Annotated in this window: 58 protein-coding genes and 1 riboswitch (2 of these 59 running past the window's edge); of the genes, 14 read left to right on the top strand and 44 right to left on the bottom strand. The window is 61.1% G+C overall.

The annotated features are described in order from the left end of the window. Window positions 1–237, bottom strand: partial view of a mismatch-specific DNA-glycosylase gene (locus FE782_RS21460; RefSeq protein WP_202914583.1) — the beginning only. Its footprint begins 294 nt before the window's first position; the window shows 237 of its 531 coding nt (coding positions 1–237); it begins with the start codon at window positions 235–237; its stop codon lies off the left edge, out of view. Window positions 238–368: 131 nt separating this feature from the next. Then, window positions 369–487: riboswitch (glycine riboswitch) on the top strand. A 214-nt stretch (window positions 488–701) separates the two neighbouring features. Here FE782_RS21460 and gcvT point away from each other — a divergent pair. From gcvT to gcvPB, 3 genes are read left to right on the top strand one after another with little or no spacing between them, the layout of a single operon-like run. Continuing rightward, a complete protein-coding gene (gene gcvT / locus FE782_RS21455) occupies window positions 702–1,844 on the top strand; it encodes a glycine cleavage system aminomethyltransferase GcvT (RefSeq protein ID WP_138196388.1) in 1,143 nt (380 codons plus the stop codon). A gap of 17 nt (window positions 1,845–1,861) precedes the next feature. Further along, window positions 1,862–3,238: an aminomethyl-transferring glycine dehydrogenase subunit GcvPA gene (gene gcvPA, locus FE782_RS21450; RefSeq protein ID WP_138196387.1), complete on the top strand. Its 1,377-nt coding sequence runs from the start codon at window positions 1,862–1,864 to the stop codon at window positions 3,236–3,238. Then, window positions 3,235–4,698 carry an aminomethyl-transferring glycine dehydrogenase subunit GcvPB gene (gcvPB, locus tag FE782_RS21445; RefSeq protein ID WP_138196386.1) on the top strand — a complete coding sequence of 488 codons (1,464 nt, stop codon included), beginning with the start codon at window positions 3,235–3,237 and terminating at the stop codon, window positions 4,696–4,698. Before gcvPA ends, gcvPB begins: the two co-directional genes overlap by 4 nt. A 54-nt stretch (window positions 4,699–4,752) precedes the next feature. Here the strand turns inward: gcvPB and FE782_RS21440 are convergent, their stop codons facing one another. The 7 genes from FE782_RS21440 to acsA all read right to left on the bottom strand — a co-directional run bounded on the left by FE782_RS21440 (window position 4,753) and on the right by acsA (window position 12,854). Beyond that, window positions 4,753–5,121 carry a GIY-YIG nuclease family protein gene (locus tag FE782_RS21440; protein ID WP_138196385.1) on the bottom strand — a complete coding sequence of 123 codons (369 nt, stop codon included), beginning with the start codon at window positions 5,119–5,121 and terminating at the stop codon, window positions 4,753–4,755. Further along, window positions 5,114–5,911, bottom strand: coding sequence for a DUF2087 domain-containing protein (locus FE782_RS21435; protein ID WP_138196384.1), 798 nt, complete (start codon window positions 5,909–5,911; stop codon window positions 5,114–5,116). The genes FE782_RS21440 and FE782_RS21435 overlap by 8 nt, the downstream gene beginning before the upstream one ends. Before the next feature lie 153 nt (window positions 5,912–6,064). Beyond that, window positions 6,065–7,465, bottom strand: a complete 1,401-nt coding sequence (locus FE782_RS21430; protein ID WP_138196383.1) for an ABC transporter substrate-binding protein — start codon at window positions 7,463–7,465, stop codon at window positions 6,065–6,067. Between the two features lie 66 nt (window positions 7,466–7,531). Continuing rightward, entirely contained in the window at window positions 7,532–8,785 is a 1,254-nt protein-coding gene (gene ilvA, locus FE782_RS21425) for a threonine ammonia-lyase IlvA (RefSeq protein ID WP_138196382.1), read from the bottom strand. A gap of 75 nt (window positions 8,786–8,860) precedes the next feature. Then, window positions 8,861–10,234 carry a DUF2252 domain-containing protein gene (locus tag FE782_RS21420; protein WP_138196381.1) on the bottom strand — a complete coding sequence of 458 codons (1,374 nt, stop codon included), beginning with the start codon at window positions 10,232–10,234 and terminating at the stop codon, window positions 8,861–8,863. A gap of 69 nt (window positions 10,235–10,303) precedes the next feature. After that, window positions 10,304–11,050 (bottom strand): NAD-dependent protein deacylase, encoded by a 747-nt coding sequence (locus FE782_RS21415; protein ID WP_138196380.1) that lies wholly within the window; start codon window positions 11,048–11,050, stop codon window positions 10,304–10,306. Window positions 11,051–11,126: 76 nt separating this feature from the next. Next, window positions 11,127–12,854, bottom strand: a complete 1,728-nt coding sequence (gene acsA / locus FE782_RS21410) for an acetate--CoA ligase (RefSeq protein ID WP_138196379.1) — start codon at window positions 12,852–12,854, stop codon at window positions 11,127–11,129. A 274-nt stretch (window positions 12,855–13,128) separates the two neighbouring features. Between acsA and FE782_RS21405 the strand changes: the two genes are divergently transcribed. From FE782_RS21405 to FE782_RS21395, 3 genes are read left to right on the top strand one after another with little or no spacing between them, the layout of a single operon-like run. After that, window positions 13,129–14,280, top strand: coding sequence for a COG1470 family protein (locus tag FE782_RS21405; protein ID WP_138196378.1), 1,152 nt, complete (start codon window positions 13,129–13,131; stop codon window positions 14,278–14,280). A 3-nt stretch (window positions 14,281–14,283) separates the two neighbouring features. Then, on the top strand, window positions 14,284–15,234 hold the full coding sequence (locus FE782_RS21400; RefSeq protein WP_138196377.1) for an ABC transporter ATP-binding protein: 951 nt from the start codon (window positions 14,284–14,286) through the stop codon (window positions 15,232–15,234). Beyond that, a complete protein-coding gene (locus tag FE782_RS21395; RefSeq protein WP_138196376.1) occupies window positions 15,231–16,232 on the top strand; it encodes an ABC transporter permease in 1,002 nt (333 codons plus the stop codon). Before FE782_RS21400 ends, FE782_RS21395 begins: the two co-directional genes overlap by 4 nt. 77 nt (window positions 16,233–16,309) lie before the next feature. Here the strand turns inward: FE782_RS21395 and FE782_RS21390 are convergent, their stop codons facing one another. Both FE782_RS21390 and FE782_RS21385 read right to left on the bottom strand, forming a co-directional pair. Then, the gene (locus FE782_RS21390; protein WP_138196375.1) at window positions 16,310–17,194 is read right to left on the bottom strand and encodes a patatin-like phospholipase family protein; all 885 of its coding nucleotides are present in this window, start codon (window positions 17,192–17,194) and stop codon (window positions 16,310–16,312) included. A gap of 34 nt (window positions 17,195–17,228) precedes the next feature. Continuing rightward, on the bottom strand, window positions 17,229–17,912 hold the full coding sequence (locus FE782_RS21385) for a metal-dependent hydrolase (RefSeq protein WP_138196374.1): 684 nt from the start codon (window positions 17,910–17,912) through the stop codon (window positions 17,229–17,231). A 202-nt stretch (window positions 17,913–18,114) separates the two neighbouring features. On the opposite strand from FE782_RS21385, the gene pulA reads away from it, so the two are divergent. Then, window positions 18,115–20,625, top strand: coding sequence for a type I pullulanase (pulA, locus tag FE782_RS21380; RefSeq protein ID WP_138196373.1), 2,511 nt, complete (start codon window positions 18,115–18,117; stop codon window positions 20,623–20,625). Between the two features lie 52 nt (window positions 20,626–20,677). On the opposite strand, the gene FE782_RS32390 is transcribed toward pulA, so the two are convergent. Together FE782_RS32390 and FE782_RS21375 are read right to left on the bottom strand one after the other, a co-directional pair. Then, on the bottom strand, window positions 20,678–20,833 hold the full coding sequence (locus tag FE782_RS32390; RefSeq protein ID WP_158299491.1) for a hypothetical protein: 156 nt from the start codon (window positions 20,831–20,833) through the stop codon (window positions 20,678–20,680). A 20-nt stretch (window positions 20,834–20,853) separates the two neighbouring features. Further along, window positions 20,854–21,141: an alpha/beta-type small acid-soluble spore protein gene (locus tag FE782_RS21375; protein WP_138196372.1), complete on the bottom strand. Its 288-nt coding sequence runs from the start codon at window positions 21,139–21,141 to the stop codon at window positions 20,854–20,856. A gap of 125 nt (window positions 21,142–21,266) precedes the next feature. On the opposite strand from FE782_RS21375, the gene FE782_RS32960 reads away from it, so the two are divergent. After that, window positions 21,267–21,767, top strand: coding sequence for a L,D-transpeptidase (locus tag FE782_RS32960; RefSeq protein WP_138196371.1), 501 nt, complete (start codon window positions 21,267–21,269; stop codon window positions 21,765–21,767). Between the two features lie 37 nt (window positions 21,768–21,804). Here the strand turns inward: FE782_RS32960 and FE782_RS21365 are convergent, their stop codons facing one another. The 6 genes from FE782_RS21365 to FE782_RS21340 all read right to left on the bottom strand — a co-directional run bounded on the left by FE782_RS21365 (window position 21,805) and on the right by FE782_RS21340 (window position 28,960). After that, window positions 21,805–22,728, bottom strand: a complete 924-nt coding sequence (locus FE782_RS21365) for an ABC transporter permease (RefSeq protein ID WP_158299490.1) — start codon at window positions 22,726–22,728, stop codon at window positions 21,805–21,807. Further along, the gene (locus FE782_RS21360; protein ID WP_138196369.1) at window positions 22,725–23,624 is read right to left on the bottom strand and encodes an ABC transporter permease subunit; all 900 of its coding nucleotides are present in this window, start codon (window positions 23,622–23,624) and stop codon (window positions 22,725–22,727) included. Before FE782_RS21360 ends, FE782_RS21365 begins: the two co-directional genes overlap by 4 nt. A gap of 175 nt (window positions 23,625–23,799) precedes the next feature. Continuing rightward, the gene (locus FE782_RS21355; RefSeq protein ID WP_138196368.1) at window positions 23,800–25,362 is read right to left on the bottom strand and encodes an alpha-amylase family glycosyl hydrolase; all 1,563 of its coding nucleotides are present in this window, start codon (window positions 25,360–25,362) and stop codon (window positions 23,800–23,802) included. Continuing rightward, window positions 25,359–26,207: a sugar ABC transporter permease gene (locus tag FE782_RS21350; RefSeq protein ID WP_138196367.1), complete on the bottom strand. Its 849-nt coding sequence runs from the start codon at window positions 26,205–26,207 to the stop codon at window positions 25,359–25,361. Before FE782_RS21350 ends, FE782_RS21355 begins: the two co-directional genes overlap by 4 nt. Next, window positions 26,204–27,565 carry a carbohydrate ABC transporter permease gene (locus FE782_RS21345; protein ID WP_138196366.1) on the bottom strand — a complete coding sequence of 454 codons (1,362 nt, stop codon included), beginning with the start codon at window positions 27,563–27,565 and terminating at the stop codon, window positions 26,204–26,206. Before FE782_RS21345 ends, FE782_RS21350 begins: the two co-directional genes overlap by 4 nt. An 81-nt stretch (window positions 27,566–27,646) precedes the next feature. Then, window positions 27,647–28,960, bottom strand: coding sequence for a sugar ABC transporter substrate-binding protein (locus tag FE782_RS21340; RefSeq protein ID WP_238392597.1), 1,314 nt, complete (start codon window positions 28,958–28,960; stop codon window positions 27,647–27,649). Between the two features lie 388 nt (window positions 28,961–29,348). Between FE782_RS21340 and FE782_RS21335 the strand changes: the two genes are divergently transcribed. Together FE782_RS21335 and FE782_RS21330 are read left to right on the top strand one after the other, a co-directional pair. Continuing rightward, a complete protein-coding gene (locus FE782_RS21335; RefSeq protein ID WP_138196365.1) occupies window positions 29,349–30,371 on the top strand; it encodes a LacI family DNA-binding transcriptional regulator in 1,023 nt (340 codons plus the stop codon). A gap of 173 nt (window positions 30,372–30,544) precedes the next feature. Beyond that, on the top strand, window positions 30,545–32,407 hold the full coding sequence (locus tag FE782_RS21330; protein WP_138196364.1) for an LTA synthase family protein: 1,863 nt from the start codon (window positions 30,545–30,547) through the stop codon (window positions 32,405–32,407). Between the two features lie 38 nt (window positions 32,408–32,445). Here the strand turns inward: FE782_RS21330 and FE782_RS21325 are convergent, their stop codons facing one another. Together FE782_RS21325 and FE782_RS21320 are read right to left on the bottom strand one after the other, a co-directional pair. Then, window positions 32,446–33,627 carry an MFS transporter gene (locus FE782_RS21325; RefSeq protein ID WP_238392596.1) on the bottom strand — a complete coding sequence of 394 codons (1,182 nt, stop codon included), beginning with the start codon at window positions 33,625–33,627 and terminating at the stop codon, window positions 32,446–32,448. Continuing rightward, complete coding sequence (locus FE782_RS21320; RefSeq protein ID WP_138196362.1) at window positions 33,624–34,796, bottom strand: glycosyltransferase family 2 protein; 1,173 nt, start codon at window positions 34,794–34,796, stop codon at window positions 33,624–33,626. The genes FE782_RS21325 and FE782_RS21320 overlap by 4 nt, the downstream gene beginning before the upstream one ends. 140 nt (window positions 34,797–34,936) lie before the next feature. On the opposite strand from FE782_RS21320, the gene FE782_RS32385 reads away from it, so the two are divergent. Beyond that, window positions 34,937–35,077, top strand: a complete 141-nt coding sequence (locus FE782_RS32385) for a hypothetical protein (protein WP_158299489.1) — start codon at window positions 34,937–34,939, stop codon at window positions 35,075–35,077. Window positions 35,078–35,089: 12 nt separating this feature from the next. Here FE782_RS32385 and FE782_RS21315 read toward each other — a convergent pair whose 3' ends face one another. After that, entirely contained in the window at window positions 35,090–35,839 is a 750-nt protein-coding gene (locus tag FE782_RS21315) for an alpha/beta fold hydrolase (protein ID WP_138196361.1), read from the bottom strand. 45 nt (window positions 35,840–35,884) lie between these two features. Then, window positions 35,885–36,469, bottom strand: coding sequence for an HD domain-containing protein (locus FE782_RS21310; protein WP_158299488.1), 585 nt, complete (start codon window positions 36,467–36,469; stop codon window positions 35,885–35,887). A 74-nt stretch (window positions 36,470–36,543) separates the two neighbouring features. On the opposite strand from FE782_RS21310, the gene FE782_RS21305 reads away from it, so the two are divergent. Then, a complete protein-coding gene (locus FE782_RS21305; RefSeq protein ID WP_138196359.1) occupies window positions 36,544–37,074 on the top strand; it encodes a MogA/MoaB family molybdenum cofactor biosynthesis protein in 531 nt (176 codons plus the stop codon). A gap of 4 nt (window positions 37,075–37,078) precedes the next feature. Here FE782_RS21305 and FE782_RS21300 read toward each other — a convergent pair whose 3' ends face one another. The 10 genes from FE782_RS21300 to FE782_RS21255 all read right to left on the bottom strand — a co-directional run bounded on the left by FE782_RS21300 (window position 37,079) and on the right by FE782_RS21255 (window position 45,002). Next, window positions 37,079–37,615 (bottom strand): DUF2179 domain-containing protein, encoded by a 537-nt coding sequence (locus FE782_RS21300; RefSeq protein ID WP_238392595.1) that lies wholly within the window; start codon window positions 37,613–37,615, stop codon window positions 37,079–37,081. Then, window positions 37,612–38,493, bottom strand: coding sequence for an ectoine hydroxylase (gene thpD, locus FE782_RS21295; RefSeq protein ID WP_138196358.1), 882 nt, complete (start codon window positions 38,491–38,493; stop codon window positions 37,612–37,614). Before thpD ends, FE782_RS21300 begins: the two co-directional genes overlap by 4 nt. A gap of 38 nt (window positions 38,494–38,531) precedes the next feature. Beyond that, a complete protein-coding gene (locus FE782_RS21290; RefSeq protein WP_138196357.1) occupies window positions 38,532–38,915 on the bottom strand; it encodes an ectoine synthase in 384 nt (127 codons plus the stop codon). Beyond that, the gene (gene ectB / locus FE782_RS21285; protein ID WP_439116448.1) at window positions 38,912–40,222 is read right to left on the bottom strand and encodes a diaminobutyrate--2-oxoglutarate transaminase; all 1,311 of its coding nucleotides are present in this window, start codon (window positions 40,220–40,222) and stop codon (window positions 38,912–38,914) included. The genes FE782_RS21290 and ectB overlap by 4 nt, the downstream gene beginning before the upstream one ends. A gap of 12 nt (window positions 40,223–40,234) precedes the next feature. Continuing rightward, entirely contained in the window at window positions 40,235–40,735 is a 501-nt protein-coding gene (gene ectA, locus FE782_RS21280) for a diaminobutyrate acetyltransferase (RefSeq protein WP_138196356.1), read from the bottom strand. After that, window positions 40,732–41,547, bottom strand: a complete 816-nt coding sequence (ehuA, locus tag FE782_RS21275) for an ectoine/hydroxyectoine ABC transporter ATP-binding protein EhuA (protein ID WP_138196355.1) — start codon at window positions 41,545–41,547, stop codon at window positions 40,732–40,734. The genes ectA and ehuA overlap by 4 nt, the downstream gene beginning before the upstream one ends. A gap of 8 nt (window positions 41,548–41,555) precedes the next feature. Then, a complete protein-coding gene (gene ehuD / locus FE782_RS21270) occupies window positions 41,556–42,218 on the bottom strand; it encodes an ectoine/hydroxyectoine ABC transporter permease subunit EhuD (protein ID WP_138196354.1) in 663 nt (220 codons plus the stop codon). Window positions 42,219–42,221: 3 nt separating this feature from the next. Beyond that, complete coding sequence (gene ehuC, locus FE782_RS21265) at window positions 42,222–42,875, bottom strand: ectoine/hydroxyectoine ABC transporter permease subunit EhuC (protein ID WP_138196353.1); 654 nt, start codon at window positions 42,873–42,875, stop codon at window positions 42,222–42,224. A gap of 7 nt (window positions 42,876–42,882) precedes the next feature. Then, the gene (gene ehuB / locus FE782_RS21260; protein ID WP_202914580.1) at window positions 42,883–43,761 is read right to left on the bottom strand and encodes an ectoine/hydroxyectoine ABC transporter substrate-binding protein EhuB; all 879 of its coding nucleotides are present in this window, start codon (window positions 43,759–43,761) and stop codon (window positions 42,883–42,885) included. A 341-nt stretch (window positions 43,762–44,102) separates the two neighbouring features. After that, window positions 44,103–45,002, bottom strand: a complete 900-nt coding sequence (locus tag FE782_RS21255) for a glucose 1-dehydrogenase (RefSeq protein ID WP_138196454.1) — start codon at window positions 45,000–45,002, stop codon at window positions 44,103–44,105. 154 nt (window positions 45,003–45,156) lie between these two features. On the opposite strand from FE782_RS21255, the gene FE782_RS21250 reads away from it, so the two are divergent. Further along, window positions 45,157–45,510: a hypothetical protein gene (locus FE782_RS21250; protein ID WP_138196351.1), complete on the top strand. Its 354-nt coding sequence runs from the start codon at window positions 45,157–45,159 to the stop codon at window positions 45,508–45,510. Between the two features lie 63 nt (window positions 45,511–45,573). On the opposite strand, the gene FE782_RS21245 is transcribed toward FE782_RS21250, so the two are convergent. Together FE782_RS21245 and FE782_RS21240 are read right to left on the bottom strand one after the other, a co-directional pair. Continuing rightward, complete coding sequence (locus tag FE782_RS21245) at window positions 45,574–46,065, bottom strand: dihydrofolate reductase (protein ID WP_138196350.1); 492 nt, start codon at window positions 46,063–46,065, stop codon at window positions 45,574–45,576. 14 nt (window positions 46,066–46,079) lie between these two features. Next, window positions 46,080–47,042: a thymidylate synthase gene (locus tag FE782_RS21240; RefSeq protein ID WP_138196349.1), complete on the bottom strand. Its 963-nt coding sequence runs from the start codon at window positions 47,040–47,042 to the stop codon at window positions 46,080–46,082. Between the two features lie 121 nt (window positions 47,043–47,163). On the opposite strand from FE782_RS21240, the gene FE782_RS21235 reads away from it, so the two are divergent. Continuing rightward, window positions 47,164–47,358, top strand: coding sequence for a uracil-DNA glycosylase (locus FE782_RS21235; protein WP_138196348.1), 195 nt, complete (start codon window positions 47,164–47,166; stop codon window positions 47,356–47,358). Window positions 47,359–47,379: 21 nt separating this feature from the next. On the opposite strand, the gene FE782_RS21230 is transcribed toward FE782_RS21235, so the two are convergent. The 10 genes from FE782_RS21230 to FE782_RS21185 all read right to left on the bottom strand — a co-directional run. After that, on the bottom strand, window positions 47,380–47,895 hold the full coding sequence (locus FE782_RS21230; protein ID WP_138196347.1) for a metallophosphoesterase: 516 nt from the start codon (window positions 47,893–47,895) through the stop codon (window positions 47,380–47,382). A 2-nt stretch (window positions 47,896–47,897) separates the two neighbouring features. After that, entirely contained in the window at window positions 47,898–48,239 is a 342-nt protein-coding gene (gene ytxJ, locus FE782_RS21225; RefSeq protein WP_138196346.1) for a bacillithiol system redox-active protein YtxJ, read from the bottom strand. A gap of 2 nt (window positions 48,240–48,241) precedes the next feature. Further along, the gene (locus FE782_RS21220) at window positions 48,242–48,439 is read right to left on the bottom strand and encodes a hypothetical protein (protein ID WP_138196345.1); all 198 of its coding nucleotides are present in this window, start codon (window positions 48,437–48,439) and stop codon (window positions 48,242–48,244) included. 90 nt (window positions 48,440–48,529) lie between these two features. Continuing rightward, a complete protein-coding gene (locus tag FE782_RS21215; RefSeq protein WP_138196344.1) occupies window positions 48,530–49,186 on the bottom strand; it encodes an SGNH/GDSL hydrolase family protein in 657 nt (218 codons plus the stop codon). A 123-nt stretch (window positions 49,187–49,309) separates the two neighbouring features. Then, window positions 49,310–50,218: an arginase gene (gene rocF / locus FE782_RS21210; RefSeq protein WP_439116447.1), complete on the bottom strand. Its 909-nt coding sequence runs from the start codon at window positions 50,216–50,218 to the stop codon at window positions 49,310–49,312. A 22-nt stretch (window positions 50,219–50,240) separates the two neighbouring features. Then, window positions 50,241–51,170, bottom strand: coding sequence for a proline dehydrogenase family protein (locus tag FE782_RS21205; protein WP_238392594.1), 930 nt, complete (start codon window positions 51,168–51,170; stop codon window positions 50,241–50,243). Between the two features lie 19 nt (window positions 51,171–51,189). Then, a complete protein-coding gene (gene pruA / locus FE782_RS21200; protein WP_138196452.1) occupies window positions 51,190–52,743 on the bottom strand; it encodes an L-glutamate gamma-semialdehyde dehydrogenase in 1,554 nt (517 codons plus the stop codon). A 28-nt stretch (window positions 52,744–52,771) separates the two neighbouring features. Beyond that, window positions 52,772–53,971 carry an ornithine--oxo-acid transaminase gene (locus FE782_RS21195; RefSeq protein ID WP_138196342.1) on the bottom strand — a complete coding sequence of 400 codons (1,200 nt, stop codon included), beginning with the start codon at window positions 53,969–53,971 and terminating at the stop codon, window positions 52,772–52,774. 295 nt (window positions 53,972–54,266) lie between these two features. Continuing rightward, window positions 54,267–55,472, bottom strand: a complete 1,206-nt coding sequence (purT, locus tag FE782_RS21190) for a formate-dependent phosphoribosylglycinamide formyltransferase (protein WP_238392593.1) — start codon at window positions 55,470–55,472, stop codon at window positions 54,267–54,269. Window positions 55,473–55,487: 15 nt separating this feature from the next. Further along, a protein-coding gene (locus FE782_RS21185) for a M42 family metallopeptidase (protein ID WP_138196341.1) crosses the window boundary here: on the bottom strand, window positions 55,488–56,440 show its 3' portion. It continues 124 nt past the right edge of the window; only the last 953 of its 1,077 coding nucleotides appear in the window; its start codon lies off the right edge, out of view — the gene reads right to left on this strand; it ends in the stop codon at window positions 55,488–55,490.

Here is a 56,440-nt window from a genome sequence, read left to right as displayed (position 1 = left end):
CGCCGTCCGCGTAGGGCGCGGCACGATGTTCGTGAAGCCGTAGCCGAGCTCCAGCATCGCCTCCCCTTCGTGGGAGGCGTACCGTCTCGGCGTGAGGCCGGCGCCGTGGATCATTTTCCAAAATCGATTGCTCGGGTTGGCGTAATGATGGCCCGTTCGGCTCGAGCGGATGCTGGGATTGTAGCCGACGAACAAGACGTCGAGCCCCGGCGCGAGATGGTCCGGAATCGGTTGCAGTCGTCCTTCTTCGCGCATTTTGTCGGTCACCTTCCTGGGCGTTCGTGGATATACTTAGTGTAGAGTCGCTCGCGCGGCGACGCAAGCTCGCGGATCGCCGATCGGTTCGATGCGCAACAGCATAGCAGCGAATGAGGGTACAGGGAGAGATCGACGCACTCCGTCGCGCTAGGCGCGGGCGGGCGGAGACGCCGAAGGAGTAACCCCGGATCCGGGGGAATCTCTCAGGCAAAAGGACCTGTGCCGGACGCGACTCTGGAGAGCATTCGGCGGCGGCTGCGGGATCTCCTCGCGGCGCGAGCCGAATCACCCAAGGGGAAACTTGCGCGGTCCTGCCTAAGGCCGGCGAGGCAACTCTCAGGTACAAGGGACAGAGCTAAGGAATGTATTGAGATCGTATTCAATACGCGCTTTAGCCGTGTCCCTTTTCTATTTTCCCAATCGAAGCGGAGGTGTTGTCCGATATGGCGGAACCGTTGAAGCGCACGCCCCTCTATCCGCTCTATGCGCCGCTCGGCGCGAAGACGATCGATTTCGGCGGCTGGGAGCTGCCGGTGCAATTCGAAGGCATTCTGAAGGAGCATGAAGCGGTGCGGCAACGGGCGGGCTTATTCGACGTCTCGCACATGGGCGAATTGTCGGTGTCGGGTTCCGGCGCGCCTAAGTTCCTGCAGCGGCTCGTCACGAACGACGTCGCGAAGCTTCCCGTAAGCGCAGCGATGTATACGCCGATGTGTTACCCGAACGGCGGCACGGTCGACGACCTGCTCGTCTATCGGCTCGGCGACGATCGCTTCCTGCTCGTCGTGAACGCGTCGAACGTCGAGACGGATTTGGCGTGGATGCGGCGGCACGCTTCAGGCGACGTCGAGATCCGAGACGTCTCCGCGGAGACGGCGCTGCTCGCGGTGCAAGGCCCCGCGGCCGTCGACGTCGTGCGCGACGCCTCTTGCGGAGACGACGGCGCCGTCGGGTTCGACCCGGCCGCGCTGCGTCCGTTCCGCTTCGCGGAGGGCGTGCGCGTCGGCGGCGTCCCGGCGCTCGTCTCGCGCACCGGATACACCGGCGAGGACGGCTTCGAGCTGTACGTCGACGCCTCGCGCGCGCCGGACGTCTGGCGCGCGCTGCTCAGCGCCGGCGCCCCTTACGGACTTGCGCCGGTCGGTCTCGGGGCGCGCGATACGCTGCGCTTCGAGGCGCGGCTGCCGCTGTACGGCCAGGAGCTGTCGCCCTCGATCACGCCGCTCGAAGCCGGACTCGGCGCATTCGTGAAGCTGGAGAAGGGCGACTTCATCGGCCGGGAGGCGCTCGCCGCGCAGAAGGCGTCGGGCCCGACTCGGCGCTTGGCAGGGCTCGAGATGATCGATCGCGGCATTCCGCGGACGCATTACGCGGTGTTCGCCGCGGACGGCGCGCGGGTCGGCGAGGTGACGACCGGCACGCAGTCGCCTACGCTGCGTCGCAACCTGGGTCTCGCGCTCGTGGACGCTGCGTACGCCGCGGAGGGAACGGAGCTGTACGTCGACGTGAGGGGGAAGCGGTTGAAGGCGAAAGTCGTCCCGACGCCGTTTTATCGGCGGGCGGATCGCGCACGTAAGCCAGGATAGAGAGGAGCTCGATGCAGATGCGGAATCATCGATATTTGCCGGCGACGGCGAACGACGAACGGGCGATGCTCGAAGCGATCGGGGTCGACTCGATCGAAGCGCTGTTCGCGGACATCCCGGCGTCGGTCCGCTTTCGGGGACGGCTCGACGTCTCGGAGGCGCTGGGCGAAGGGGCGCTGCTGCGGCATATGAAATCGCTCGCCGCGCGCAACGCGGATTTGGAAACTTACGTCAGCTTTCTCGGCGCCGGCGTGTACGACCACCACCTCCCCGTCGTCATCGACCACATCGTATCGAGGTCGGAGTTTTATACGGCCTATACGCCGTATCAGCCGGAGATTTCCCAGGGCGAGCTGCAGGCCATCTTCGAATTCCAGTCGTACATCTGCGAGCTGACCGGCCTCCCCGTCGCCAACGCGAGCATGTACGACGGCGCGACCGCCTTCGCCGAGGCGGGGGCGCTCGCGGCGGGCGCCGCGAAGCGGAAGCGCCTCGTCGTGTCCGCGGCGGTCCATCCCGAGGCGAGGCAGGTGCTGGCGACGACGGCGCGCGGCCTCGGGCTCGAGCTTACGACCGTCCCCGTCGACGCGAACGGCGTGACGGACGCGGCCGCCTTGGCCGCGGCGCTGCGGGCCGACGGCGGCGGCGAACCCGCCGCCGCGATGATCCAGTCCCCCAACTTCTATGGGGGCATCGAGGACGCGGCGGCGTTCGCCGCCGCCGCGCACGGCGCGGGCGCGCTGCTCGTCGTAAGCGCCAATCCGCTGTCGCTCGGCGCGTTGCAGCCGCCGGGCAAGCTCGGCGCGGACATCGTCGTCGGCGACGCGCAGCCGCTCGGCATCGCGCCGTCGCTCGGCGGACCGACGTGCGGCTTCTTCGCCGTCTCCGACGCGCTGATGCGCCGCATTCCAGGCCGCATCGTCGGGCGGACGGTCGACAAAGACGGCAAGCGCGGCTTCGTGCTGACGCTGCAGGCGCGCGAGCAGCATATCCGGCGCGAGAAGGCGACGTCGAACATTTGCTCCAACCAAGCGCTGCTCGCGCTGTGCGCTTCCGTGTATTTGTCGGTCATGGGAAAGCAAGGCATGCGCGACGTGGCCGAGCTCAACGTCCGGAAGGCGCATTATGCGGCCTCGCGGCTGGCATCCGTCCCCGGGGTGACGCTCCCCTTCTCCGCCCCGTTCTTCAACGAGTTCGTCATTCGACTGCCGGACGGCGGGCCGACCGTGCGCGAAGCGAACGAACGGCTGCTAGCGGAAGGCTTCCTCGGCGGGTACGATCTCGGCCGCGACGATCCTGCGCTCGGCGGCTGCATGCTCGTCGCCGTGACGGAACAGCGAACGAAAGAAGAGATCGACGCATTCGCGTCGGCATTGGAGGCGATCTTGGGATGACAGACATGCCGCTCATTTTCGAACGGAGCGCGCCGGGACGCGTCGCCTACTCGCTCCCCGCCTGCGACGTGCCGGAGACGCCGCTCGACGAGTGGATTCCGGCCTCCCTGCTTCGGCCCGAGCCTCCTGCGCTGCCGGAGGTATACGAGGTCGACGTCATCCGTCATTATACGGCGTTGTCGCGGCGGAACTTCGGCGTCGACAACGGCTTCTATCCCTTAGGCTCCTGCACGATGAAATACAATCCGAAGCTGAACGAAGACGTCGCGCGGTACCCCGGCTTCGCCCGCATCCATCCGTACCAGCCGGAATCGTCGATGCAAGGCGCGCTCGAGCTTCTATACGCGCTGCAGCGAGACCTCGCGGCGGTGACCGGCATGGACCGGGTGACGCTGCAGCCGGCGGCCGGCGCGCACGGGGAGTTCACCGGCCTCATGCTTATCCGGGCGTACCACGAAAGCCGCGGCGAGACGCGCACGAAGGTGATCGTGCCGGACTCGTCCCACGGCACGAACCCGGCCAGCGCGACGGCGGCCGGCTACGAGACGGTGACGATCCCGTCGAACGACCGGGGCCTCGTCGATCTCGACGCGCTGCGAGCGGCGGTCGGCGACGACACGGCGGCGCTCATGCTGACGAACCCGAATACGCTCGGCCTGTTCGAAGAGCATATCGAAGAGATCGCATCGATCGTGCACGACGCCGGGGGGTTGTTGTATTACGACGGCGCGAATTCGAACGCCATCCTCGGCATCGCGCGTCCCGGCGACATGGGGTTCGACGTCGTGCACTTGAATCTGCACAAAACGATGAGCACGCCGCACGGGGGCGGCGGTCCCGGCGCGGGCCCGGTCGGGGTGAAGGCGCATCTCGCGCCGTTCCTCCCGATCCCGACGGTCGAGCGTCGCGAGGACGGAACGTATGGTTTCGATTACGACCGCCCGGCCTCGATCGGCCGCGTGAAGGGGTATTACGGCAACTTCGGCATCCTGGTCCGCGCGTACGCTTATATTCGCACGTACGGTCCGGACGGCCTGCGCCGCGTCTCCGAGCTCGCCGTGTTGAACGCGAACTACTTGTTCCGCCGTCTGGCGTCCGCGTTCGACGTGCCGTTCGACCGAATCTGCAAGCACGAATTCGTGTTATCGGCGAAGTCGCTGAAGACGTCGACCGGCGTGCGGACGTTGGACGTCGCGAAGCGACTGCTCGACTTCGGATACCATCCGCCGACGATCTACTTCCCGATCAATATCGAGGAGTGCCTCATGATCGAGCCGACGGAAACCGAAAGCAAAGAGACGCTCGACGCGTTCGCCGATACGCTGCTTCGGATCGTCGAGGAAGCGAAGTCGGACCCGGAGCTCGTCAAGAACGCGCCGTATACGACGGACGTCAGGCGGTTGGACGAAGCGACCGCGGCGCGGCGGCCGGTCCTCAACTGCGCCTGCGGCGTCCCGTAACGAAGGAGGGGCCGCCCTCGCGGACGTTGTCGACGTCTGCGGGGGCGGCCCCGATTAGGAATCGTGCGGCGGTTTGTTGTACCCTTTATCTCCGTACGGCTGCAACCGTTCGAGCCATTCGAACTCCATCCGTTCCAGCTCTTTCTTCAAATTGTACATGCCGTCCTCCGGCGGTGTAAACAGCTCCAACACTTCATAGCGGAACGCGTCCTCGCCGTACTCGTTCCAATCGTTCTGCAACGGCTTGATCCAATTGGATCCCATCTTCAGCTGGAACAGGAGCCGATTTTTCATCGCGTTCACGTCCGGCGCCGTTCCGACGAAAGATTTGCCGCTCTCGACGTGCACGAGCCGAAACACGCCGGCAGGCCGTTCCGAGAGCACGTATTCCGCGGCCAACGCCTTCTTCCTTTCCTTATCCATGCATCGCTTCTCCCTTCGCCCAGTATTCGCTGCCGTCGTCCTTGCGATCCATGAAGCCGTACTCGATCATGTATCGGCGCAGCGTCACATAATCCGAGAACGCGTCTTTCAGCACCGCGTTCACTTCCTTCTCCGAGTACACCCGATTGCGTTCGAATCGCGTCATCAGGTGGCGCAGCACGGCGATCTTCCGCTTCTCCTTGGACGGGAACTCCTTGAGCGGTCCTTCGAGGCCGTACGGGAAGTACGTCTTCAACACCTTGGCGTTCTCTTCCGCGGTCATGGCGTACCGTTCGTCGATCGTCGTCGCGGTCCGGTGAATCGGGACGAACTCCTCTTGCTCGCTGTCGCCCGCGTCCGCATTCGCCTTCGGCCGCTCGTCGAGCAGCGCCATCAACGCGAGGAACACCTTGGCCTGCTTCTCTTTCTCCCGAAGATGAAACCGGTGATACCGCACCGTCGCCGGCTTGCTTCCCAGCGTCTTGGCCGTGTCCGCGTCGCTGCGCCCTTCGTAGAACAGCTGAAGCACTTCCCGCTGCACGTCCGTCAGTCCGGTCCACTTCTTGTCGAGCGACAGTAAATACTCGAACATCGACTTATGCGCCGCCGCGATGTGCCGCTTCATGTACGCTTCCGCGTCGTACCAGTGTTCGCCGATCGGGAACACCCGCCCGAATTCGGCGAACTCGCCGCAGACGAGGCAGCGGTGACCGCCTTGTTCCGGATACGTGCCGTACCCGCGCTTCAGCTCTTCGGGGCTTGCGTTCCAAAACTGCCGTTCCAAATCCACCTTTTACACTCTCCCTACGTGGTTTATATCTGTTTGCCACCACACAAACAATATACACCGATGTTTGATGTAGGTCAAGATTTCACCAACATATATTTATTTTGTTTGTGAATAGAAAAACAGCCGGAGCGCGTTGCGCGCCCCGGCCGCCGGTCATTCCGTTCCTTCTCCTTCGTTGGCGAACGCGGCATCCAACGCCGCTTGCCCTTCCGTCTCCATGAAAGCGAGCGCCTCGTCGATCGTCGTTTCTTCCTTCGTCAACGCCGTCCAATGCTTCTCCATCATCGGGTAGAACGCCGCGTCGAACCCGGAAGGAATCCGTTCGATCCCCGGAATCGACTGCCGCTCCGAGCTCGGCGACAGCGCATAAAACGCTTCGAGGCGTTTGCCCTCTTCGTTCCGGATATATTCCGTCCGGATCGGCAGTCCGCTCACGACCGGAAACCGGGACGTCGCTTTCGTAAACTCGTCGGAATGGATGAACTTGACGAACGCCCATGCCGCGTCCACGTTCGTCGAGCGGGCATGAATCGCGAAGATGTCGTTGAATTGGAACGACGACGTCTCGTTCGGCGCATCCGCCTTGATCGGTTCCGTCACGACGTCCCAATCGAGCTCGGCGGCCTCCTCCAGCCGATTCATGCCTTCGGCCAACTCTTGCAAATAATACGAATAACTAAGCTTCATCGCGAGCCGTCCGGTCAAAAACAAATCCATGCGCAGGTGATCCTCGTACGTTTGGCCCATTTGCGGGTTGAACGGGTCCGGCGCGTACATCGCTTTCGAGGAGGATAATCGCAGGGCCGTCTCCGCGACGCGTCGCCATGCATCGGTGTCGAGCGTGACCTTCTTCGCGTTCACGTCGAGAAACTGCAGTCCCTGCTCCCTGCCCAGCTGCAGAAAACCGCCGACGCCGGCGCCGCCGAACGCGTCTAAGCCGTACACCCTCTCGTCCGCTTCGCCGTCGGTCGGGAACAGCTCGGCTTTCGCGATCAACTCGTCCCACGTCATGCCGTCGGTCGGCGGAGCGATGCCGTAGGCTTCGAACATCGACTTGTTATAGAAGATCGCTTTGCTGGAGAAGCTCGGCGCGAGACCGTACAGCTTCCCGTTCCCAAGAGTCCGAAGCTTGTCCAACGCCGTCGGCAGCATCCCCTCGACCCAGCCTTCGTCTTGAGCGACCAACGTCTCGAGCTCGTACAACAGACCGTCTTGGAACAGCGGATCGAAGAAATATTCGTTAATGAGCAGGACATCCGGCTGCTCCTCTTCGATCAGCTTTCGCAGCGCGTCGATCGGGTTCGTATCGGGACTGTACATGCCTTGCGTCGAGACGACCTCGAGCTCGATATTCGGGTGCTGCATCATGAACAAGTTCCCGAACTGTTGATAGAACGCCCGCTCGTCCCAATACATCACTTTAATCGTCGCGCTCTCTTCTTCTTCCGGCTCGTCCGCCGCGCCCCCGAACGAACATGCGGCCAGCGCCGCCCCTAACGTCAGGATGAGCGCGAGCGCCGTCCCGATTCTCCGACTGCAACTTCGATGAGACAATTCGATTCCCCTCCGTAGACCTCCTATATTTTCCAAAAATATAGACGTACGGAAAGCGAAAAAGGTTCACACCAATAAATGAAATAAATCCGGGTGATCCTTCAGCGTAAGAAACGAAATCCCCTTCTCCCTCATCCGGGACACGAGCGGCTCGTAATCGCTCGGCGACTTCAGCTCGATGCCGACGAGCGCCGGGCCGCTCTCCTTGCTGCTCTTCTTCGTATATTCGAAGCGAGCGATATCGTCGTCCGGCCCGAGGACGCCGTCCAGAAATTCTCGCAAAGCCCCGGCGCGCTGCGGGAAGTTAATGACGAAGTAATGCTTCAACCCTTCGTACAGCAGCGACCGCTCTTTGATCTCTTGCATCCGGTCGATGTCGTTATTTCCGCCGCTGATGACGCAGACGACCGTCTTGCCCTTCAGCGCATCGCGGTACGCGTCCAACGCCGCGACCGGCAGCGCGCCCGCGGGCTCGACGACGATCGCATTCTCGTTGTACAGCTCCAGCATCGTCGTGCACACTTTGCCCTCGGGCACGACGATCATGTCGTCGAGCAGCTCGCGGCAAATCGCGTACGTCAGCTCGCCCGCCCGCTTCACCGCGGCGCCGTCGACGAACCGGTCGATGTCCTCGAGCGAGACGATCTCGCCGCGGTCGAACGCGGTTCGCATCGTCGGCGCGCCCGTCGCCTCGACGCCGATGAGGCGCGTCTCGGGGCTCAGCTTCTTCACGTACGACGCGACGCCGGCCGCGAGACCGCCGCCGCCGACGCCGACGAACACGTAATCGATCGACTCCTGCGAGGCGCCGACGATCTCCGCGCCTACCGTGCCTTGTCCCGCGATGATCGCCGGATGGTCGAACGGATGCACGAACGTCATGCCGCGTTCCTCGCCGTAGCGTACCGCTTCGGCCAAGGCGTCGTCGAACGTATCGCCGACGAGCCGGATCGCGACCTGATTCCCGCCGAATCGCTCGACCTGCGACACCTTCTGCTTCGGCGTCGTCGCCGGCATGAAGATCGCGCCGGGAATGCCGAGCGCGCTGCACGAATAGGCGACGCCCTGCGCATGGTTGCCCGCGCTGGCGCAGACGACGCCGCGGCGCGCGACGTCCTCCGGCAAGCTTCGAATAAAGTTATAGGCTCCGCGAATTTTGAAGGAGCGCACGATCTGCAAATCCTCGCGTTTCAAATAGACGTTGCAGCCGTACCGCTGCGACAGCACCGCGTTGCGCTGCAACGGGGTTTCTACAATTTGTTCCTTCACCCGAGAATGGGCGATGAGGATGTCTTCGATTCGGATCAGGGGAGCGTCCACTGCGGCATTACACCTTCTGTCTATAAATTATGCGGAGACTCGGCTCGCCGGCCGAGCCGCTGTGAAACCATAATTTCATACGCTTTCCGAATTTTCAAGCTGTCGACCTTCGAATCGGCGCTGGACGAGTTGTCGGAAGATCCCGTAATCCTCGTGTACCTGCGCGGCGTAATTCATCGCCCACAGCGACAGCGTATCCGCGAACTTATCGGGATCCGGCCCCATCGCCTCGGCGATTTCCGCCTCCGCATGGTAATCGAGGATGCCCTCGCGATCCCGCAGCTCGTTGTCGGCGCGGGAATGAATTTTCGCCGTAATGCGCCCCATCAGCTTCAGCGTCGTCAATAAATCGTCGTGCGTACGAATCTTTTCGAGCTTCAGCCGCTTCTTGAAAGGGGATCGCTCGCGGACGTAGAAGTGCCGATCGGCGATCGTAAACCAACCCAAGAACGGATCGGCCGCGTGCTGCATCGCACGTTGCGTGGCGGCGACGCGGCGTCCGTGATGCGCGTAGCGTTCCCAAAACGGCTCGCTGTACGGAAGGAAGTACGCCGGCACCGGCGCTCGAACCTCCTTCGCTTCAAGCACGATGTCGTCGGTTCCTTCCGGATCCCGATGGCCCTCGATAAGCACATAGTACCGGTCGAGGCCGATCGACGCCGTACCCGAGCCATGTTTGACCGCCACGTCCTTAATGGCATAAAACATCTCATCCGCAACTCGCGCCGATTCATTCAATGTCATTAAATACTCACGCCATGAAGTTTTCAGCTCATCCCGCTCCTCCGCCTCGGCGGGCACGAGCTCCGCGGTGCGGCTGAACTTCCGCAGCGCCGACGTCCGTTCCGTCACCTCTTCGAGGAACGCGCCGGCCGAACGGCTCTCCTGCTTCTTCAGCAGCTTACGAATCGGGCCAGACGTATGCTCCGCGGTGAACTGCATCGATTGCATATCGTCCTTACGCGCCGCGAATCGGCGGATCTGCTTGTTATAAGACTTCAGATACGTATGGATCGCCTCGTCCGTCTGCTCCTCGTCGAACTGGAGCGTCTCGCAGACAAGCTTAATGCTGACGCTCATTCGAAGCAGATCGTACAGGTAGGAGCCTAGATATCCTTCGTCGAAATCATTAATGTCGTAAACGATCTCCCCGCTGCCGCTCCGGAACGCGCCGAAATTTTCGAAATGCAAGTCTCCCTGTATCCAAGTCGGCTTATCCGTCGGCGTATGGTACGGGAACGGCACGTGCGCCACGTCGAAATAAAACAAATACGCGCTGCCGCGGAAGAAGCGGAAGGCGCTCTCCGCCATCTTCTTGTATTTCGCGGCGCGGGCTTCCGTCGACAGCTCCATCAGCCCTTCGTCGAAGTCGTCCAAAATCGCCTCGACGATTTGGGCGCGGATCGTGCTGCGCATCTTGCGAATGCGTTCGGGGTTATATCGGTTCATCGCGCTTCCGCCTCTTCCCGTCGGTTTATGGTGTCATCATACATGGAAAAGGTTCCCTCGACAACCGTCTCACGTCGCGGACGTCAATTCCCCCAGCGTCTCGCCGATCGATCCGCGGAAGATCGCTCCGGCCCGGGTGTCGTACCCCGTCTCGTCGCGGTTGATCAGCACGAGACGCGCCCCGCGAAATTCGTCGACGAGCCCCGCGGCCGGATACACGGTCAACGACGTTCCGCCGACGATCAGCAGATCCGCCTCGCGAATCGCCTCGAGCGCCCTCGCCCACGTCGCTTGGTCGAGCGGCTCCTCGTACAGCACGACATTCGGCTTCACGACGCCGCCGCACGCCGAACACCGAGGCACGACGCCGCCGAGCGCCAGCATGTCCTCAAGATCGTAGAACGCGTCGCAATCCATACACCGATTCCGGCGAACGGACCCGTGCAGCTCGAACACCGTCCGGCTTCCCGCCGCTTGGTGAAGTCCGTCGATGTTTTGCGTGACGACCGCCTTCAGCTTTCCGGCCCGCTCGAGCGAAGCCAACGCTCGATGCGCCGCGTTCGGAACCGCCTCCTTATAAATCATTCGGCTCTTGTAAAACTCGAAGAACGACTCCGTCTGCTCCATGAAGTACGTATGCGACAGCATGACCTCCGGCGGCACGCCTTTCCCTTGCGCCGCGTTGTACAAGCCCGCCGCGGATCGGAAGTCGGGAATGCCGCTTTCGGTCGACGTTCCGGCGCCGCCGAAGAAGACGACGCGTTCGCTGTCCGCGATCCATCTTTTCACCTTTTCCAACTCGGTTCCGTTGTCCATCTTGCCGGAATGCCTCCTCTACAAAAAAAAAAGGAACGGGCTATTCAGCCCGCTCCGCCCTGCTATAACTGTACCATTAGTCCTCGATCGTGGAAAGGTCGCCAAGCGGCAAGCCCAGCTCCTTCGCTTTCAACACCCGGCGCATGATCTTGCCCGAGCGCGTCTTCGGCAGCTTGTCGATCACTTCGATCTCCCGCGGCGCCGCGTGCGCGGCGAGCCCCGTCTTGACGTGCTGCTTGAGCTCCTCGAGCAGCTCCGGCGTCTCGACGTAATCTTCCCGGAGGGAGACGAACGCCTTAATGATCGAGCCGCGCAGCGGATCCGGCTTGCCGATGACGCCCGCCTCGGCGACGGCCGGATGCTCGACGAGCTTGCTCTCGACCTCGAACGGTCCGACCCGCTCGCCGGACGTATTGATGACGTCGTCGACGCGTCCTTGGAACCAGAAGTATCCGTCCTCGTCCATATAGGCCGAATCGCCGGAGACGTACCAGCCCTTCAGCTTGAAGTACTCTTCGTACTTCGCCGGGTTGTTCCAAATGCGGCGCATCATCGACGGCCAACCGGCTTGCAGCGCCAGGTTGCCGAGCGTGTACGGCGGCACTTCGTTGCCTTCGTCGTCGATGATCGCCGCTTTCGTGCCCGGAATGGGTTTCCCCATCGAACCCGGACGAATGTCCATGGAAGGCACGTTCACGATCATATGCGCGCCCGTCTCCGTCATCCACCACGTATCGTGAATCCGCTGTTTGTACACCTTCATGCCCCAACGGATAACCTCCGGATTTAACGGCTCGCCGACGGACAAGACGTGACGAAGGCTGGTCAGATCGTAGCGCTCCGCGTCGTCGTCGCCCGCGGACATCAGCATCCGGAAGGCGGTCGGCGCGCTGTACCACACCGTAACCTTGTAATCTTGAATCGTCGAATACCAACGGTCGGCAGAATACCGTCCGCCTCGGATCAGGTTCGTCGCCCCGTTCAGCCACGGCGCGAAGATGCCGTACGACGTGCCGGTTACCCAACCCGGATCGGCCGTGCACCAATAGACGTCGTCTTCCCGCAGATCCAGCACCCAGTGACCGGTGATGTATTGCTGCAGCATCGCGCCGTGCACGTGCAGCACGCCCTTCGGCTTGCCCGTCGATCCGGACGTGTAGTGCAGGATCATCGGATGCTCGAGGTCGACCCATTCGATGTCCAGCTCTTCGGAAGCCGCGTCGATCAACGCCTTGTAGCTCGCTTCGCGGTCCTCGAGCTCGCCCTCGCCGTCGATCAGCACGATATGCTTCAGATGCGGCAGACGCTCCTTCGGAATGCGCGACTTCAGCGCGTTCGTCGTCACGATGACGGAAGCTTCCGCGTCGGAGAGGCGGTCTTCCACCGCGCCTTCCATGAACGCTTCGAACAGCGGCCCGACGATCGCGCCGATCTTCAGCGCGCCGATGACGCCCGCGTAAATTTCCGGCGTCCGCGGCATGAAGAAGAAGACGCGGTCGCCCTTCTGCACGCCGAGCGAGCGGAACGCGTTGCCGAACCGGTTCGAGAACTTGCGCATCTCCTCGAACGTGAACGTCTGCGCGCCGCCGTCGTCCGCGTAGATCAGCGCCGTCTTGTCCCGGCGATGCGTCGTCGTATGCTTATCGATCGCTTCGTACCCCATATTCACCTTTCCCGTGGTATGCCAGCTGAACTCGGCATGAATGTCTTCCCACCGGAAAGTAGCGTAAGTTTGTTCGTAAGAAGATAAGTTCGATGGCTTGCCTGTGCTCGGAATAATTTCGTGCGTATGCATCTCTTGCATGGCGTTGCACTCCTCTCGATCGCGACGGTTGGTAAAGTAAGCGTTTTATAAGCATTATATAAGCGTTTCCAAAGATGCGCCAGTCCATTTCTCGTCCAAAATTGAAAACGGCCGCCGGCGCAGCCCTCTACGTACCACCATACCACAGATCGCCGGGTCACAAAACGGTCACATTTTACTTTTTTTTAAGTTTTCTTTCATCTTCGTTTCAGCTTTCTCCCCTACTATCGAAATCGGAAATTTTCCACAACGCGCCAAGGAGGGTTTTCGCAAGATGAGGAAAACAAAGAGAAAATGGATGTTGACGGGCCTCCTGCTCGTCGGCTCGCTGCTGCCGGCCGGAACCGCCGGAGCGGCGGGCGAATTGACCGTCTACGCCGCCCAGCCGTTCATCGCGGTGACGCCCGGCGAATCGGTCACCCACAACGTCGAGCTGATCAACGAGACCGACGCCGTGCAGAAGGCGACGCTGTCCGTGATCGGCCTCCCGGACGGATGGACGTACGAATTGACGAGCGGCGGCAAGAACGCCCGCGAAATCGCGGTGAAGCCGGACGCCTCGTCGACGGCGACGCTCGACATCGACGTCCCGCTGCAGGTGGAACGCGGCGTCTATCGGTTCACGCTGTCGGCCGGCAACGGCAATACGCTCCCTCTCGCCATCGAAGTGACGGAGCAAGGCATCTACGAGACGGAGCTCACGACGGAGCAGCCGAACATCGAAGGGCATGCCGACGCGTCTTTCACCTATAGCGCTTCGCTGCGCAACCGCACCGCGGAAAATCAAATGTACGCCCTCCGCGCGGAGACGCCGGGCGCCGGCTGGGAAGTGTCGTTCACCGTCTCGGGCGAACGCGTCTCCTCCGTCGACGTCGAAGCGGGCGCGACCGAGACGGTGTCGGTGAAGGTGACGCCGCCGCAGCAGGTCGAGGCCGGCACGTATACGATTCCGATCGTCGCGGAGACGAGTTCGACGTCGGCTACGCTCGAGCTGCAAACCGCGATTATCGGACGGTACGACATCGAGCTCACGACGCCTTCGGGGCTGCTCAGCACGGACGTCACGGCGGGAGGCGACAAGAAGCTGGAGCTCCTCGTGAAAAACACCGGCTCCGTCGAGCTGACGGACGTCGATCTGTCCTCCAGCACGCCGATCGATTGGACGGTCGAATTCGAGCCGGCGAAGATCGACGCCATTCCGCCGGGAGAATCCCGGACCGTCGTCGCGACGCTGAACGCTTCCGACGCCGCGCTCGCGGGCGATTATGCGCTCAGCATTAAGGCTTCCGCTCCGGAAGCGTCTTCCGACGCGCAGTTCCGCGTCAGCGTCAAGACGTCCGTCGTATGGGGCTGGTTCGGCATTCTGATCATCGTCGTCGTCCTCGGGGGACTCGGCTATTTGTTCCGTACGTACGGGAGGCGATAAGCGATGACGGCGAAGGAACCGATCATCCGCCTATACCATGTCACGAAGCAATACGGCGATCAGAAAGCGGTCGACGACTTGAACCTGTCGATTTATCCGGGCGAAATTTTCGGACTGCTCGGCCCGAACGGCGCGGGCAAGTCGACGACGATCTTGATGCTGCTCGGCCTCTCGGAGCCGACGGACGGCAAGGTCAGCGTCTGCGGCCTCGATTCGGTACGCCAGTCGATCGAGGTGAAGCGCAAGGTCGGGTATCTTCCCGACGACGTCGGATTTTACGAAGACCGGACCGGTTTCGAAAATTTAATGTACACCGCTCGGCTGAATCGGCTGTCGGAGTTCGAAGCCCGCGCGCGGGCCGAGAAATGGCTGAGTCGCGTCGGCCTCTCGGATGCGCGCGACAAGCCGGTAGGCGCCTACTCTCGCGGGATGCGGCAGCGGCTCGGGCTCGCCGACGTGCTCATGAAGGAGCCCGAGGTCATGATCCTCGACGAGCCGACGCTCGGCCTCGACCCGGAGGGGATGAGGCAGCTGCTCGACCTCATTCGGGCGCTGTCGCGCGAACGGCAAATGACGGTGCTGCTCTCCTCTCACCATCTGCATCAAGTGCAGTCGATCTGCGATCGCGTCGGCCTGTTCGTCAAGGGCAAGCTCGTCGGCCTTGGAGGCATCTCCGAGCTGTCCCGAGAGTTGTTCGGCGAAGAGTCGATTCGCATCGAGTCGACGGTCGAACCGGCGGACGAAGCGATGTTGGAAGCCGTGCGCTCGATCGGCGGCGTCATCCGCGCCGAAGCGAGCGACGGCGGCTTCGTCATCGACGCGGAGCGGGACGTGGCGGCCGACGTGGCGCGCCTCGTCGTCGAGCGCGGCGCGAAGCTGCACGAGCTGAAGCGCAAGACGTTCGGCTTGGACGAAATTTATCACCGGTATTTCGAAGGGAGGGGGTCGGCATGAAGACGCCGCTCGCATCTTGGCCGGCCGCGCTGCGCGCGCGGCTCGCCGCCCCGGAACGGGACCGGACGTACCACCCGTTCTCCGCGATGGTGCGCAAGGAGCTGTCGGACCATATCCGCAGCTGGCGCACGAACATCCTGCTCCTGATCGTCGGACTGACCTGCATCGCCTCCATCTATGCGGTGCTGAACGGACTCGATCGCAACGCGGAGTTGGACGATACGGTGAAGCAGTTTCTGTTCTTGCGGCTGTTCACCGCGACCGACGGAACGATTCCGTCGTTCATTACGTTCGTCGGCTTCCTCGGCCCGCTGCTCGGCATCGGCATGGGGTTCGACGCGATCCAGAACGAGCGCGGCCGCGGCACGCTGAGCCGGACGCTGGCGCAGCCGGTGCCTCGCGACTATATTATCAACGCGAAGTTCGTCGCGGCGCTCGCCATCGTCGGCACGCTGTTCGTCGCGATGGGGTTCCTCGTCATGGCGCTCGGCATCCTGATGACCGGCATTCCGCCGACGCCGGAGCAATTCGCGCGGATGTTCCTGTTCCTGCTCGCGTCCGTCGTCTACGTCGCCTTCTGGCTCAACTTGTCGATTCTGTTCTCCGTCCGGATGCGCAGCGCCGCGACGTCGGCGTTGTCGGGGCTCGGGTTATGGATTTTCTTCGTTCTGTTCTACCCGATTCTCGTGAACGTCGTCGTCGGCGCGCTGTCGCCGCCCACCGAATACGAGGCCGCGACCTGGACGCAGTGGCTGCTGCGCGTCAGCCCGAACGCGCTGTTCCAAGAGGCGACCAGTACGCTGCTCGTGCCGGAGATGCGCACGATCAGCGGCTTCCTGACGATGGAGCAAGCGGTCGGCGCCATTCCGGCGCCGCTGCCGCTCGGCCAGAGCCTGCTTCTCGTCTGGCCTCAGATGACGGCGCTCGTCGCGGGCACCTTGATCTGCTTCGGCATCTCCTATCTCGGCTTCATGCGCCAAGAGATTCGCGCGCGTTGATCCGACATGCCAAAAAGGAGCTCTCCTCCTCCGATGGAGAGCTCCTTTCGCATGTTCAAGCGCAATTGGGGAGGGGTTCACTTTACGATCGCCGGCGCCCCCGAAGCAATCCACGAGCGCAGCTTCCCGCGCGCCGCTTCGGCGTCCGATTCGCCCAGCTCGTACAGCGAACCGAGCAGCGCCTTGTCCTTCTCCATCCGGCCGACCGGCAGCGCCTTCGACGGCTGAAGGACGAACGCGCGTCCCTCCGCCTCCAACCGCCGCACGAGCGCCATCGTATCATTGTAGACGCGCTCCCTGCGGATCATCGCCTCGACGAGCTTCGGATACTTCCGGTAAATCCACCCTGCCAGCCGACGACGCTTGAACGGCTTGATCCGATACGTCGCGTCCTTCGTCAGCACGACGACGACGCGATCGCAGCCGTCTTCGAGCGCCTTCCGCACCGGAATCGGATCGGCGACGCCCCCGTCGTACATCGGCTTGCCGGCGACGTCGACCGGCGGCGAAAAGAACGGCAGGCTGCTGGAGGCGCGCAGCACCGCCATGAAGCTTTGCTTGTCCCGCGCCCAGACGTCGTTCGCGAAATACGCCGGCTCCCCCGTCTCCGGGTCGGTCGTCCCGGCGACGAACGTCTCCCGAATCTTGAATAAAGTCTCGTAATCGAGCAGGTCGATTTCGTTCGGGATGCGATCGAAGATGAAATCCATGCCGAACATGCTTCCCTTACGAATCCAATTGCGAATGCTTAAGTATTCCGGGTGCCCGACGTAATCGATCGTGACGCGCCGGTTGCGGCCCCGCTGCCTCGATAAATACGAGACGGCGTTGCACGCCCCGGCCGAGACGCCGATCACGTAAGGAAAATACAAATCGTCTTCCATGAATCGTTCCAGGACGCCGCCGGTATACACCCCCCGCATGCCCCCGCCTTCCAGCACCAGTCCCAGTTTCTCCTCCATCCTTGTCCAACCGCCCCTCGATCCTTCTCTGCACTTACACTTCTAACGTTTCTCCCGGCTTCATGGCGTGTCCGATCAAACCTCGCTCCTCGAGACGTCGAACGAACGCCGCGCCGTCCTGTCGAATCGGAGGGAACGTATCGTAATGCATCGGGATGACGTGCTTCGCGCCGATCCACGTCGCCGCATCCAACGCGTCGACGGGATCCATCGTGAAGTGGCCGCCGATCGGCAGCGCCGTCACGTCGATGCGATGCCGCTCCCCGATCAGCTTGAGGTCGGAAAACAGCGCCGTATCCCCGGTATGATACAGCGTCTTCCCGCCCATCGTCAGCAGGACGCCTACGGGTTGCCCCGCGTAATGCAGTCCGTCTTCGTCCTCGTAAGAAGAGCTGTGGAACGCCTGCGTCATCTTCACGCGAATCCCGTTCCACTCGTAGGTTCCGCCGGTGTTCATGCCGACGGTCTCGGCTCCCTTCCGCGCAAGGAGGGACGCCAGCTCCACGACCGCGACGATCGGGCAGCCGTTCGCCTTCGCGACGGCGACGGCGTCCGACGTATGGTCGCCATGGCCGTGCGTCAGCACGATGCCGTCGACGTTCAGCTCTTCCGGCTTGATCGGCGCCGTCGGGTTCCCCGTCAGGAACGGGTCGATCGCCACGCGCTTGCCGTCCGCTTCGACCAGGAAGCAGGCATGCCCTAAAAACGTAATCCGCAATTTCATCTCTCCTTCGCTTGTACCATAGAATGATTAGTACGGCTTACTCTAACGATAACATACTCGTCTCGAAATCGAAAAATCGCGAGTGTAATGCCGTTTCGATTCGCTTACAATGGGTATCAGAGCGAGGCAGGACGATCCCTAGCGAACGACGAGGGGCGAACGGACGGACATCCGGAAAAGAGGCGAAGTCGACAACATGTTCATGCAGACGGAACGAGCGAGAGTGATCGTGCATTACTACCGGTTCGATGAAAATTACGAGTTGTGGAACGTCTGGGCTTGGCCGGACGGCGAGGAGGGCTGCGGCTTCCCGTTCGAGGAGCGCGACGCGTTCGGGGCGAAGGCCGTCGTCGTCTTGGACGATATGGCCGGCGCCACCCGCATCGGCTTGCTGCTGCGCCGATCCGCCGGCGGCGACGACTGGGCCGAACGGGAAGTCGGACACGACCGATTCGTCGAGGAGCTGGACGAGAGCGGCGATGCGGAGGTATGGATCGTCGAAGGGGACGAACGATTATATACGGACGCCGAATTGGCATGGCGGCGCAGAAGGCCCCGCGTCGTCGAAGCGACGATGACGTCGCGGCGGACGATTCTCGCGACGATCAACCGGCGATCGAGCGGCGACCGGCGGCCCGAGCCGACGCTGACGACGGCGGACGGCGCGGTCGTCCCCATCGCCGAGACGGTCGCCGTCGGTCCGCGCGCGTACCGGATCGAGACGGCCGCGGCGCTGTCCGTCCTCGAGCGGTACGTCGTCCGCGACGGGGAACTGCCCGAGGCGAACGTCACGCTCCGCGGGATGTTCGACGATCCCGAATTCGAGCGTCACTATGCATACGACGGCGACGATCTCGGCGCGACGTACGCGCCGGACGAAACGACGTTCCGCCTTTGGGCGCCGACGGCCGAGATAGCGACGCTTGCGCTCTATCCGGGCGGTCCGGACGATGCGCCGGAGGAACGACCGATGACGCCTTCGCGTCAAGGGACGTGGATCTATCGTCTGCCGGGAGATCGGCATGGCCTATTTTATACATATAAGGTGTTGATCGACGGGGAATGGCGCGAAGCGGTCGACCCGTATGCCCGCTCCTTGTCGGCGAACGGCCGCCGCGGCGCGGTCGTCGATCCGGCGCGCGCGGCGCCGGACGGCTGGACGGCGCACGACCGCCCCCCGCTCGCCGCCGCGACCGATGCCGTTCTGTACGAGCTGCATGTTCGCGACGCGACGATGCACCCGGACAGCGGCGCCGCGCGGCCCGGTACGTTTCTGGGATTGGCGGAGGAGGGCACCCGAACGCAAGGCGGCCTGCCGACCGGGATCGACTACCTGTCGGAGCTCGGCGTCACCCATATTCAGCTGCTGCCGGTGAACGATTTCGTCTCGGTCGACGAGACGGATCGGGAGCGGCTTTACAACTGGGGGTACGACCCCGCATTCTGGTTCGCGCCGGAGGGCTCCTATGCGACGGACGCGCAGGATCCCGCCGTTCGCGTGCGGGAGCTGAAGACGCTCATTCAGGCGCTTCACGGCCGCGGACTCCGGGTGACGCTCGACGTCGTGTTCAACCACGCCTTCTCCGCCGGCCGCTCCGCCCTGGAGAAGTTGGTCCCGGGTTACTACTTCCGGGCTTATGCGGACGGGCGACCGGCGAACGGCACCGGCGTCGGCAACGACACCGCCTCCGAGCGCGCGATGATGCGCAAGCTGATCGTCGACGCGATTTCTTACTGGGCGCGGGAATATCGAGTCGACGGCTTCCGATTCGACCTGATGGGCATTCACGACGTCGAGACGATGCGCCTCGTCCGCGAACGGCTGGACGCCGTCGACGAGACGATCCTCTTGTACGGGGAAGGCTGGGTGCTCGACACGCCGCTTCCGGAGGAACGGAAAGCGGCGCTTCCGAACGCGCGTCTTCTCCCCCGCGTCGGCTTCTTCCACGACCGGTTCCGCGACGGCGTTCGGGGCGGGGTCTTCGATGCGGCGGAACGCGGCTTCGTCGGCGGCGAGGGCGCAAGGGCGCACGACGTCTGGACCGGCGTCGTCGGGGGCATCGACTACGGCCGAGGCATTTCCGGACATGCGGCCGAGCCCGAACAGACGATCAATTATGTCGAGGTGCACGACAATCATACGCTGTGGGATCGGCTCGCCCTCTCGAACGGCGACGGCGACGAAACGGCGCGCGCCGCCATGCAGCGTCTGGCCGCGGCGCTGCTGCTCGCATCGCAAGGCATTCCGCTGCTCCATGCCGGGCAGGAATGGCTCCGAACGAAACGCGGGGAGCATAACAGCTATCGCTCGCCCGACGAAGTCAATCGGCTCGACTGGAGCCGAGCGGCATCCAATCGCGAGCATATCGATTATGTAAGAGGACTGCTGGCGTTGCGCCGTTCGCATGCGGCGTTCCGGCTACCGACGGCGGAAGCGATCCGCTCCGCGCTGCGCATCGTCGACTCGCCGGCCGGCGTCATCGCCTATACGCTTCAGGGGCCGGCGAACGACCGGGGATTCCGCATCTACGCCGCGGCGTTCAACGCCTTAACGTCCCCTGTCTCCTTGCAGCTTCCGGAAGGCGGCCGGTGGCAGTCGCTGTGCGACGGCAGCCGAGCTTCCGACGTACCGTTCGCCGCAGCGGACCTTGCCGACGGCCTCCTTCGCATCCCGCCCCTATCCGCCGTCATCCTCTGTAAATCATGAAAAAGAAGCAATCGACGCGGCGGTTAACGGACGCGCGCCGATTGCTTCTTCCTTATTCCGTGATCTTCTTCGGGATCTGGTTCAAACTCGGAGGGAACGCCTTCGCCTTCGAAGGACGAAGCGTCGTATGCTCCTCCGCGAATTCGGCCATGTTATGCAGCTCGTTATAACTTCTGCTCGGTTGCTTCCGGTACGGATTTCTCTTCATCGCCCTGTTCGCTCCTCCCGTTATCGCCGTTGCTCGGCTAACTGCTGCTGCGCCAGCTTCACCAGCTCGCGCACCATGAGGCCGCCGATGGCGCCGCCGACTCTCCCGGCCGCCTCGGTATCCAGCCCCCCGTTATAGCCGCGCTCCAACGGAACGCCGATCGATTGCGCCACCTCGTACTTCGCGTCGTTCGGCCGGGACGGATCGACCGCATACCCTTCCCGCCGAAGCACCTCGGTTCGGAACGCCGACATTCCCGCGCGGGAATCCGGCACCAGCAGACGATTGCGGTTGTTTCTACGCGCCATCGGACACACCTCCATTCGTTTCGGGATTAGTATGACCCGAGGAGCCGCATATAAAAATCGAAGTTCGTGGGAAAATAATGCGAGTTACGGTGACTTTTTCGAAACGCCAGAAAGGATGACTCGCCATTACCGCTCCAAACCGTCGTCGCGCCGCTCTGCTCCTGCTCCTCGTCGCGTTCTTCGCGATCGGACTCGCCGTTCCTTCAGCCGAAGCGGGCATCGCCGGCGCGGAACCGAACGAAGACGAATTATCGCTCGTCATCGACAAATCCCGGCATACGCTAATCGTCTATGTGAACGAAACCCCGGTGAGGAGGTTCCCCGTCGCTACGGGCAAGGGTAACCTTACGCCGGAAGGCGATTTCGCCATCGCGAAAAAGATCAAGAACCCGTGGTATTTGAAGTCGAACATTCCGGGCGGAGACAAGCGGAATCCGTTCGGCACCCGCTGGCTCGGCCTCGCCGTCCCGAATACGGGCGGATATCGGTACGGCATCCACGGCACGAACCGTCCATGGTCGATCGGTCAGAGCGTCTCCTCCGGCTGCATCCGCATGCAAAACAAAGACGTGGAATGGCTGTACCGCCATATTACGGTCGGGACGAAGGTAACGATTCGAAAATAAGAAAGAGGCTCCGCCGCGGCGGAGCCCGAGAAGATGCTTAAATATGCGAGAACTTGCTGTATTTATCCTTATATAACGTCTCGAGGCCCTTGGATACGAAGTAAAAACCGACGATCAGCGTCACGTAGACGGCCAGCGGGAAAAACAAAATCCATTGATGCACGTATATTCCGTTCCGCGCCTGGCCGATGAGCCCCGCCCACTCGTTCGTCCGGGTGATGTATTCGACGGGGTCGAACGTCATGATCGTGCCTCCGACGAAGATGTTGAAGATCGCCAGCTGCCCGAACAACGTTAAGGTCAGGATGATCTCGTTGACGAACAACACGACGAAGCTTTCCTTCAGATGCGGGAAGAGATGGGAACGAATGATGGTCCAATGGTTCGCTCCTATCGACTTCGAAGCCAGCACGAATTGCCGTTCCTTGATCTCGACGGCTTTGTCCCGGACCGGCCCGATGACGGCAGGCAGTCCGATCGCGACGAAGATGAAGCCCAATACGATCGCCAAGTAGGCGGGGGACGCGGTCGGATTATACGAGATTCCGTAGACGATGAACCAAATGATCAAAAATACCGGGATGCCGTTCAGGACGTTCCAATAAGGAATCGGCTTCCGTTTGACCGAGGCCGAAACGTTACCGTAGTATCCTAGGAACATCCCGGCGATGCCGCCGATCAGCACGCGGGCCAGCGCGATGCCGATCGCCAGAAATACGGTGTATTTGGCGCCGTGAAGCAGCTTCGTCAAGATATCGTACCCGTTCCGATCGGTCCCGAACGGATATTCCTTGCTCGGCGCCACCGGCGGCGCGATCATGTCGCCCTCTCCCTTGTCGTTAATGAAGAAGTGAATTTCGACCTGATCCTGGAGCCCGTGCGGAGCGAACCTGGGGCCGAACGCCGCCGCCGCCAACATAACGGCGGTGACGATCAAACCGAACAACAGCGACTTGTTCATCGCGCGACCCCTCTCTCCCATCCGAAAATGTACAACCGCAGAAGTCCGTATAAAAGTCCGTACATGACGAGCAACGTAATCAAACCGTTCACGACGAGGTCGTACTGATAACCGTAGTAGCCTAGAAAACCGTCGGCGAACAGAAGCTTCGTGACGCCTCTTAAATTGTAGAAATATTCGACGATAAACAGGTTTCCGACCATGATGCCCATAAACTTATGCAGGTCCGCTTTAATGAATGGAAGCACGTTCGGAAGCGCATGGAAGAACGTAATATACGCCTTGCCGAGCCCTCTCGCTTTGGCGTTCCCGATATAGTCCTCCGTCAACGTTAAACGCGTTTGCAGCGCGACGTTTCGAATCATATATAACGTAGGAATGATGATCATGGAAACGAGCGGCAGCATGATGGCCGGAGGCTGGTCGGTCGAGAAGTTCGCGACCCGAAAAACGACGACGCCGGTTTCCTTCGCGATTTGAACGATGGTGAATTGAAGCAAAATAATAATGACGAAATCCGGCAAAACGCCTGTGATCTCGACGATTCGCTTCCACCACTCGCTGCGCGAATACGCGAACGCCAATCCGACGAGGATGCCGAGCGTCGTGCCGGCGAGCGCGCCTCCCGCAATGTAAAGGAAGGAAACGGAAAAGTAACCGCCGATTTCGCTCCAGAACGAGAACTCGTTTTTGCCCGTAAAAAATCGGAACGATTCGCCTGTCGCGAAGCCGGCCGCATACTCCCGAAGCTGATGCATTCCGTTCGACCAGACGATCCGCAGCGCGTCGACGCCGGTGCCGCCGCTCTCTTGCAGCATGACGGGCATCATCGCCAAGACGAGAATAAAGGCGAGGATTCCGGGAATCGCAATCGCGTTCTTGAAGACTTTCGGCATGGATCCGCTTCCTTCCTATCGCAAAATCTAGTGAATTGTAAGTAAATAGATGATTTATAGCATAAATACAAGTATAGCCGCTAACTTTTTGTTTTCAAGACATTTACGTCATGACTATTGTCACGAAAATCCAGAAAAAGGATGCCGTCGCGGAGGCGGCATCCTTCATTCTCCGTTATTTTTTTAGAATCATGGCGCTGTACGGCGGCAGCTTCGCGACGGTTCCGTCGAGCGAGGCGTCCGCAGACGTCGCGAAGGCGAGGGAATCGAACGGTTTCGCTTCCTCCGTCTCGGCGAGATCGACCGACAGCGCGTTCGCGCTCACATTGTGAAGGACGAGCGAGGCGTCTCCGTCCTCCGTCTCCCGCAGGAACGACTCCAAGCCGCCCCCGACCTTCAGCGATCGAAGCGCCCCGCCGCGAAGCGCGACGTCCTTCTTCCGGTATTCGATCAGCCTTCGATAGTGATGGAAGAGCGACGCATCGTCCGCCATCATCTCTTCTACGGAAGCGGCGTCGCCGCCGTTATGCTTCGGGATCAGCCAGGATGCGTTCCCCGGCGACGTTCGGTCTTTCGTCCACGGGATCGGCTCTCGGATGTGCTCGTCCGGCTTCGCGCCGCGCATCCCGATCTCTTCGCCGTAGTAGAGGAACGGGTTCCCAGGCAGCGTCAGCAGCAGCGCCGCCGCGGCGCGCGCTTTCCCTTCGTCGCCGTTCAGGACGGTCATAACCCGGTTCTGGTCATGGTTCGCCAGAAAGATCGAATCGGTGAACGCGCCGCCCGACGCCTCCTCGTAGAGGCCGTAAATCCGCTCTAAGCGGGATGCTACGTTCGCCGACGAGCCCGCGCCAACCATCGAGAGCAACTGGCCCGCCAGCTCGAAATTGAACGCCGAGCTCATCGCGCCGTCGAAGTACGGCGCTACGACGGCGGGCGCGTCCCACACTTCCCCGATCAGCGTCACGTCGGGATTCGTCTCCTCCATGGCCGCCCGGAACTCCTGCCACCAAGCAACGTTCGCTTCCGCCGTCTCCGCCTTCTTCGCGTCGGCCTGCACGTCCTCGTAAATATGCTTCGCGGCGTCGAGCCGAAAGCCGTCGACCCCCAGCTCGAGCCAATACGAACCGATCTTCTTCATCTCCTCGCGAACGGCCGGGTTGTCGAAGTCGAGGTCCGGCATGCCGTCCCAGAAGACGCCCAAATAATGACCGCCGTTGTTCGCGTGCCATGCTTTCCCTGCGCCGGTCGCGCTCAGATCGTTCGCGTTCGTCGCGTCGTCGGCCCACACGTACCAGTCGCGCTTCTCCGACTCGGGTCCCTGAGCGGACGCTAAGAACCACGGATGTTGTACGCTCGTATGGTTGACGACGAGATCCATCAGCACTTTGATATCGCGCTTCTCCGCTTCGCTTAGCAGCCGCTTCATGTCATCGAGCGTCCCGTAGTCGGGGTTCACCGCGTAGTAATCCGTCACGTCGTATCCGTGATAGCTCGGCGACGCGTTGACCGGCATGAGCCAGATGCCCTCCGCCCCGAGCGCTTCGAGATAGTCGAGCTTCTCCGTCACGCCGTTCAGATCGCCTACGCCGTCGCCGTTCGTATCGTAGAACGACCGAACGAATATCTCGTAATAGACGCGAGAAGGCGGTCCGGCATCGGCGGAGGAATCTCCGCCCGCGCAGCCGGCAAGAAGGGCGGCGGCAAGCGCCGCCGCCCCGATCGTTTTCCGAATTTTCATCCCTTCGTCGCCCCCGCCGTAAGTCCTTCGACCAACAGCTTCTGCAGCGCCATGAACAGCACCGTCACCGGAATCGCCGCCAGTACCGAACCGGCCGCGAACAGCGTGAATTCCGTCGAAGTATACGTGTCGACCATCTCGACGAGACCGACGGCCAACGTCCACTGGTCGCGAGCTTTACTTAAGATGAGGCGGGCGAAGATGAAGTCGACCCATGCGCCGGCGAACGTCGTAAGCGCCACGTACGTCATGATCGGGCGCGACAACGGCAGGAAGATGCTGAAGAAAATTTTCAGATGCCCCGCCCCGTCGATGCGGGCCGATTCCTCGAGCGCCTTCGGCAGCGTGTCGAAGTACCCCTTCGCTACGAACATCCCGAGCGCCGCTCCCGCCGTGTATACGAGGATAAGCGCGCCGTGCGTCCCGAGCAGATTGAGCTGCATCAAAATGATATACGTCGCGATCATGGACATGAAGCCCGGGAACATGCCGAGAATCAAAATCGTCGTCATGAGCGTCTTCCGTCCGTAGAACCGGTATCGGGATATCGCGTACGCCGTCAGCAGCTGCACGAGCGTACCGAGCACCATCGAGATCGTCGCGACCTTGATCGTATTCCAATACCATTGCACGAACCGGAAATCCCGGTCTTTCTGATCCTTGAACAAATCCGCGTAATGCTCCAGCGTGAGCTGCTTCGGAATGAGCGTCTCGCTGAACAGCGAATTCCCTACTTTAAAGGAAGACATGATGATCCACAGGGTCGGATAGAACACGCATATCGCGACAAGGATCAACAGCAGGTAGCTGAAGAACAGCTTGACTCCGTTTTTGCTCTTATTCATTGCAGAATATCCTCCTCTTTGAACGACCGAGTGCGTCGGAAATTCAGAATCGAGAAGGACGCGATAAAGATGAAAATCAGGATGCCGACAGCCGAAGCGACGTTATAAATCTGGTTGTCGAGCGTCAGCTTATACAGCCAGGTGACGAGCAAGTCGGTCGTCCCGGCGAATGCATACTCCCCGGTCTTCGGGTCGCCCTTCGTGAGCAGGTAGATGACGTTAAAGTTGTTGATGTTGCCGGCGAACTGCATAATGAGCAGCGGCGCCGTCGCAAACAGCACGTAAGGCATCGTAATGTTGCGGAACTTCTGGAACGCGGAAGCGCCGTCAACCTCGGCGGCTTCGTACAGATCCTTCGGAATCGCGGTGAGAATGCCGAGCACGAGCACCATCGACACCGGCACGCCGATCCACATGTTGACGGCGACGATCGTCACTTTCGCCCAGAACGGATGGATGAGCCAAGGCAGCCCTTCGAGCCCGAGCAGCCGGAAATACTGATTGATCGGACCGAGCTGGGAGTTGAACAGGTTTTTCATGATGAGCAAGGAAATAAATTGCGGGATGGCGTATGGAATGATAAAGATGGTGCGCCACATCCCTTTGAACCGAATGCCCTTCTGCTGGATAAGCATCGCGACGAAGATCCCGCCGAAATAACACGTGACCGTCGCGACGATCGCCCAAATAATCGTCCATGCGAGAACGTTCCAGAACGTATATGCCCATTGCGAATATACGAGCAAGTTGGAGAACGTGCTGAAGCCGACCCAGTCGACGAGATTTTTCTGCGGAATATGATTCGGCGCGGAATAATTCGTGAACGCGATCAAGATCATGAAGACGATCGGCAGAATCGTGAAGAACAAGACGCCGAGCCCCGGAAGCGTGAGGAGCAGGTAAGGGAAGCTCTTCTCTTGCATGCCCCGGATCGATTGTCCGAAGTTCGGCACCGGCTTGCCCGCGTCGCGCAGCTTGCCGTTGCGGTGCGCGTCGCGCACGTTCAAGAACCAGACGAACAGGAAAATCAGAAACGTAATCAGAGCGATCAAACCGTAGATCATCAAGAAAATAGAATGATCTCCGGGCAGCAGCACGGTAAGCCCTTGCGCGTTCTTCCCGAAGCCTGCCGCTTTATCTCCAAGCGTTATCAATCCGCGAATATTCCGAGGGAGCACAACGAAGGTATACAGTAAACCTACGATATAAACGAGGAAAAACAATAAACCTTTCACGTACTGTCTATTAAACCATTGCCCTAATCCCATTACGAAAAGCGAAAGTACGGCGGCCGTTCTGGCGAACGACGTCGTGCCGCCCGATGCCGATCCGGCGCTCGGCGCGCTGCGCTGCTTCATGAACATATCAGCCCCTTCGGTTCATACGATTGGAAATCACCCGCCGGCCAACCCGGCGGGTGATTTCTTCGTTGCTATTGCTTATTTCGCGGTCGCCGCCAAATCTTTCATTTGCTGCACCATGCTGTCGAGCGCCGTCTTCGGATCCGCGTTATCGTTCCAGATCGAGGCGAGCGCCGGGTCGATCGTCGTCCAGTAGTTCGACATCTCCGGAATCGATGGCATCGGCACGGAGTTTTCGAACTGTTTGAGGAACGTCGCCGTGAATTCGTCCGCTTTAATGTCCGGATCTTCCGCGAGAGCCTTCGCCGCCGGAAGCACGCCGGTCATCTGGTAATTTTTCTTTTGGAACTCTTCCGAAGAAGCCATCTGCGCGAAGAGGCGAGCGGCGATCGGGTATTTCGAGTTCGCGTTGACGAAGTAAGCTTTCACGCCGGAGAACGGCTTCATCGGTTGACCGTTCGGCAGCGTCGGATATGTCGTCAAGCCGAGATTCGGAACGATGCTCTTGAACGACTCTTTATCCCATGGACCGCTGGTGTTCATCGCGAGCTTACCTTGTTCGAACAAGCTCTTGCGAACGTCGTCCGTGATATCGCCCGTCTTGAACGGAAGAATTTGATTCAGCGTCTGGTAGAACTTGCCCGCTTCAACCGCCGCTTCGGTGTTCATGCCGATGTCGTTCGGGTCCGTGCCGTTCGAGCCGAACACGTACGCGCCGTAGCCGCCGAAGAAGCCGAAGCTCCAGTAGCCGTTGCCCGCCGGCCACATGTACGCGTATTTGTTTTCCGCCGGTTTATTGAACGTCTTCGCGAATTCGACGACGCCGTTCCAGTCCGTCGGCGCTTCGGGAAGCAAATCTTTGTTGTAGTAAACGGCCGTCGTCTCGACGGAGTACGGATAGCCGTAAAGCACGCCGTCGACCGTGACCGCGCTCAGCGCCGTCTCCGACATTAACGCTTTCGTGTCCGCTTCGAACACGTCGTTCGGCATAATGACGCCCGCCGCTACGGCCGAGCCCGTACGGTCGTGCACCGCCGCGAATACGTCCGCGCCGACGCCCGCAGGACCGTCCGTAATCATTTGCGCTACCGATTTATCCGGACCGACGTCCGACCACTCGACGTCTACGCCGTATTTTTCCTTGAACGCTTTCGCGACTTCCTCGATGAACGCCTTCTGATCGGCGGACTCCCATACGAGCAGCTTCGCGCCTTCCTCGGGCTTCAGCTCTCCCGTATCGGCCGTTTGCTCTGCAGGCGTCTCCGCCGCCGGGGTTTCATCCGCCGGCGCTTCCTCCGTCGTGCCGGCATTGCCGCCGCCGCACGCCGAAACCGCCAATGCCAACACCATAGACGAAGCCATGACGAACCAAGGTTTCTTCATTTTGTTCATTGCGCTTGTCGACCCGCTTTCTTTACAAGATGTAGTTATGCAAACGGTTGTTCACTATATTTTCCCATCGAATGCCGAAAGATGGCTGTTCAATCGTTTTCACAGCACCTGAATGGAAATATGTAAACGCTTTATGCCGGTTTGCTGTTCTGATTATAGCCCAGATGGTAAATCGTTTGCACAAATTGAATTTCCCCATATTTTGCGATATTCAGTCATTTCGATTCGTTTCAAAGCGTAAACCTTATGAATTCTCCCGATTGATTCGTTTTTAACCGATGTTCTGCCCTTCTTTCCCCCGTTTACATTCCGCTCATTCTGCAGTAAGATGAAAAGAAGGTGAAAACGATTGCACACAATGAATTCAACCCTTTAGGAGTTGGTCATCATGACCGTTACTATTAAAGACGTCGCGAAACGCGCCGGGGTCTCCCCCTCGACCGTCTCCCGCGTCATCTCGAACCACCCCCGCATCAGCGAAGAAACCTCCCTTCGAGTCCGAAAGGTGATGGACGAAATCGGCTATCATCCGAACATGATGGCTAAGAGCCTCGTATCTCGGACGACGAGCACGATCGCGGTCATTTTGCCTCGTCCGGCGGACGAGCTGTTCCAAAACCTGTTCTTCTCGGAAGTGATCCGCGGCATCGTCACGCAATCGACCCGGTCCGGGTACGATCTATTGATGGCCACCGGCACGACCGAACGCGAAGAGCTGGAGACGGTCACGCGCCTTGTGAGAGGGCGGCGCGTCGATGGCATTCTGCTTCTGTATTCGAGAGCGAACGATCCCGTCATCGCGATGCTGAAGGAAGCGGACTTCCCGTTCGCCATTATCGGCCGCAACGAGGACTACCCCGACATCCTGACGATCGACAACGACAACGTTCAGGCTTCATACGACGCTACGCGCCATCTCATCTCGCAGGGCCACGAGCGGATCGGCTTCGTGAGCGGCCCCCCGAATTTGATCGTCTCGCGGGATCGACTCGCGGGATATACCAAGGCGGTGCGGGAAGCCCGCTTGCCGGTACGTTCCGATTGGATCGTGGAAGGCGAATTTCTACAGGAAAGCGGATACCGGGCGATGTCGCTGCTCATGGGCTTGCCGGAACGTCCGACCGCTCTCGTCGTCGTCGACGACGTCGTCACGTTCGGCATTCTCTGCGGCCTCGTCGAGCTCGGATACAGCGTGCCGAAGGATATCGCCCTCGTCAGCTTTAACAACATCGTCTTCTCGGAGCTGGCGACGCCTCCGATCAGCAGCATCGATATCGGGATTTACCAGTTAGGATACACCGCTTCCCAAGAATTGATTCGCTTCATTCAACACGAGCATCCGTCCCATGCGCTTCGCCACATCATTCCCCATCGCCTCGTCGTTCGGGAATCCTCGCTACGAAGATCATGAGAAAGCAATTCTACAAACGGCATCGATAGGTGGAAATATTAGGGGGATTTGGCCTTTGGTCGGGCAAATCCCCCTTCTTATGTCCGTTGCAATTCGAACGCAGTCCGCTATAATGAAAACATTGTTCGTTCATCGTGCGTCTATAGATAGAAAGAGTGGGGTGATTCTTCACGATGAGACGTTTGTTTTCTTATGCGTCCGCGCCGATCGTCGCGTTTACGCTCGTCTTGATATTGAAATATTACGGACTGCAATTTTTCATCTTCGACAACTTGAATCCGTTGGATTGCTTGAAGGTGGCCGTTCCTTCGCTTCTTCTGTTCACGATCCCGGTCGAGATTTTCTTCCGGAACGAACGCAAGAAGCTGCTGGCCTACTTCGCGCTGAACGCGATCTTGTCGGCGGCGATGGTATCCGTCATCGTCTACTTCCGGCAGTTCGGCATCGTCGTGACGTACCACGCCTTTATGCAGGCGCACCAGGTACTCGACGTCAGCGACAGTATTTTGGACCTGCTGCAGCCGCTCTACTTGCTCTACTTCGCCGACATGGCGTTGTATCTCGCGCTGCGGCTGTTCCGCTCCGCTCCGAAGTTTTCCGCCGTTCGACCGAACGGTCGTGCGCTCGGCGCGATCTGGGGGCTATCCGCCGCGACGATCGTCGCGTACGGACTGTTCTACGGCTCGCTCTTGAACGAGCTGAAGCAGGCGGAGCGCATGGGCTTGGTCAGCTACGAGCTTCATACGATTTTTACGGGCGTCGCGAACGCCAACGCCGCAGGCGCCGGCGCGGAGCCGATTACGCCGGACGCCGTCCGCTCGGTCAAGAACGTCGAGCTGCCTGCGAGCCCGTACGGCTTCGGAGCGGCCAAGGGACGCAACTTGATCGTCGTACAGTTGGAATCGTACCAAAACTTCCTGATCGGCATGAAGCTCGGCGGGAAGGAAATCACGCCGAACCTGAACGATCTGATCGAAAACAGCTACTACTTCTCTAACGTGTACCAGTCGATCGGGCAAGGCAATACGTCCGACGCGGAATTTATCGTCAACACGGGCTTCTATCCGCCCGCGCAGCAAGCCGCCTCCCAAGCGTACGGCAGCAAGAAGCTTCCAAGCCTGCCTCGCTTATTGGCCGACCGCGGGTACGAGACGTTCACGCTGCACACGAACGAAGTGAAGTTCTGGAACCGGATCCAGATGTATCCGGCGCTCGGATTCGGACGTTACTATGACATGGAGTACTTCGGACAGGATGACATTATCGCGTTCGGTCCGTCGGATGAAGTGTTGTACGACAAGACGATGCCGATCCTCGCGAATTTGAAGGCGAATCATAAGCCGTTCTACGCGCACTTGATCGCGCAGAGCTCGCACCACCCCTTCATTCCCCCGGAATCGAAGGAGATGATCGAGCTGCCCGAGGAGTGGGAAGGCACCGATATCGGCAACTACGTCAAGATGACGAATTACTCGGACCGCGCGCTCGGCGAATTCATCGCCGCGCTGAAGGCCGAAGGCCTCTGGGAACAATCCATGCTCGTCGTGTACGGCGATCATTTCGGCGTATCGGCCCATTCGCTGAAGGAAGACGATCGAAAGCTGCTTGAACAGGCGCTCGGTCATGAATACGACCCGCGCACCGTTCACAACATCCCGTACATCGTCACTGTGCCGGGCTTTACCGACGAAGGCTTCGTCAGCGAGAAGCTCGGCGGACAAATCGACTTCATGGCGACCGCCGCCAACCTGCTCGGCATCTCGCTGTCGAGTCACGTGCAGTTCGGGCAAGACTTGCTGAATTCGACGGACAATATTTTGGGCAGCCGCTTCTATCTGCCGACGGGTTCGTTCTACAACGACGAAATCATGTATATTTCCGGAGAGACGTTCGGCGAGGGCACGGTCATTCCGTTGTCGGTGTCCGACCCGGCGCTCGAAGCGGATCCGATGCTGTATAAGGATGATTTCGTTCGAATCATGCGGCTGCTGCAGATGAACGACGCTTACCTCGAAGCGCTGCCGGAACGGTATTGACGGTCCTTCCAACGCTAACGCAAAGAAACCTCCCGACGTCATTCGGACGTCGGGAGGTTTTTTCCGTTGTTGGGCTTCGCGAACGAGGCGCCGGCGAACACATAGATCAAGAAGAACGAGCCGAGCAGCCAAAACATGCTCGACCTTGACGCGTGCTCGATCCCGAGCCCGCCGAGGTATGGACCGAGAATGCTGCCGACGCTGAAATGGATCGACGCGACGACGTTGGCCGTCGGCAGGCGCCCCTTCGGCAGCAAATCCGCCGCGTATGCAAGCCCCAGCGAGAAGAACGAACCGACGAAACCGCCGGCGAGCGCGAATAAAGCGGCGACCGCGAAAAAGCGGTCGCCCGCCAGCGGCACGCAGGCGAATGCGACGCCGCCGACGAAACCGCACGCAAGCAGCACCGGCCTGCGCCCGATTCGGTCGCTGAGCGTCCCGAGCGGCAGCTGCAGCGCCAGGCTGCCGAGCCCGATCGTCAGCAGCAGCAGCGACACCTGCGCTTCCGGGAAACCGACGCGCAAACCGTAGATCGGGAAGTTGCCGTTCATGGACGCTTCCATATAGCCGTATAAGAACGCCGGGAGCAGCGCGAACCAAGCGTATCGATAGACGGTTCGGACGCCGCCTCCGCCCTTCTCGCCGACCTCTTGGAACGGCTTCGCCCCTGGAAGTCGATAGAGCATCGCCAGCGCCAGCCCCATGGAGGCGGCGATCAGCGCGAACGGCGCCGTCTCGCCCAGCTTCAGCGCGTTCAGTCCCAGAGGACCGATGCTGAAGCCGATGCCGTAGCACATTCCATATAACGAGATGTATCGGCCGCGCCGTTCCGGCGGGCTCGTCGTCACGATCCACAGCTGCGTCGCGAAGTGCAGGGCGCTGTCTCCGATGCCGACGAGCAGCCGGAGCGCGTACCACGCGGCCAGCGTCTTCCAGAACGGGAACGCGAACGAGGCGGCGCCCGCCAGGATCAGGCCGGCGGCGATGACCGGGCGATAGCCGAATCGGGCGACGGGACGACGGATGAAAAACATCGTCGCGAACGTCCCGATATACATCGCCGTCGAGTTCAAACCGTTCATGCCGGCGGAGACGCCCTCCCGCTCGAGCAATACGGTCAACAGCGGGAGCAAGGCGCCTTGGTTATAGCCGGCGGCGATACAGACGAACAATAATACGAATAAATGGCTGGGTTGGAGCGGTCGTTCGCTTGCATTCACTGAAACATTCGCCTCAACTCTTCTAAAGAATAAAACGTCCCCCGCCAATAAACGCCCTTCCGCGCGTGAGCAAGCCCCACCGAACGAACCAGTACCCATACGAGCATAAAGACGGACGCGGGCAGCGCGACCGCCTCGAGTCCTCGTTCGTCGTTAAACTTACGCACATGCCGCAAATACGCGAGGACGAGGAACGCATCCGCGAGCAGAAACAAGACGAGCGCGGGACCCCGGCTCCATAACGGCGCCGTCAACGGCACGGCGAACAGGAGCAATTGTCCGAACATCGCCGCGAGCGCCATCGGTAGACGGTACCCGAATCCCGAATACAAGTTTTTCTCGAGACCGTTCACGGCGTCCGACAACGTCGGGTACCATTCGACCGCGATTCGCTTCGCTCCGGCCATCACCCGCTGCTTCCACCCGCCTCGCTTCACGAGCATGCCGAGCCGGAGATCGTCGTCGGGCCGCATCGACAGCGCTTTATGCGTGCCGATTCCTTCGTACGCTTCCCGGCGCAGCAAATTGAACGCGCCGACGCCGATGCCGTACTTCCGCTGCGTATCGTCATTGCCCTTCCACGGCGGAACGAGCAAACATAAGCTGAATAAGAAATAATGCACGAACGCCCTAAGCCAGAACGTCCGCGCTTCCAGCTTCGGGAGCAGCGTCACGTGGTCGGCGCCCTGTTGCAAGGCGTAGGCCACGGCGTCGCGAATCGCGTTCGGCTCGAACCGGACGTCAGCGTCGGTAAACAGCAAATACGTACCTCTCGCTTGCAGATAACCTTGGTATAACGCGTGGTTTTTCCCGAGCCAACCTTGCGGGAGTTGAGTAATGTGAATGACGCGGAGCGCCGGTCCTTGCTCGGGACGCTTGTCCGACCATGCCTTCAGCGCGTCCATCCGGGCGCCGGTCGCGTCGCTCGAACGATCGTTCACCGCGATAATTTCGAGCCGACCGTACGTCTGCCGCATCAGGTGGCGGATCGTCTCTTGAATGTTCTCCTGCTCTTCCTTCGCGGCGATGACGACGGACACGAGAGGCGGCTGCGCGGGCAGCGGCAGCCCCGACGGGACGTCGCGGATCGTCGGCAATCCCAGCGTCGTGCGGACGTAAACCAATCCCCAGATCAAGCATAACGCGAATGCGACGAGCACTTCGAACATGGGGCCGGCCCCTTCCTTTTGAATAGATGACGATCTTTATTATATGACGTCCCATGCAGGCGCACAAATCGGGCGTCGCATGATTCGACCCTGTTTGGGGAAGCGTATACCACACGAATCGAAGGAAGGAGCGGATGACGATGAAGAAATCGGAACAATCGCGGAAGATCGAACGAAAGGATAGCGACGAGAAGCTCGACGAACGGATGGACGAAGTCGTCCACGCCGTGAAACATACGTTCACGGGCGCGGGCACCGAGCAAGGGAGATTGGGAAAATGAAGTATAGCGACCTTATCGCGCGGGGAACGGTTCCCCGCGGATCCATGCCTCGAGCAGCCTGTTGAACGATTCCGGCTTCGCCAGCGGAGCCCCGTGACCGACATCCGGAATCACGATGCCGACGCTATTCGGACGACTTGCGAGCAACTCGTTCATCGACCGCTTCATGACGTTCTTCTCCCTGGCGCCGACGGTAACGAGGACGTTCGTCTCCGCTTCCGAATAGCCTTCCGGTATCGTGAACGACATGTTTTCCGTCATGACCTCGGCGAACGTCGTCCAGCTCATCTGAACGGTGTCTCGATAGTACCGCTCGAAATCGACGTCCCCGATGTACATCGATTTCGCTTGAAGTTTCGCGAACCATCTCCGCTTGACCAACGGCATGGCTAGCTTCATCGACCGGATCGCCGCGCCGGCGAACGGAACGCCCCCGACCAAGGCGCTGTTGATCATCGCGTCGTGAATGCGCTGCGAGCGCGACTGCAAGCCCAGCATCGCCACGAGCACCTGCGCCCCGAGCGAGAACCCGACGACGATTACGCGTTTCCCTTGCGCATGCGCTTCGATGAATCGCAGCCACCTTCTCGCGCTCGAATCGATAGAGAACGTCTCGTCCCCCGTGACGAGCTCCGGCACCACGCAATCGCAATCGCTGAAATGCCGGACCTGCCGCTCCCACATCCATCCGCCCACGCCGCCGCCGTGCAAGAATAGCAAGAGCTGTCCGTTCGGATTGCCGTATCTATTATAGGAAACCATCTAACTCGCTCCTAACTCCCGTAATATGATGATCGTCTCATCGACTTACGAAGCGCCCGATTCCACTCGCACGACGTCCCAACCGAACGCGGCGGCGAACGACAGCTTCTTGTCGATCCGATCCCGATGCAAGGCGAGATCGAATCCTGACGCACGTACGGTCCACCCGCGCCCGACTTCCTCCGTCTCGATAGAGACGATACTCGCCTCTTGCCGATGCTCGTAATCGAGCGCGTCGGCAAGCCGCAGCACGATCGCAAGCCTTGCCATCAGCCTCCGTTCCGCCCCTCCGTACCGATCCGGTTCGAGCAGCTTCCGTTTCCGATGATTGAGCGCCAGCCACGCCGCCGCTTCGCGTTCGCGCTCCGGCAGCTCCCGCGTGCAAGCGTCGCGTCGGATCAAATACGCGCTATGCAGATGGTGGGTCCGCTCGTCGATATAATGGCCGATGTCATGCGTTAACGCCGCGAAGCGCAGCAGCCCGAGATGCTCGGGCGCGAACCCGGCGAAGGCGCGCACGCCCTCGAACAAGCGCGCCGATAAGCGCTCCACATGCAGCGCATGCTCCCGTTCGAGACCGTATTTGTCCAGCAGCCGCATTCCGAGCTCGCTTGCCGTCGCCAAGTCCATAGTTCCTTCCCGCCCCATGTTTTGGTATAGTTACCCTATCGTTTCAACTCTATTGAACCAAAGGAGACAAGTCGATGTCCAATTCCAACGAACCGACATCCGTCGAACAGCATAGAAGCGAAGCCCCCTCCAGCGTAAGGTGCATGGTGGTCACCGTATCCGACACGCGGACGCCGGAAACCGACAAGAGCGGAGCATTAATGAAAGAACTGTTGCTTGAAGCCGGGTACGAGGTCGTCCGGTACGAGATCGTGAAGGACGAATACGATCAAATTCGGAGCATGATCGAAGCCGCTTCCGCCGACGAGGCGGTCGAAGCGATTTTGTTCAACGGAGGAACCGGCATCGCGCCGCGGGATACGACGTACGAGGCCGTGAGGGACGCTTTGGACAAGGAGATGCCCGGATTCGGCGAAATTTTCCGGTATCTCAGCTTCGCGGAGGATATCGGGCCCGCGGCGATTCTAAGCCGGGCCGTCGCGGGCGTCGTCGGGCGGACGGCCGTCTTCTCGACGCCCGGCTCGAGCGGCGCGGTGAAGCTGGCCATGATGCGCATCATCGTGCCCGAGCTTCGCCATGTCATGCGGGAAATTTACAAAAAATAAGAGCTTACTTCTGGATGCGGCGCACCCAGAAGCCGCCCTTGAAAAACTTCGGCTCGTAAGACACGATGAACGCCTTCGGCGACAGCTCGTTCAACTGCGACAACAACCGCTTCTCGTTGCTACGCTTGACCAGCACCTGCATCATGAGCCGCTTCCCGTCTTTCCCGTCGGCGACCCAAGACGTAACGCCGTACCCGAGCGATCGAAGCATCGGCGGCAACTCGGATTCGAGCGAATCGACGATGACCTGCACCTGCGAATATCCGAGCGCGAGGCGTTCTTCGATACGGCCGCCTAAATAGACCCCTATTCCGTATCCGAGGCAATACGCCGCGACGTTCCACGGGTTGTCGAGACGGTCCAAGACGAGCGTCAGCCCCATTAAGTAAATGAACACTTCCATGACCGAAAGGACAGAGGCCAAGGCCTTCTGTCCTTTGATCGTTAGGATCATGCGAAGCGTGAACAGCGAAACGTACACGACGTTGATCCCGATAATGATGAGCGCGAACGTGAGCGCCTGCCACATGATGTCGATCATTCCCTTGTCGCGATATAGTCCGGCCGAGGACGCTGCGAAGCGAACGGCGCCTGCAGCTTATTTTCGACGCTGTTGTACACGAAGAACGCGTTGCTCCGCGGATACGGCGTAATGTTGCTGTTCGAGCCGTGCATAATGTTGCAGTCGAAGAAGACGATCGAGCCCGCGCGTCCGGCCGGCTGCTCGATGCGGCTTCGCTCGACGAGCCAGGTCAGGCTCCCTTCGTCCGGCACGCCGAACACTTGTCGGCGGAGCGAGCTTTCGTAGTTGTTCTCCGGCGTCTCCCCGACGCATGCCACGAAGTGCCGATGCGAGCCCGGGATCACCATGAGCGGACCGTTGAACGGATAGTTGTCGCTGAGCGCGATCGAACACGACAGCGCCCGCATCCGCGGCATGCCGTCCTCCGTATGCCACGTCTCGAAGTCCGAATGCCACTGGAATTCCTTCCCTTTGAAGCCCGGTTTGAAGTTAATGCGCGATTGATGAACGTAAACGTCGCTCCCCAATATTTGTCTTACGGCGCTCACCAGCTTAGGGTGCTCCGATAACGCCCGAAATAGTCCATTGTCGCGATGCACGGCGAAGATCGACCGCACCTCGTCGCCCTCCGGCTCCAGGATGATTTCCGGCTTCCGAACGCCGCGGCTTTCCGCCAGCAGACGCCGAAGCTCGTTCTGCAGCGCCGCCGTCTCCTCCTCGGTGAAGAACGCTTCCGCGAACAAATACCCATCAGCGTCGTACGCGGACAAATCCTCCTTCGTCAGCGGTCCCTCGAAGTCGTTCGGGTACACGACGGGGTCCTTCCGTTCCAAGATGCGCGGCTGCGCCTCGACTCGGGACGGATACAAGTCGATTACGGTATCTTTCGTCGTCATCCTTCCATCTCTCCTTTACCGAAAATGATTTGCCCTCGCTAGGTAAGCAGCGGATAAGCCCCTTCCTCGTCATGCGTCTCTCGCCCCGTGCACGGGGGATTGAACACGCAGACGACGCGCATATCCTTCTTCACTTCGATCCGGTGCTTGTCGTGCGCGTTCAATAAATACATCGTTCCGGGAACGATCTCGTACGTCTCCCCCGTTTCCCGATCTAGCAGCGTCGCTTCGCCTTCGATGCAATACACCGCTTCGATATGGTTTTTGTACCACATGTCGGTAACGGTTCCGGCGTACATCACCGTGTCGTGCAAGGAAAATCCGACGCCGTCGTCCTTCAGGACGAGCCTTCGGCTCTCCCAAGTCTCCGCCTTCACGTCTCGCTCCGTGCCTTGAATCGTCTTCAAGTTTCTTACGATCATTCGCGTTCGCTCCCCTTTCGCTTGGCGACGGCCGCGGCGATCGCCGCCTCGATGCGCGCGAAGCCGTCGGCGAGTCCTTCGTCGTCGATAATGAGCGGCGGCAGCAGCTTGAACACTTCGTCGCTCGGACCGGACGTCTCCATGATAACGCCCCGGGCGAACGCCTCCTTGCATACGTCGCCCGCCAGCTCGGCGGCGCCGCAGGCGATGCCTTGAATGAAGCCCCTCCCCCGATGCGCGCCTTGCAGCGCCGGGTACTTCTCGATCATATCCGTCAGGAACGTTCGAATCCGCTCGCTCTTGCGGATCGTCTCGGCCTCCAATGCGCCGTCCGACCAATATTCCCGCAGCGCCGCCTCCGCCGTCACGAACGCCAGGTTGTTGCCGCGGAACGTGCCGTTGTGCTCGCCCGGCGACCAGACATCGAGCTCCGGCTTTAACAGCGTCAGCGCGAGCGGCAGTCCGTAGCCTCCGATCGACTTCGACAGCGTCACGATGTCCGGCCGGATGCCCGCCGGCTCGAAGCTGAAGAACGTGCCGGTCCGGCCGCAGCCGACTTGAATGTCGTCGACGATGAGCAGCATGTCGAACTTCCGGCAGATGGCCTCGATGCGCTTCAGCCATCCGAACGACGCGGCGTTCAGCCCGCCTTCGCCCTGCACCGTCTCGACGATGACCGCCGCCGGCATCTCCATGCCGCTGCCGCCGTCCTCGAGGAGGCGTTCGATATAAGCCGCGGTATCGGTGGCGTCGCCGAAGTAGTCGTCGAACGGCATCGATACGGCGTTCGTCAGCGGCACGCCGGCGCCGCCGCGCTTGAAGCCGTTGCCCGTCACGGCCAGCGAGCCGAGCGTCATGCCGTGGAACCCGTTCGTAAAGCTCAGGATCGTCTGACGCCCCTTCACCTTGCGCGCCAGCTTCAAGGCGGCTTCGACCGCGTTCGTGCCCGTCGGTCCCGGGAACATGATCTTGTAGTCCAGCTTCCGAGGACGAAGCACGACTTCGTCGAACGTCGCGAGCAGCCGACGTTTCGCCTCGGTCGCCATGTCGAGGCTGTGGGTCACGCCGTCGTCCATAATATATCGAACGAGCCGCTCCTTCAGCGCCGGGTGATTATGCCCATAGTTTAGCGCGCCGGCGCCGGCGAAAAAATCGAGATACGCCGTCCCTTCCGCATCCCAGAGCGTGTATCCGCGCGCCTTCGCGAACAGCGTCGGGAACCCCCGGCAGTAGCTGCGTACCTCGGATTCCAGCTTCTCGAAGATGTCTAACGACGATTCCGTCTTCGCCAACGTTTGCATACTCATGAACTCATCCCCTTATGGTTGGTATGTGAACGGTCCGATCCGATACAACTCCTCTTTCTCGTGCGCCCCGTCCGGGAACAGCTCCGCGGGGAACCCTGCCGAAATTTCGCAATCCAGCCCGAGACTTCGGGCCAAGCCGAAGAATAAGGAACGCGACGCCGCGTTCGACGGCGACACGGTCGCTTCCAGATAGCGGATGTCCGCATTGTCCGAACGGCCGAGCACGTGTTCCAGCAGTCGGCGCCCGATTCCCTGCCCACGCGCCTCGGCATCCACCCCGATTTGCCAGACGAACCAGGTGTCCGGCTTCCCCGGAGGGCGGAACCCGGTTACGAAGCCGACCGTCTTTCCTCCCCGCTTCGCCACCGCGCACGTCCCGCCGAAATGCTTCCCGAGCAAGAGATAGCTGTAAGGCGTATTCACGTCGAGCGTGCCGGCATCCCGCGCGGCGCGCCACATGTCGCCCCCGTCCCGCTCGGACGGCGGGCGAATGTCGACCTCTTCCAACATCATTGAACGGCAACCTCCTTCGCTCCCAGCAACGCCTCCGGCTGCCCTCGAAACCGCTGCAGGAACGTCCGCAGCCGTTCGCTCTCCGGCGCGTCGAAGATCCGCTCGGGCGGCCCCTCCTCGACGATGCGGCCTTCGTCGAAGAAGACGACGCGGTCGGCGACGTCCCGCGCGAACGCCATCTCGTGCGTGATGAGCAGCATCGCCATCTCGCCTTCCGCGGCGATCTCCGCGATGACGCTCAGCACCTCCCCGACGAGCTCCGGATCGAGCGCGGACGTCGGCTCGTCGAACAGCATGATCTTCGGCTTCATGACGAGCGCTCGGGCGATGGCCACGCGCTGCTTCTGGCCGCCGGACAGCTGCGCGGGATACGCGTCGACTTTATCCGCGAGGCCGACCTTCTCGAGCATCCGGATCGCGCGCGCCTTCGCCTCCGCCTTGCTCAGCCCGAGCACGTGCACGGGCGCCTCCATGCAATTCCGGAGAATCGTCATATGCGGAAACAGATTGAAATGCTGAAACACCATGCCGATGCTGCTCCGGAGCCGATGCAGATGCTTTTCGCTCGCCCGGACGGTTTGCCCTCCGCGGCGCTCCTGCCAGAGCGGTTCGCCGTCGACTTCGATCGTGCCCGCCGTCGGCTCTTCCAGCGTCATGAGCAGCCTTGCGATCGTCGTCTTTCCGGACCCGCTCGGTCCGATGACGGCCACCTTTTCCCCTGGGTAGATGTCGAGGTCGACGCCTCGCAGCACCGCGAGATCGCCGAAGCTCTTCTCGACGCCGCGGTACGTCACGATAGGGGACGTTGTCATAGTACCTCTCACCTCCGATTCAGCTTCGTCTCCAACCGGCGGAACAGATAGGAGGACGGCAAGCTGAGCAATAAAAATATGAGTCCGACCATCGTATACGCCTCGATGTATCGGAAATTCGCCGAGCCGTACAGCTTCGCTTGCAGCAGCATCTCCGGCAATGCGATGACGATCAGAATCGGCGTCTCCTTGAACATCATGATGAAATAATTGCCCATCACCGGCACGATCGGCGGGATCGCCTGCGGCAGCACGATCCGCAGCCACGTCTGCGCCTTGCCGAAATTCAACGCCCGAGACGCTTCCCACTGCCCCTTCGGCACATTGTCGATGCCCGCGCGGTATACCTCCGACAAGTAAGTCGCGTAGTGCAGCCCGAGCGCCGCGATGCCGGCGGCGTATTTATCGATGCGGACATGAATGATTTCCGGCAGCGCGAAGTATAGGAAGAACGCCTGTACGAGCAGCGGCGTGCACCGGATGAAATCGATGACGACCCCGCTCGCCTTCGACACGATCTTCGAGGGCGATCTGCGCAGCATCGCGAACAGCAAGCCGAAGAGCCCCGCGACGAGAAACCCTGCGATCGTAATGATCACCGTCGTCTTCGCGCCCTCGAGCAGCAACGGGAGCAGCTCGGAAACCGCGGTCCAGCTCCATTTTTCCGCCATGCGCTACGACCTCCCCGCCGACGCGTTCCGTTCGTACCACCGGGTCAGACGCAGCAGCGGATACGCGATGACAAAGTACAAAAGCAGCAGAATCAAGTAAATTTCTTCCGTTCGGTATAACGTGTTATTGATGACGTTCGCCCGATACGTCATGTCGCCGATCGTAATGAGCGAAGCGAGGGACGTCGCCTTGAGCAGCTCGATAAGCAAATTGCCGAAGGACGGGAGCATCATCCGGAACGCCTGCGGCAGGATCACGAGCCTCATCCGCTGGAACGCCGTGAAGTTGAGCGCGACCGACGCCTCCGTCTGTCCCTTCGGCACCGCCTTCACCGCGCTTCGGACGATCTCCGAGCCGTACGCGCCGTAGTTGAGACCGATCGCGAGCGCTCCGGCGAGGAACGGCGGCATGCTCCGCATCTCGAACAAAATCGAGAAGGCGTACATGAACCAGAACATCTGCACCAGCAGCGAGGAGCCTCGGAACGTCTCCACGTACCCCGCCGTTACCCAGCGCAGAACTCGCAGCTTCGAAAGTCGGCTCAACCCCGCGACGAACGAGACGACGAACGCCAGCGCCGCCGAAGCGGCCGCGAGCTGCAGCGTGACGAGGATGCCCTTCCCGAATAAGGGAAGCAGATCGAATGGCGCCGGCATCGGTTCGTTATTCCCCGCAGAGCTGCGCCGCCGTCATCTCGCCCGGCAGCTCGGCTTCCGTGAATCCGAACTCGCCGATGATTTCGAGCAAGCGGCCGCTGTCCTTCAGCTTCTTCAGCTCCGCATTGAACGCTTCCGCGAACGCCTCGTCGCCAAGACGGAACGCCGTCGCGCCGTAGCCCCACACTTCCTCGCCGTCCACGACCGGCTGTTTGAAATCGGCCACCCGCTCGAGCTCCGTCGCTTGGCCGGAGTCGATGAACGCCTGCAGCGACGGTCCCGTCATCGTGACCGCATCGATCGTCCCCGCGTTCAAAGCCGCGACGACGGCCGGCTGATCGTTCAGGATCTCGATCTGGTCGTCCGCGACGCCGGCGGTCTTCAAGTATTCGATCTCGATCGCGCCGACCATGACGCCGACCTTCGCGCTCTTGTCGGCGGCGATATCCTCGTAGCTGCGCAAGTTTTTGGGATTTCCCGGTTTGACGCCGAGCGCCTCGCCGACGCGGTATTCCGGGTCCGCGAACGCCACTTGGGCGCATCGGTCCGGGTTCACGAACATGCCCGCCGTAATCGCGTCGAATTGCTGCGCTTGCAACCCCGAAATGAGCGAACCGAAGTCGACCAGCTTGCCTTCCACTTCGTCGATTCCCAGCTCCGCGAACACCGCCTTGGCGACCTCGACCGCTTCGCCCGTCAACGTGCCGTCCGCCGTCTCGTAGGCGTACGGATTTTCGTTCGCGAAGCCGATGACGATTTTCCCCTCCGCCTTCGCTCGTTCCAGCGTAGACGTCTCGCCGGCGCCGGTCGTCTGGCTGCACGCCGCCGTCACCGTAATCAACGCCGCGCTCAACAACAACCCGATCCACTTTTTCCCTTTTCCCACAAGCAACCTCCTGAAAATTGAATTTTATAAACCCCACTTATGTATGACTCCCTTGAAAGACAAGCGCAGGATTTATAACCAATCCTTATGGACATTCCAAATGGTAACATACTTCCAGTGGATGCTCACCCTGCATATCCCTCCATATATCCGGCTCAAGCGCTCTCATGTCCGCTCACGGAAAATTATGCGATGAATACTCCTTTTTCCTCCCATCTCCTCTATGGTCCTGCCAATGCCTTCCAAGATTCGCTTTCTATCGGATTTTCGTTAATCGATCGCTTCCCTCCCCGAAAAGAAAAGAGCCCCCTTCTCAGGAGGCTCTGCCAACACCCAAAATCTTATGATCCGCTCATCATGCCGCCGTTCACGTGCAGCGTCTGCCCGGTGACGTAGCTCGCGTCGTCGGACGCCAAAAACACGTAAGCCGGCGCGAGTTCGTACGGCTGCGCGGCCCGGCGCATCGGCGTATCGGTGCCGAATTGCTTCATCGCGTTCGCGGGGAACGTCGCGGCGGTGAGCGGCGTCCAAACGGGCCCCGGCGCCACCGCGTTCACGCGGATGCCGTACTCCGCCAGCTGCAGCGCGAGCGAGCGGGTGAAGGAGACGTTCGCCCCCTTCGTCGCGGAGTAATCGAGCAGTTCCTTGTTGCCGTTGTATGCGACGACCGACGCCGTATTGACGATCGCGCTGCCGCGCTTCATGTACGGGACGACGGCCCGCGCGAAGTAAAAGTAGGCGAACATATTCGTCCGGAACGTCGCCTCCAGCTGTTCGTCGCTGAGCGTGAGAATCGTCGGTTGATACGGCTGGTACGCGGCGTTATTGATCAAGACGTCGATCGCGCCGAACGTCTGCAGCGTCCGCTGCGCGACCTCCGCCGCGAACGCGGAACGTCGGACGTCGCCGGCGATCGCGAGACAACCGCCGCCGATCTCGCGCACCCGGCGCGCCGTCTCCTCGGCGTCTTCGTGCTCGTCGAGGTAGACGATGACGACGTTCGCCCCTTCCTTCGCGAACGCGTAAGCGACCGCGCGGCCGATGCCGGAATCTCCCCCCGTGATGATCGCGGTCTTGCCGCGCAGCTTCCCCGACGGCGTATAATACGGGTTCTCCGCGATCGGACGCGGCGCCATCGCGGCTTCGAAGCCGGGCTGCCGCGGCTGATGCTGCGGCGGGAACGCGATCGGCGCTTCCTCGCATTTCGTTTCTTTCCCGATGTACGTATATACCGGATACATGCCTTCCTCCTGGACGGCGCCTCCTGTCAACATAGGCGTTTACCCCAATATATTCGCAACGGTCCGGAACGGTTCTCGGGAAGCGGCGTGCATAACGGCGGCGAGAAAAGGCAATACAGCATAATAAGTCAATTTCCGACTGGGGGGAATTCCATTGTTTATGCTGCTTATTAAGTTTCTGCTCGTCCCTGCGCTCGTCGGCTTAGCCGACGTTATGATGGCGGACTTGTTTTTCCCGACGGCTTGGTCCATCGTCCTGATCGGCCTCGCGCTGGCCGCCGTCGGTCTCTTCATGGAGTCGGCGATGCTGCGGCGGGGCACGTTATGGCTTACGACGGCCGCCGATTGGGCCGTGGCGGCTGCCGGCATCTACCTCGCCCAATACCTATTCGAGGGAGCGTACGTCAGCGCCGTCGCCGCGCTGCTCGCCGGGGGGCTGATCGCGATCCCGGAATACTTCGCGCACCGTTCGGCGATCGAACGCATGAGCCGCAGACGGCGGTATTAAAAAAAAGGACCGTGCGACGATTCGCATCGATCTTCGATGCCGATCCTCGTACGGTCCTTCGCGTTATTTCCTGCGATATTCGAGAAACCGATATGCGTACGGATTGGCCGTATTCATCGGCCCCGGTTGCTCCCAGACGACGTTCCACTCCTCGTCGTTCCACGCCGGGAAGGCGGTATCGCCGTCCCAGACGTGTTCGATCCGCGTCACATACATCGCGTTCGCGATCGGCAGGAACGCTTCGTAGACGGCGCCTCCGCCGATGACGCACAACCGGCTCGCGTCCGCCGTCATCGCGAGCGCCGCTTGGACCGAATCGGCCGTCTCGACGCCTTCGGCGGAGAAGTTCGGATCCCGCGTCAGCACGATGTTCCGGCGCCCCGGGAGCGGCCGTCCGATCGATTCGTATGTCTTCCTGCCCATAACGAGCGGGTTACCCTTCGTGATTTTCCGGAAGAACTTCATATCCTCCGGCAAGCGCCAGAGCAGCTTATTGTCCCGTCCGATGATCCGGTGCTCGTCCATCGCCGCGACGAGCGCGATTTCCACCGCCATGTTCCTTCGCCTCCTTACACCGCTACAGGCGCTTTAATCGCCGGGTGCGGGTCGTAGCCGATCAGCTCGAGGTCGTCCATGTCGAAGTCGAACACGGAGCGCGCTTCGGGGTTCAGCCGCAGCGTCGGCAGCGGCCTCGGCTCGCGTTCGAGTTGAATCGCGATTTGATCGAGATGATTCATGTAAATATGCGCATCCCCGATCGTATGCACGAAGTCGCCGACGGCGAGGCCGCATTCCTTCGCGACGAGATGCGTCAACAGCGCGTAGCTCGCAATGTTGAACGGGATGCCTAGGAACGTATCCCCGCTTCGCTGGTACAGCTGGCAGGACAGCTTCCCGTCGGCGACGTAAAATTGATACAGCGTATGGCAAGGCGGAAGCGCGGCCCGCTGCGGGGCGACGTCCTCCGGCGACCAGCTGGACACGATCAGGCGGCGCGAATCGGGATTGCGCTTGATTTCCTCGATCACGTTCTTCAACTGATCGATCGTCTCGCCCCGCGACGTCTCCCACCGGCGCCATTGCTTCCCGTACACGTTGCCGAGATCGCCGTATTTCGCCGCGAAGCCGTCGTCCTCGAGCACCCGCCGCTTGAACGACTCCATCTCGGCCTGATACAGCGCGTTGAACGCTTCGTCGCGGGGGGCGCGCAGACCGAAATCCGTCATGTCCGGACCCGCGTATTCCTCGCTCTCGACCCACTTCTTGAACGCCCACTCGTTCCAAATATTGTTCTTATGCTGCAGCAAATAACGGATGTTCGTGTCGCCTTTAATGAACCAGAGCAGCTCGCTGGCGATCAGCTTGAAGGAGACGCGCTTCGTCGTCAGGAGCGGAAAGCCTTCGTTCAGATCGAACCGCATCTGGTACCCGAACGAAGAGATCGTGCCCGTGCCCGTCCGGTCTCCCTTCCGATCGCCTCTCTCGAGAAGATGTTTCAGTAGAGATAGATATTCGTTTTCGCTGGCGCTCATCATGGTTTCCCTCCGGACTTGGATGTTCATCCCCACATTATAACACATCGCATCCTCGTAGACAGAGCCGGAACGCTCTATTAAAATAAGTTATACAAAATAGAATCGCGAGGAACGACGCATGACCGAATCGAACCGAATCAACTGCATGAAGTGCCGCCATTATTACGTGACCTGGGAGCCGCAGTACCCGCGAGGCTGCAGAGCCTACGGCTTCAAGACGAGACAGATGCCCAGCGTCACGGTGTTATCGTCTTCCGGGCGGCCTTGCTTGCAATACGAAGAGAAATTCGTCCAGCCCCCGGCGAAAAAGTAAAAGCCTCCGCGCACGGAGGCTTCATGCTTTGTCGTCGTAATACCGATGCGCCGCTTCGATCCGCTCCCCGATTTCGATCAGTCCGTACGAATACCGCGGCTGCCGCCGCTTGTCCGTCGGCGAGCCGGGGTTGAACAGCAGCACCCCGTCCGGCGACATCTCGTAATACGGCACATGCGAATGGCCGAATACGACGATGTCGACGGGGTCGTCCCGAAAGCTGATCGCCGCCTTGGCTTCCGTCGATCGGCCGGGTCCGTCGTGGCCGTGAACGAGGCCGATCCGGCGCCCGCCCGCTTCCACGATTTTGCGAAACCCGAAGCGGCGCACGATGTCTATGCCGTCGTTGTTGCCCGCGACCGCTTCCAGCGGCGCGACCGCCTCGAGCAGCGGCACGACCGCCGGGTCGGTGAAGTCGCCGGCGTGAAGCAGCAAGTCGACGCCGCGCAGGCCTTCGACGAGAAGATTCGGAAGCTTCGCGCCGCGGGAAAACATATGGGTGTCGGAGACGACCCCGATCCGTAACGGCGCGCTCATCGTTAGTCGAGCACCGCTTGCATATGCTTCTTCGTTACGGACCAGTGGGACGTCGCCCAGTACTTCGACTTGTCCTTCACCAAGATCATCTGCGGCGACTCGTGCTTCACCGCGAGATCCTCCGCGATCTTGTTCGAGACCGGTCGCGCCTCGATCACCTTCACCAGCACGTAGTCGACGCCCTCCGCCGGCTTGTCCTTCAAGTACTCCTCGTATTCCTCCAGCGCCGCGCTGCTCACCGGGCAACGCGTGCTATGCTTCAGCACGAGAACCGGCTTGTCCGCCGACGCCTCGAACGCCGCCGCCCATTCCGCTTCCGTCGTAATTTCGCGATATGTCGTCATGTTCATCCGTCCTTTCGAATATTCGGCGCGTCGCACCATAACCCGCCGGGATCGCTCGTCTCGTCTCCGCAGCAGCCGCTCCATTGGCCGCAGTTGAAGCATTTCCACTTGGCCATCCACCACTTCATTGAGAAGCCGCAGATCGGACAAGGCGGGACGACGTCCGCGTTGCGCGGCTCCGCCGTTCGGATGTCCGCCATTCCTCGTTCCCCCCACCGGTCGAGCCGGATTGCGAATCTTCTCTTATTGTAGGCAATCCGGCGTCGCTTTTCAACGAAACGGGGAAGCCTCTACCGCAAGCCCTCTAGGAACGGCGACAGCGCCTCCGCGACGCATTCCGCGAGAATTCGATGGCCCCGCTCGTTCGGGTGGACGCCGTCGTCGGCGAACAGATGAGCCTCGCGTCCGAGGAACGCGTCGTACGACCGCGCCACGAGCACCTTGCCGCCGTAGGAAGCCGCGTTGCGATAGATGCAGCGGTTGACGAAGTTGATCCACAGGACGGCGTCGCGCACCTGCGGGAACGGGTTATAGCAATCCGTCACGACGATGCGGGCGTCCCGCTCCATCGTACGGTGCACCGCGACGAGCTCGCCGAGGAGATCCTTATAGGCGAAAGCGAACGCGCGCATCCCCGGCTTCATCGACCGGGTTTCGCCTTGAATGTACATCCGCATGGCCGCCCGGATCAGGTCGTTCCCTCCGGCCGTCAACGTGACGACGTCGGCCGACGCGACCGCGCGTCGCAGCTCACCGTTCGTAAGCAGCCGCTCGAGCGTCTCCGCCGTCGTCGCCCCGACGACGCCGTAATTCCGGTGCGCGACGTCAAGCGGCTGCATCGAACGCCATAAGTCTTGCAAGACCCAGACGAAGCCTTTCTCTGCCGGCGCTCCGGTGCCGAACGTCAGCGAGTCTCCGACGGCGGTCATCTTGATCGGTTTCGTCATAGCTGATTCCCCCAAGCCCAGAACTTTACTCCATGTTATTCAGGACCGGGAAAAATGGGCTTGTTTCCCGCCCATTTTTTTTGAAAAAAAATCGCCGCGGCTTGGGACCGCGGCCGGAGGCCGTTATAATATCCGCTCGCCGAGCAGCGACGCGGCGAGTTCCACCGCGACGAGCGCGGTCTTATTCCGATGATCCAGAATCGGGTTCACCTCGACGATATCCATGCTGACGACGCAGCCCGCCTCCGATAACAGCTCCATCGCCAGATGCCCTTCGCGGTACGTCATCCCTCCGATAACCGGCGTTCCGACGCCGGGCGCCTCCTCCGGATCGAGTCCGTCCAGATCGAGGCTGAGATGCACGCCGTCGGTGCCGTCCCGGACGATGTCGATCGTCTCCTCCATCACTCGCGTCATGCCGAGTCGATCGATGTCGTGCATCGAGAACACCTTGATCCCCAGCTCCCTAATGAGCTTCCTCTCGCCCGGGTCGATGGACCGCGCGCCGACGATCACGACCTTCGACGGGTCGATCTTCTTGTCGACGCCTCCGATCGCCGTCAGCTTCGGATGCCCGATGCCGAGCGCCAGCGCGAGCGACATGCCGTGAATGTTGCCGGACGGCGACGTCTCGTCGGTATTCAAGTCGGCATGCGCGTCGAACCAAATGACGCCGACGCTCCGCTTATGCTGCAGCACCCCCGAAATCGATCCGAAAGCGAGACTATGGTCGCCTCCAAGCACGAGCGGGAACCGCCCGCGCTCCATCGCGGACGAGACGTTCCGATGCAGCTCGTCGCAGACGGCGCCGATTTCCTCCAGAAACTTCAGCTTCGGACCGAACGCGCCGTACCCGCTCGGCCTCCGAACGACCAAATCGCCTTCGTCGTGCACGGTATAGCCGAGCGACGCGAGGCGCGATTCGATGGCCGCGACCCGCAGCGCGCTCGGGCCCATATCGACGCCGCGGCGATCCGCGCCCAGATCGATCGGGACGCCGATCAAGGAGATGTCTTTCGTTTTCGCCACCAAGCTTTCCTCCTTCCGATTCCGTTCACGAGCGGAACATCCCTTTCATTACGAACCATAAATTCGCGGGACGCTCCGCGATGCGGCGCGTAAAGTACGGATACCACGCCTCCCCGAACGGGGTGTACACGCGAACCCGGTACCCTTCCTGCGCCAACCTAAGCTGCAAGGACGTCGAGATGCCGTACAGCATTTGGAACTCGAATCGCTCCCGATCGATGCCTCGTTCTTGGACGAAACGGATCGTCTTCTCGATGATCCGCTCGTCGTGCGTGGCTACGGCCGTATAGCAGCCTTGACTCATATGCGCTTCCACGAGGCGAACGTAGTTTTCGTCGACGTCTTTCTTTTCCGGATAGGCGATTTCCTTAGGCTCCTTATACGCCCCTTTCACGATGCGCAGGTTCGCCCCGAGCGCGCCGAGCCGGCGACGGTCCTCCTCCGTTCGGTACAAGTATGCCTGCAGCACGAGTCCGACCCGTTTCCGGCCGTACCGCGAGAGGAGCTTGCGGAACAAGTCGATCGTGACCTGCGTGACGGGCGAGTCCTCCATGTCGATGCGCACGAAATTTCTCGTTCGTTCGGCTTCGTTCAAGATGCGCGTCATCAGCGTCTCGCACAGCGCCGGATCGATCTGCAATCCGAGCTGGGTCAGCTTCACCGACACGTTCGAGTTCAGCTTCCGTTCGTAGATCGCTCGCAGGACGCGGACGGTTTGCTCGGCCGCCTCCTCCGCCAGCGCTTGCTCGCTTACGCTCTCGCCCAAGTAATCGAGCGTGACCAAGAGCCCTTGCTTATTGAGTCGCTCCACCGCCTCCAGCGTCTCCTCCAGCTGCTCCGCCGCGACGAACCGGGCGACCCCGAGCCGCATGCCGTACTTCTGGAAGAACGTCCGAATCCCCGCGTTCCCCGCCACCGTGAGTACCGCGCCGCGCATGAACGAATCCCACGACATCCGCCTCTCCCCGCTTTCGTTACAGTCTCTCCGAGCTGAGCTTCAGCTGCGCGAATTGCAGCAAGTAGTCCGGTCCTCCCGCCTTCGAGTCGGTGCCCGACAGGTTAAAGCCGCCGAACGGATGTACGCCGACGATGGCGCCCGTACATTTACGATTGAAATATAAATTTCCGACGTGGAACTCCTGCCGCGCCCGTTCGATGTGCGCGCGATTCCGAGTGAACACGGAGCCGGTCAGCCCGTATTCCGTATTGTTCGCGATTTCGAGCGCATGATCGAAGTCGGTCGCCTTCGAGAACGCAAGCACGGGGCCGAAAATTTCTTCCTGCATCAGCCGCGCGTTCGGCTCGACGTCGGCGAAGATCGTCGGCTCGATGAAGTAGCCGCGATCCGCTTCGGGCGTTCCGCCGCCGGTCAGGAGACGGCCTTCCCCTTTTCCGATTTCGACGTATTCCAGAATTTTCTCGTACGCCGATCGGTCGACGACCGGTCCCGTGTAGTTCCCGTGGTCGGCGGCGTCGCCGACCTTCAGCGGACGCGTCAGTTCGACGGTTCGTCGGAGCACTTCGTCGTAGACGTCTTGATGCACGATCGCGCGGGAGCACGCGGAGCACTTCTGCCCCGAGAAGCCGAACGCCGAAGCGACGATCGCCTGCGCGGCCGCCTCGAGATCCGCATCGCGGTCGACGACGATCGAATCCTTGCCGCCCATCTCGCCGATATACCGCTTCAGCCAAATCTGGCCTTCGCTTTGCTTCGCGGACAGCTCGTGGATTCGGAGACCCACGTCTCTCGAGCCGGTGAACGCAATGAACCGCGTCAGCTTATGCGTTACGAGAAAATCGCCGATTTCCGCGCCGCTGCCCGGCACGAAGTTGATGACGCCCGGCGGCAGTCCCGCATCCTCCAGCATCTCGTAAAACTTGTACGCGATGACCGGCGTCGTGCTCGCCGGCTTCAAGACGACGGTATTGCCGGCGACGATCGACGCGACGGTCATGCCGACCATGATCGCAAGCGGGAAGTTCCACGGCGGGATGACGATGCCGACGCCGAGCGGGATGTATTCGAGGCGGTTATGCTCGCCCGGCATCGGCACGAGCAAGTCGTCGGACTTCTTCGCGAGCGCGATCATCTGCCGTCCGTAATATTCCATAAAGTCGATCGCTTCCGCCGTATCCGCGTCCGCCTCGGCTCGCACCTTGCCGGCCTCGACGGTGAGCCAAGCGCTGAATTCATGCTTGCGCCGCCGCAGAATGGCCGCCGTCTTGAACAGGACCGTCGCGCGCGCCTCCGGCGATACCCGAGACCAGACCTTGTACGCGTAGTGCGCGGCTTGGATCGCCTGTTCCGCGTGCGTCCGGTCCGCCTTCGCGACGACGCCGACCGTTTCGCCGTAACGGGACGGATTGATCGACGCGCTCGTCTGCTCCGTGGCGATGCGCTGTCCGCCGATGACGAGCGGCACCTGGAGACCTAGCTCGCTTCGCACCTTCGCGAGCGCCTCTTCGAAGCCCTGCGCTTCCTTCGGGTTCGAGAAATCCGTGAACGGCTCCGGCGTGTATGGAATCATAGTCATGACGATTCTCTCCTCTCTTGGTTTAGGACGTTGCGGACAACGCTTGCTCGATCCGTTCGAACGCCCAGTCCAGCTCTTCGGGCGTCGCGGTGAGCGGAGGCGCGAAGCGGATGACGTTCTCGTGCGTCTCCTTGCACAGCAAGCCAAGCTCCTTGAGCGCCTCGCAATACGGTCTTGCCTGCGACTTCATCTCGAGCGCGATAAGGAGGCCCCGGCCTCGCGCCTCGCGGATGTCGGGATGCTTCAACGTGCGAAGCCGCTTCAGGAAATTGTCGCCCAGCGTCGCGGACCTCTCGACGAGACGCTCCTCCTCGATGACGTCGAGCGCCGCGACGGCGACCGCGCAGGCGAGCGGATTACCGCCGAACGTAGAGCCGTGCGAGCCCGGGTCGAAGACGCCGAGAACGCCGGCGTCGGCCGCGACCGCCGACACGGGCAGGACGCCCGCGCCGAGCGCCTTGCCCATGATGTACATGTCCGGCGTCACGCCTTCCCAATCGCATGCGAATTTGCGGCCGGTACGGCCGAAGCCGGTTTGAATTTCGTCCGCGAGCAGCAGGACGTTCTGCGCTTTGCAGAGGCTCGCGGCGTCGCGAAGATAGCCCTCCGGCGGGATGACGATGCCCGCTTCGCCTTGAATCGGCTCGACGAGGAACGCGGCCGTGTTCGCCGTCACGGCGCTTCGCAGCGCCTCGAGATCGCCGTAGGGGACAATGCGGAAGCCCGGCGTGAACGGGCCGAAGCCGCGGCGGTACGCCGGGTCGGAGGAGAACGACGTCACGGTGATCGTCCGCCCGTGGAAGTTGCCGCTCGCGACGATGATTTCGGCTTGGTCGTCCGGCACCTTCTTCACGTCGTACGCCCATCGCCGCGCCGCCTTCAGCGCGGTCTCCACCGCTTCCGCACCGGTATTCATCGGCAGGATCGTCGACTTGCCGGTGAACGCCGACAGCCGCTCGTAAAACCGGGCCATCGGTTCGTTATAAAACGCGCGCGACGTGAGCGTCACCTTGTCGGCCTGGTCCTTCAACGCTTGAATGATTTTCGGGTGACGATGTCCTTGATTGAGCGCGGAGTAGCCGCTGAGCATATCCATGTACCGGTTGCCTTCCGGATCGTATACCCACACGCCTTCCGCGCGCTCGACCACTACCGGTATCGGGTGATAATTGTGCGCCCCGATCCGCTCGGTCGTCTCGATGATCGTTTGCGACGCCTTCAAGAGCTGCGCCTCCTTCTGTCAGTTGGTCCGAAGCTGTGTCGCGAGCAATGCCATATACTGTTATCATACGTCAATACCGGGCGAACCAATCCCATGAGATTCGGCGAAACCGGCGACAAGTTCGGCATGACCGTCGGCGAAGTTTTCGAGCTTATTCGGCGGAGCCAAGGAAATCCGGCAGAAGGAGCTCTTGAACCATCGCGCCTCCTCCCGTAACGAAGCAAAAAAAGACCGCCTCGACGCAGCTTTCGCTTCCGTCGTGACGGTCCTATCAGTCATTGGATTCGATTCGTTGTCACTCGATCCGCAGCAGCCCCGCCGCGTCGCCCGCGACGGCGCGAGCGTCCTCGACCGTATCCGCGGTCGCGATCGCGACGGCCATCCGCCGTCCGGGCAGCGTCTCGGGCTTCCCGAACACGCGCACCTGCGTATTCGGCAGCCCGAGAGCGCGATCGACGCCGGCGACGACGAAGTCGGTCCGGCCGTCGACCGCCTTCAGCGTCCGAGACGCGCCAGGCGTCAGGAGCCGGATCGTCGGCACCGGGAAGCCCAGAATCGCGCGGACGTGCAGCGCGAATTCGGACAAGTCCTGCGTGCCGAGCGTGACGAGCCCCGTATCGTGCGGCCGCGGCGACACCTCGCTGAAGTACACCTTGTCCGGCGCGAGGAACAGCTCGACGCCGTACAAGCCGTAGCCGCCCAAGGCGTCCGTCACCGTCTTCGCGATCCGCTGCGACTCTAGCACTTGCGATTCGGACATGCCGTGCGGCTGCCACGATTCGATATAGTCTCCGTCCTTCTGCACGTGCCCGATCGGCGCGCAGAACGTCGTGCCCGACACCGAGCGTACGGTCAGCATCGTAATCTCGGAGTCGAACCGAATGAACTCCTCCACGATGACGCGCGCCCGCTTCGCGCGGCCTCCCTCCATCGCGTAGTTCCAGCACGCGTCGACGTCGTCCGGCGTCTTGCAGACGGACTGTCCCTTGCCGGACGAGCTCATGATCGGCTTAACGACGCATGGCGTTCCGATCTCCGCCACTGCGGCGCGAAGCTCGTCCAGCGAATCGGCGAACGCGTATTTCGCCGTCGGCAAGCCGAGCGTCTCCGCGGCCAACCGGCGAATGCCCTCGCGGTCCATGGTCAAGCGGGCGGCGTTCGCCGTCGGCACGACGACGTAGCCTTCTCGCTCGAGCTCGACGAGCGTCGGCGTGGCGATCGCTTCGATCTCCGGCACGATCAGGTCCGGCTTCTCCCGTTCGATTACCTCCCGAAGCGCCGCGCCGTCCAGCATGTTAACGACGTACGAGCGGTGCGCCACCGCGAACGCCGGCGCCCCCTCGTACCGATCGACCGCGATCGTCTCGACGCCGAGACGCTGCGCCTCGATCGCGACCTCTTTGCCGAGCTCGCCGGACCCGAGCAGCATCATCTTGCGCGCGCCGCTCGACAGCGGCGAGCCGTACGGCTTGTATCTCGGCTTCTCCATCTCTTGTTCCATCCGACTCCGTTCCCCCTATTCGTTACGCACGATCGTCTCGACCGTGGAGCGGTCGCACGACGTGACGAGCTTCGCAAGCAATTCCTTCGCGGCCGCGTAATCGTCCACATGGACGATCGCGGCGGCGGTATGAATGTAACGCGCCGGAATGCCGACGACCGCCGTCGGTACGCCTGTGCCGGATAAGTGCACGCGTCCCGCGTCCGTCCCGCCGCCGGGCGAGATGAAATATTGATACGGGATCTTGTGCGTCTCCGCCGTATCCCGCACGTACTCGACCATGAGCCGGTGCGTGATCATCGTTCGATCCATGACGCGCAGCAGCGCGCCCTTGCCGAGCTGACCGAACGCGGACTTGTCGCCGGACGCGTCGTTCGCCGGGCTGGCGTCCAATACGAAGGCGATGTCGGGATCGATCAAGCGGGACGCCGTCTCCGCCCCGCGCAGCCCCATCTCCTCCTGCACCGTCGCGCCCGAGTACACGACGTTCGGATGCGAGACGCCTTGCAGCGCCTCCATCAGCTCGATCGCAAGTCCGACGCCGTACCGATTGTCCCACGCCTTCGCCATAATTTTCTTCGGATTGGCGAGCGGCGTGAACGGGCAGATCGGCACGATCGGCTGGCCGACGACGACGCCGAGCGCCTCCGCGTCCGCCCGATCGTCCGCGCCGATGTCGAGGAACATATGTCCGATATCGACCGGCTTGTTCCGCGTCGCCTCGTCGAGCAGATGAGGCGGAGTCGAGCCGACGACGCCGACGATCGGACCGCGCTTCGTCGCGATCTGCATGCGCTGAGCGAGCAGCACCTGACTCCACCAGCCGCCGAGCGCCGCGAACTTCACCATGCCCTTCTCCGTAATGCCCGTCACCATGAAGCCGACTTCGTCCATATGGCCGGCGACCATGACGACCGGACCGTCCGCTTGTCCCGTCTTCTTCCCGAACAAGCTGCCGATGCGGTCCG

This window comes from Paenibacillus antri, from assembly GCF_005765165.1.
GTDB classification, from domain to species: domain Bacteria; phylum Bacillota; class Bacilli; order Paenibacillales; family YIM-B00363; genus Paenibacillus_AE; species Paenibacillus_AE antri.
The sequence above is the reverse complement of the archived record's forward strand: the minus strand, read 5'-3'. Positions and strand labels throughout refer to the sequence as shown.

Coding starts and splice junctions, on each gene's coding strand:
- FE782_RS21405 (WP_138196378.1), top strand. CDS start 13,129: ATGAGGAAAACAAAGAGAAAATGGATGTTGACGGGCCTCCTGCTCGTC.
- FE782_RS21220 (WP_138196345.1), bottom strand. CDS start 48,439: ATGGCGGACATCCGAACGGCGGAGCCGCGCAACGCGGACGTCGTCCCG.
- FE782_RS21365 (WP_158299490.1), bottom strand. CDS start 22,728: ATGAACAAGTCGCTGTTGTTCGGTTTGATCGTCACCGCCGTTATGTTG.
- FE782_RS21230 (WP_138196347.1), bottom strand. CDS start 47,895: ATGAGCGCGCCGTTACGGATCGGGGTCGTCTCCGACACCCATATGTTT.
- FE782_RS21205 (WP_238392594.1), bottom strand. CDS start 51,170: ATGTCGTGGGATTCGTTCATGCGCGGCGCGGTACTCACGGTGGCGGGG.
- FE782_RS21440 (WP_138196385.1), bottom strand. CDS start 5,121: ATGGATAAGGAAAGGAAGAAGGCGTTGGCCGCGGAATACGTGCTCTCG.
- gcvPA (WP_138196387.1), top strand. CDS start 1,862: ATGCGGAATCATCGATATTTGCCGGCGACGGCGAACGACGAACGGGCG.
- ectB (WP_439116448.1), bottom strand. CDS start 40,222: ATGAGTATGCAAACGTTGGCGAAGACGGAATCGTCGTTAGACATCTTC.
- FE782_RS21215 (WP_138196344.1), bottom strand. CDS start 49,186: ATGACGAAACCGATCAAGATGACCGCCGTCGGAGACTCGCTGACGTTC.
- FE782_RS21400 (WP_138196377.1), top strand. CDS start 14,284: ATGACGGCGAAGGAACCGATCATCCGCCTATACCATGTCACGAAGCAA.
- FE782_RS21390 (WP_138196375.1), bottom strand. CDS start 17,194: ATGGAGGAGAAACTGGGACTGGTGCTGGAAGGCGGGGGCATGCGGGGG.
- FE782_RS21360 (WP_138196369.1), bottom strand. CDS start 23,624: ATGCCGAAAGTCTTCAAGAACGCGATTGCGATTCCCGGAATCCTCGCC.
- FE782_RS21395 (WP_138196376.1), top strand. CDS start 15,231: ATGAAGACGCCGCTCGCATCTTGGCCGGCCGCGCTGCGCGCGCGGCTC.
- pulA (WP_138196373.1), top strand. CDS start 18,115: ATGTTCATGCAGACGGAACGAGCGAGAGTGATCGTGCATTACTACCGG.
- FE782_RS21305 (WP_138196359.1), top strand. CDS start 36,544: ATGTCCAATTCCAACGAACCGACATCCGTCGAACAGCATAGAAGCGAA.
- pruA (WP_138196452.1), bottom strand. CDS start 52,743: ATGATTCCATACACGCCGGAGCCGTTCACGGATTTCTCGAACCCGAAG.
- FE782_RS21335 (WP_138196365.1), top strand. CDS start 29,349: ATGACCGTTACTATTAAAGACGTCGCGAAACGCGCCGGGGTCTCCCCC.
- FE782_RS21320 (WP_138196362.1), bottom strand. CDS start 34,796: ATGTTCGAAGTGCTCGTCGCATTCGCGTTATGCTTGATCTGGGGATTG.
- FE782_RS32385 (WP_158299489.1), top strand. CDS start 34,937: ATGAAGAAATCGGAACAATCGCGGAAGATCGAACGAAAGGATAGCGAC.
- FE782_RS21290 (WP_138196357.1), bottom strand. CDS start 38,915: ATGATCGTAAGAAACTTGAAGACGATTCAAGGCACGGAGCGAGACGTG.
- FE782_RS21300 (WP_238392595.1), bottom strand. CDS start 37,615: ATGATCGACATCATGTGGCAGGCGCTCACGTTCGCGCTCATCATTATC.
- ehuC (WP_138196353.1), bottom strand. CDS start 42,875: ATGCCGGCGCCATTCGATCTGCTTCCCTTATTCGGGAAGGGCATCCTC.
- FE782_RS21255 (WP_138196454.1), bottom strand. CDS start 45,002: ATGTATCCGGTATATACGTACATCGGGAAAGAAACGAAATGCGAGGAA.
- acsA (WP_138196379.1), bottom strand. CDS start 12,854: ATGCAAGAGATGCATACGCACGAAATTATTCCGAGCACAGGCAAGCCA.
- thpD (WP_138196358.1), bottom strand. CDS start 38,493: ATGACGACGAAAGATACCGTAATCGACTTGTATCCGTCCCGAGTCGAG.
- FE782_RS21330 (WP_138196364.1), top strand. CDS start 30,545: ATGAGACGTTTGTTTTCTTATGCGTCCGCGCCGATCGTCGCGTTTACG.
- FE782_RS21235 (WP_138196348.1), top strand. CDS start 47,164: ATGACCGAATCGAACCGAATCAACTGCATGAAGTGCCGCCATTATTAC.
- FE782_RS21240 (WP_138196349.1), bottom strand. CDS start 47,042: ATGAGCGCCAGCGAAAACGAATATCTATCTCTACTGAAACATCTTCTC.
- FE782_RS21310 (WP_158299488.1), bottom strand. CDS start 36,469: ATGGACTTGGCGACGGCAAGCGAGCTCGGAATGCGGCTGCTGGACAAA.
- FE782_RS21355 (WP_138196368.1), bottom strand. CDS start 25,362: ATGAAAATTCGGAAAACGATCGGGGCGGCGGCGCTTGCCGCCGCCCTT.
- FE782_RS21345 (WP_138196366.1), bottom strand. CDS start 27,565: ATGAAGCAGCGCAGCGCGCCGAGCGCCGGATCGGCATCGGGCGGCACG.
- ehuD (WP_138196354.1), bottom strand. CDS start 42,218: ATGGCGGAAAAATGGAGCTGGACCGCGGTTTCCGAGCTGCTCCCGTTG.
- FE782_RS21245 (WP_138196350.1), bottom strand. CDS start 46,065: ATGGCGGTGGAAATCGCGCTCGTCGCGGCGATGGACGAGCACCGGATC.
- ectA (WP_138196356.1), bottom strand. CDS start 40,735: ATGATGTTGGAAGAGGTCGACATTCGCCCGCCGTCCGAGCGGGACGGG.
- FE782_RS21350 (WP_138196367.1), bottom strand. CDS start 26,207: ATGAATAAGAGCAAAAACGGAGTCAAGCTGTTCTTCAGCTACCTGCTG.
- ytxJ (WP_138196346.1), bottom strand. CDS start 48,239: ATGACGACATATCGCGAAATTACGACGGAAGCGGAATGGGCGGCGGCG.
- FE782_RS21340 (WP_238392597.1), bottom strand. CDS start 28,960: ATGAACAAAATGAAGAAACCTTGGTTCGTCATGGCTTCGTCTATGGTG.
- FE782_RS21315 (WP_138196361.1), bottom strand. CDS start 35,839: ATGGTTTCCTATAATAGATACGGCAATCCGAACGGACAGCTCTTGCTA.
- gcvPB (WP_138196386.1), top strand. CDS start 3,235: ATGACAGACATGCCGCTCATTTTCGAACGGAGCGCGCCGGGACGCGTC.
- ehuA (WP_138196355.1), bottom strand. CDS start 41,547: ATGACAACGTCCCCTATCGTGACGTACCGCGGCGTCGAGAAGAGCTTC.
- FE782_RS21375 (WP_138196372.1), bottom strand. CDS start 21,141: ATGGCGCGTAGAAACAACCGCAATCGTCTGCTGGTGCCGGATTCCCGC.
- gcvT (WP_138196388.1), top strand. CDS start 702: ATGGCGGAACCGTTGAAGCGCACGCCCCTCTATCCGCTCTATGCGCCG.
- FE782_RS32390 (WP_158299491.1), bottom strand. CDS start 20,833: ATGAAGAGAAATCCGTACCGGAAGCAACCGAGCAGAAGTTATAACGAG.
- purT (WP_238392593.1), bottom strand. CDS start 55,472: ATGGAACAAGAGATGGAGAAGCCGAGATACAAGCCGTACGGCTCGCCG.
- FE782_RS21420 (WP_138196381.1), bottom strand. CDS start 10,234: ATGAACCGATATAACCCCGAACGCATTCGCAAGATGCGCAGCACGATC.
- FE782_RS21415 (WP_138196380.1), bottom strand. CDS start 11,050: ATGGACAACGGAACCGAGTTGGAAAAGGTGAAAAGATGGATCGCGGAC.